General features: G+C 36.8%; 54 protein-coding genes and 2 pseudogenes (2 of these 56 cut by a window edge). 29 read left to right on the top strand and 27 right to left on the bottom strand.

Annotation, left to right across the window (positions count from 1 at the left end; translation table 11 throughout):
- The 5 genes and pseudogenes from ACM03V_RS15645 to ACM03V_RS15625 form a co-directional block, all read left to right on the top strand.
- On the top strand, positions 1-379 hold the final stretch of the coding sequence (locus ACM03V_RS15645; protein ID WP_414621713.1) for a response regulator. It extends 2,705 nt beyond the left edge of the window; only the last 379 of its 3,084 coding nucleotides appear in the window; its start codon lies off the left edge, out of view; it ends in the stop codon at positions 377-379.
- Positions 380-766: 387 nt separating this feature from the next.
- The gene (locus ACM03V_RS15640) at positions 767-928 is read left to right on the top strand and encodes a hypothetical protein (RefSeq protein ID WP_414621712.1); all 162 of its coding nucleotides are present in this window, start codon (positions 767-769) and stop codon (positions 926-928) included.
- 12 nt (positions 929-940) lie between these two features.
- Positions 941-1,564: pseudogene (gene modA / locus ACM03V_RS15635) on the top strand (molybdate ABC transporter substrate-binding protein); the annotation flags it as partial.
- Between the two features lie 10 nt (positions 1,565-1,574).
- Positions 1,575-3,056: a molybdate ABC transporter permease subunit gene (gene modB, locus ACM03V_RS15630; protein WP_414621711.1), complete on the top strand. Its 1,482-nt coding sequence runs from the start codon at positions 1,575-1,577 to the stop codon at positions 3,054-3,056.
- Positions 3,057-3,077: 21 nt separating this feature from the next.
- Complete coding sequence (locus tag ACM03V_RS15625; protein WP_414621710.1) at positions 3,078-3,425, top strand: hypothetical protein; 348 nt, start codon at positions 3,078-3,080, stop codon at positions 3,423-3,425.
- Here the strand turns inward: ACM03V_RS15625 and ACM03V_RS15620 are convergent.
- From ACM03V_RS15620 to ACM03V_RS15595, 6 genes are all read right to left on the bottom strand, one after another.
- Entirely contained in the window at positions 3,379-3,609 is a 231-nt protein-coding gene (locus ACM03V_RS15620) for a type II toxin-antitoxin system HicB family antitoxin (protein WP_414621709.1), read from the bottom strand. The genes ACM03V_RS15625 and ACM03V_RS15620 overlap by 47 nt on opposite strands.
- A gap of 124 nt (positions 3,610-3,733) precedes the next feature.
- Positions 3,734-4,372 carry a Uma2 family endonuclease gene (locus tag ACM03V_RS15615; RefSeq protein ID WP_414621708.1) on the bottom strand — a complete coding sequence of 213 codons (639 nt, stop codon included), beginning with the start codon at positions 4,370-4,372 and terminating at the stop codon, positions 3,734-3,736.
- Between the two features lie 131 nt (positions 4,373-4,503).
- Positions 4,504-4,788, bottom strand: coding sequence for a DUF427 domain-containing protein (locus ACM03V_RS15610; protein WP_414621707.1), 285 nt, complete (start codon positions 4,786-4,788; stop codon positions 4,504-4,506).
- Between the two features lie 209 nt (positions 4,789-4,997).
- Positions 4,998-5,345, bottom strand: coding sequence for a 4a-hydroxytetrahydrobiopterin dehydratase (locus tag ACM03V_RS15605; RefSeq protein ID WP_414621706.1), 348 nt, complete (start codon positions 5,343-5,345; stop codon positions 4,998-5,000).
- Between the two features lie 358 nt (positions 5,346-5,703).
- Positions 5,704-6,270 carry a Uma2 family endonuclease gene (locus ACM03V_RS15600; RefSeq protein WP_414621705.1) on the bottom strand — a complete coding sequence of 189 codons (567 nt, stop codon included), beginning with the start codon at positions 6,268-6,270 and terminating at the stop codon, positions 5,704-5,706.
- 76 nt (positions 6,271-6,346) lie between these two features.
- The gene (locus ACM03V_RS15595) at positions 6,347-6,979 is read right to left on the bottom strand and encodes a pentapeptide repeat-containing protein (protein ID WP_414621704.1); all 633 of its coding nucleotides are present in this window, start codon (positions 6,977-6,979) and stop codon (positions 6,347-6,349) included.
- A 109-nt stretch (positions 6,980-7,088) separates the two neighbouring features.
- On the opposite strand from ACM03V_RS15595, the gene ACM03V_RS15590 reads away from it, so the two are divergent.
- Positions 7,089-8,528 (top strand): sodium/glutamate symporter, encoded by a 1,440-nt coding sequence (locus ACM03V_RS15590; RefSeq protein ID WP_414621703.1) that lies wholly within the window; start codon positions 7,089-7,091, stop codon positions 8,526-8,528.
- 62 nt (positions 8,529-8,590) lie between these two features.
- On the opposite strand, the gene ACM03V_RS15585 is transcribed toward ACM03V_RS15590, so the two are convergent.
- A complete protein-coding gene (locus ACM03V_RS15585; RefSeq protein ID WP_414621702.1) occupies positions 8,591-9,229 on the bottom strand; it encodes a Uma2 family endonuclease in 639 nt (212 codons plus the stop codon).
- Positions 9,230-9,358: 129 nt separating this feature from the next.
- On the opposite strand from ACM03V_RS15585, the gene ACM03V_RS15580 reads away from it, so the two are divergent.
- On the top strand, positions 9,359-9,982 hold the full coding sequence (locus tag ACM03V_RS15580; RefSeq protein ID WP_414621701.1) for a hypothetical protein: 624 nt from the start codon (positions 9,359-9,361) through the stop codon (positions 9,980-9,982).
- A gap of 121 nt (positions 9,983-10,103) precedes the next feature.
- Positions 10,104-11,633: an AbgT family transporter gene (locus tag ACM03V_RS15575; protein WP_414621700.1), complete on the top strand. Its 1,530-nt coding sequence runs from the start codon at positions 10,104-10,106 to the stop codon at positions 11,631-11,633.
- Between the two features lie 119 nt (positions 11,634-11,752).
- On the opposite strand, the gene ACM03V_RS15570 is transcribed toward ACM03V_RS15575, so the two are convergent.
- From ACM03V_RS15570 to ACM03V_RS15560, 3 genes are all read right to left on the bottom strand, one after another.
- Positions 11,753-12,400, bottom strand: coding sequence for a hypothetical protein (locus ACM03V_RS15570; RefSeq protein ID WP_414621699.1), 648 nt, complete (start codon positions 12,398-12,400; stop codon positions 11,753-11,755).
- 122 nt (positions 12,401-12,522) lie between these two features.
- A complete protein-coding gene (locus ACM03V_RS15565) occupies positions 12,523-12,951 on the bottom strand; it encodes a hypothetical protein (RefSeq protein WP_414621698.1) in 429 nt (142 codons plus the stop codon).
- Positions 12,952-12,997: 46 nt separating this feature from the next.
- Positions 12,998-15,205, bottom strand: coding sequence for a HEAT repeat domain-containing protein (locus ACM03V_RS15560; RefSeq protein WP_414621697.1), 2,208 nt, complete (start codon positions 15,203-15,205; stop codon positions 12,998-13,000).
- A 106-nt stretch (positions 15,206-15,311) separates the two neighbouring features.
- Between ACM03V_RS15560 and ACM03V_RS15555 the strand changes: the two genes are divergently transcribed.
- The 5 genes from ACM03V_RS15555 to ACM03V_RS15535 all read left to right on the top strand — a co-directional run bounded on the left by ACM03V_RS15555 (position 15,312) and on the right by ACM03V_RS15535 (position 18,380).
- Positions 15,312-15,500 (top strand): DUF4089 domain-containing protein, encoded by a 189-nt coding sequence (locus tag ACM03V_RS15555; RefSeq protein WP_414621696.1) that lies wholly within the window; start codon positions 15,312-15,314, stop codon positions 15,498-15,500.
- 14 nt (positions 15,501-15,514) lie between these two features.
- A complete protein-coding gene (locus tag ACM03V_RS15550; RefSeq protein ID WP_414621695.1) occupies positions 15,515-16,912 on the top strand; it encodes an AtzE family amidohydrolase in 1,398 nt (465 codons plus the stop codon).
- A gap of 179 nt (positions 16,913-17,091) precedes the next feature.
- Positions 17,092-17,760, top strand: coding sequence for a hypothetical protein (locus ACM03V_RS15545; RefSeq protein ID WP_414621694.1), 669 nt, complete (start codon positions 17,092-17,094; stop codon positions 17,758-17,760).
- Positions 17,761-17,766: 6 nt separating this feature from the next.
- Entirely contained in the window at positions 17,767-17,991 is a 225-nt protein-coding gene (locus tag ACM03V_RS15540) for a hypothetical protein (RefSeq protein WP_414621693.1), read from the top strand.
- Between the two features lie 2 nt (positions 17,992-17,993).
- Positions 17,994-18,380, top strand: a complete 387-nt coding sequence (locus ACM03V_RS15535; protein ID WP_414621692.1) for a hypothetical protein — start codon at positions 17,994-17,996, stop codon at positions 18,378-18,380.
- 244 nt (positions 18,381-18,624) lie between these two features.
- Here ACM03V_RS15535 and ACM03V_RS15530 read toward each other — a convergent pair whose 3' ends face one another.
- Positions 18,625-19,041, bottom strand: coding sequence for a YbjN domain-containing protein (locus tag ACM03V_RS15530; protein ID WP_414621733.1), 417 nt, complete (start codon positions 19,039-19,041; stop codon positions 18,625-18,627).
- Between the two features lie 273 nt (positions 19,042-19,314).
- Entirely contained in the window at positions 19,315-19,821 is a 507-nt protein-coding gene (locus tag ACM03V_RS15525) for a GNAT family N-acetyltransferase (protein WP_414621691.1), read from the bottom strand.
- Between the two features lie 220 nt (positions 19,822-20,041).
- Between ACM03V_RS15525 and ACM03V_RS15520 the strand changes: the two are divergent.
- Both ACM03V_RS15520 and ACM03V_RS15515 read left to right on the top strand, forming a co-directional pair.
- A pseudogene (locus tag ACM03V_RS15520) lies at positions 20,042-20,761 on the top strand (HAD family hydrolase).
- Between the two features lie 1,258 nt (positions 20,762-22,019).
- Positions 22,020-22,997, top strand: a complete 978-nt coding sequence (locus ACM03V_RS15515) for a sucrase ferredoxin (protein WP_414621690.1) — start codon at positions 22,020-22,022, stop codon at positions 22,995-22,997.
- Positions 22,998-23,177: 180 nt separating this feature from the next.
- Here the strand turns inward: ACM03V_RS15515 and ACM03V_RS15510 are convergent, their stop codons facing one another.
- The 9 genes from ACM03V_RS15510 to ACM03V_RS15470 all read right to left on the bottom strand — a co-directional run bounded on the left by ACM03V_RS15510 (position 23,178) and on the right by ACM03V_RS15470 (position 30,908).
- On the bottom strand, positions 23,178-23,933 hold the full coding sequence (locus ACM03V_RS15510) for a Uma2 family endonuclease (protein ID WP_414621689.1): 756 nt from the start codon (positions 23,931-23,933) through the stop codon (positions 23,178-23,180).
- A gap of 62 nt (positions 23,934-23,995) precedes the next feature.
- Positions 23,996-25,717, bottom strand: coding sequence for a cation:proton antiporter (locus ACM03V_RS15505; protein WP_414621688.1), 1,722 nt, complete (start codon positions 25,715-25,717; stop codon positions 23,996-23,998).
- Positions 25,718-26,126: 409 nt separating this feature from the next.
- Positions 26,127-27,131 carry an alpha/beta hydrolase family protein gene (locus tag ACM03V_RS15500; RefSeq protein ID WP_414621687.1) on the bottom strand — a complete coding sequence of 335 codons (1,005 nt, stop codon included), beginning with the start codon at positions 27,129-27,131 and terminating at the stop codon, positions 26,127-26,129.
- Between the two features lie 207 nt (positions 27,132-27,338).
- The gene (locus ACM03V_RS15495; protein WP_414621686.1) at positions 27,339-28,202 is read right to left on the bottom strand and encodes an SMP-30/gluconolactonase/LRE family protein; all 864 of its coding nucleotides are present in this window, start codon (positions 28,200-28,202) and stop codon (positions 27,339-27,341) included.
- 89 nt (positions 28,203-28,291) lie between these two features.
- The gene (locus tag ACM03V_RS15490; RefSeq protein ID WP_414621685.1) at positions 28,292-28,801 is read right to left on the bottom strand and encodes an N-acetyltransferase family protein; all 510 of its coding nucleotides are present in this window, start codon (positions 28,799-28,801) and stop codon (positions 28,292-28,294) included.
- Positions 28,802-28,866: 65 nt separating this feature from the next.
- Positions 28,867-29,061, bottom strand: a complete 195-nt coding sequence (locus ACM03V_RS15485; RefSeq protein ID WP_414621684.1) for a hypothetical protein — start codon at positions 29,059-29,061, stop codon at positions 28,867-28,869.
- Between the two features lie 183 nt (positions 29,062-29,244).
- A complete protein-coding gene (locus ACM03V_RS15480) occupies positions 29,245-29,334 on the bottom strand; it encodes a helix-turn-helix domain-containing protein (RefSeq protein WP_414621732.1) in 90 nt (29 codons plus the stop codon).
- A 186-nt stretch (positions 29,335-29,520) separates the two neighbouring features.
- Positions 29,521-30,186, bottom strand: coding sequence for an SDR family oxidoreductase (locus ACM03V_RS15475; RefSeq protein WP_414621683.1), 666 nt, complete (start codon positions 30,184-30,186; stop codon positions 29,521-29,523).
- Positions 30,187-30,272: 86 nt separating this feature from the next.
- Positions 30,273-30,908, bottom strand: coding sequence for an antibiotic biosynthesis monooxygenase family protein (locus ACM03V_RS15470; protein WP_414621682.1), 636 nt, complete (start codon positions 30,906-30,908; stop codon positions 30,273-30,275).
- Positions 30,909-31,333: 425 nt separating this feature from the next.
- On the opposite strand from ACM03V_RS15470, the gene ACM03V_RS15465 reads away from it, so the two are divergent.
- Positions 31,334-31,639, top strand: coding sequence for a threonine dehydratase (locus tag ACM03V_RS15465; RefSeq protein WP_414621681.1), 306 nt, complete (start codon positions 31,334-31,336; stop codon positions 31,637-31,639).
- 327 nt (positions 31,640-31,966) lie between these two features.
- Positions 31,967-32,548, top strand: coding sequence for a hypothetical protein (locus ACM03V_RS15460; RefSeq protein WP_414621680.1), 582 nt, complete (start codon positions 31,967-31,969; stop codon positions 32,546-32,548).
- 244 nt (positions 32,549-32,792) lie between these two features.
- Here the strand turns inward: ACM03V_RS15460 and ACM03V_RS15455 are convergent, their stop codons facing one another.
- Positions 32,793-33,665 (bottom strand): cache domain-containing protein, encoded by an 873-nt coding sequence (locus ACM03V_RS15455; protein WP_414621679.1) that lies wholly within the window; start codon positions 33,663-33,665, stop codon positions 32,793-32,795.
- Between the two features lie 576 nt (positions 33,666-34,241).
- Between ACM03V_RS15455 and ACM03V_RS15450 the strand changes: the two genes are divergently transcribed.
- The 4 genes from ACM03V_RS15450 (at position 34,242) to cydB (ending at position 39,624) form a co-directional block, all read left to right on the top strand.
- Complete coding sequence (locus tag ACM03V_RS15450; protein ID WP_414621678.1) at positions 34,242-35,246, top strand: hypothetical protein; 1,005 nt, start codon at positions 34,242-34,244, stop codon at positions 35,244-35,246.
- A 713-nt stretch (positions 35,247-35,959) separates the two neighbouring features.
- The gene (locus tag ACM03V_RS15445; RefSeq protein WP_414621677.1) at positions 35,960-36,643 is read left to right on the top strand and encodes an MBL fold metallo-hydrolase; all 684 of its coding nucleotides are present in this window, start codon (positions 35,960-35,962) and stop codon (positions 36,641-36,643) included.
- Positions 36,644-37,031: 388 nt separating this feature from the next.
- Positions 37,032-38,474 (top strand): cytochrome ubiquinol oxidase subunit I, encoded by a 1,443-nt coding sequence (locus ACM03V_RS15440; protein ID WP_414621676.1) that lies wholly within the window; start codon positions 37,032-37,034, stop codon positions 38,472-38,474.
- Positions 38,475-38,610: 136 nt separating this feature from the next.
- A complete protein-coding gene (gene cydB / locus ACM03V_RS15435) occupies positions 38,611-39,624 on the top strand; it encodes a cytochrome d ubiquinol oxidase subunit II (protein WP_414621675.1) in 1,014 nt (337 codons plus the stop codon).
- Positions 39,625-39,702: 78 nt separating this feature from the next.
- Here the strand turns inward: cydB and ACM03V_RS15430 are convergent, their stop codons facing one another.
- Both ACM03V_RS15430 and hisG read right to left on the bottom strand, forming a co-directional pair.
- Positions 39,703-40,407 (bottom strand): class I SAM-dependent methyltransferase, encoded by a 705-nt coding sequence (locus tag ACM03V_RS15430; RefSeq protein WP_414621674.1) that lies wholly within the window; start codon positions 40,405-40,407, stop codon positions 39,703-39,705.
- Between the two features lie 167 nt (positions 40,408-40,574).
- The gene (gene hisG / locus ACM03V_RS15425) at positions 40,575-41,231 is read right to left on the bottom strand and encodes an ATP phosphoribosyltransferase (protein WP_414621673.1); all 657 of its coding nucleotides are present in this window, start codon (positions 41,229-41,231) and stop codon (positions 40,575-40,577) included.
- Positions 41,232-41,411: 180 nt separating this feature from the next.
- Between hisG and rppA the strand changes: the two genes are divergently transcribed.
- Positions 41,412-42,101: a two-component system response regulator RppA gene (gene rppA / locus ACM03V_RS15420; protein ID WP_414621672.1), complete on the top strand. Its 690-nt coding sequence runs from the start codon at positions 41,412-41,414 to the stop codon at positions 42,099-42,101.
- Positions 42,102-42,105: 4 nt separating this feature from the next.
- Here rppA and ACM03V_RS15415 read toward each other — a convergent pair whose 3' ends face one another.
- Both ACM03V_RS15415 and ACM03V_RS15410 read right to left on the bottom strand, forming a co-directional pair.
- Positions 42,106-42,294, bottom strand: coding sequence for a hypothetical protein (locus ACM03V_RS15415; protein WP_414621671.1), 189 nt, complete (start codon positions 42,292-42,294; stop codon positions 42,106-42,108).
- 127 nt (positions 42,295-42,421) lie between these two features.
- Positions 42,422-43,453, bottom strand: a complete 1,032-nt coding sequence (locus tag ACM03V_RS15410; RefSeq protein ID WP_414621670.1) for a 1-acyl-sn-glycerol-3-phosphate acyltransferase — start codon at positions 43,451-43,453, stop codon at positions 42,422-42,424.
- 153 nt (positions 43,454-43,606) lie between these two features.
- On the opposite strand from ACM03V_RS15410, the gene ACM03V_RS15405 reads away from it, so the two are divergent.
- The 6 genes from ACM03V_RS15405 to ACM03V_RS15380 all read left to right on the top strand — a co-directional run bounded on the left by ACM03V_RS15405 (position 43,607) and on the right by ACM03V_RS15380 (position 49,193).
- Complete coding sequence (locus ACM03V_RS15405) at positions 43,607-44,497, top strand: helix-turn-helix domain-containing protein (RefSeq protein WP_414621669.1); 891 nt, start codon at positions 43,607-43,609, stop codon at positions 44,495-44,497.
- Positions 44,498-44,668: 171 nt separating this feature from the next.
- On the top strand, positions 44,669-45,853 hold the full coding sequence (locus tag ACM03V_RS15400; protein ID WP_414621668.1) for an NAD(P)H-quinone oxidoreductase subunit H: 1,185 nt from the start codon (positions 44,669-44,671) through the stop codon (positions 45,851-45,853).
- A gap of 358 nt (positions 45,854-46,211) precedes the next feature.
- Positions 46,212-46,394, top strand: coding sequence for a hypothetical protein (locus ACM03V_RS15395; protein WP_414621667.1), 183 nt, complete (start codon positions 46,212-46,214; stop codon positions 46,392-46,394).
- Between the two features lie 201 nt (positions 46,395-46,595).
- On the top strand, positions 46,596-47,150 hold the full coding sequence (locus ACM03V_RS15390) for a DUF4291 domain-containing protein (RefSeq protein WP_414621666.1): 555 nt from the start codon (positions 46,596-46,598) through the stop codon (positions 47,148-47,150).
- A gap of 145 nt (positions 47,151-47,295) precedes the next feature.
- On the top strand, positions 47,296-48,195 hold the full coding sequence (locus ACM03V_RS15385) for a metallophosphoesterase (protein ID WP_414621665.1): 900 nt from the start codon (positions 47,296-47,298) through the stop codon (positions 48,193-48,195).
- Positions 48,196-48,614: 419 nt separating this feature from the next.
- Entirely contained in the window at positions 48,615-49,193 is a 579-nt protein-coding gene (locus ACM03V_RS15380) for a PEP-CTERM sorting domain-containing protein (protein WP_414621664.1), read from the top strand.
- A gap of 531 nt (positions 49,194-49,724) precedes the next feature.
- Here the strand turns inward: ACM03V_RS15380 and ACM03V_RS15375 are convergent.
- Positions 49,725-56,030 carry a translocation/assembly module TamB domain-containing protein gene (locus ACM03V_RS15375; protein ID WP_414621663.1) on the bottom strand — a complete coding sequence of 2,102 codons (6,306 nt, stop codon included), beginning with the start codon at positions 56,028-56,030 and terminating at the stop codon, positions 49,725-49,727.
- Positions 56,031-56,814: 784 nt separating this feature from the next.
- Here ACM03V_RS15375 and ACM03V_RS15370 point away from each other — a divergent pair.
- A protein-coding gene (locus tag ACM03V_RS15370) for a DUF4114 domain-containing protein (protein WP_414621662.1) crosses the window boundary here: on the top strand, positions 56,815-57,671 show its start. Its footprint extends 1,801 nt past the window's final position; 857 of the gene's 2,658 nt are visible here — the first part of the coding sequence; the start codon lies at positions 56,815-56,817; the stop codon falls past the right edge of the window.

Below are 57,671 nucleotides of genomic sequence, written 5' to 3'. Positions count from 1 at the left end.
AATCGTAGATGATTCAATCAACGTCCGCCGTTTCTTAGCATTAACCTTAGAAAAAGGAGGGTATCTAGTCGAACAAGCAAAAGATGGGCAAGACGCATTAGAAAAACTGCAAACTGGTTTGAGCGTACAGGCTGTAATTTGCGATATAGAAATGCCTCGTGTAGATGGTTACGGCTTTTTAGGTCGAGTCAAATCAAATAGCGATTTGAAAAATATACCCGTTGCCATGCTTACTTCTCGTAGTAGCGATAAACACAGGCAATTGGCAATGCAATTAGGTGCTAGGGCTTACTTCTCTAAACCCTATAACGAACAAGAATTACTACGAACATTAGACGATATTATTTTTTCTGTAGCAGGAGTTAGTAACAGTCAATGATGGAATTGCACGAGTTATGAGTTGATTGATTACAACTTGTAACTCCGTTTTTTCTTATGTGATGTTGAATTGGAAGTTTTGAAGAAGCTTTGTTTTAAATATATAAGTTTATTTGTATCAACAATATATTTATTTGAATGATTTTTGAGAATGAAAGAACCCGGTATTATTAATGCCGGGTTTTTTGCTGGGAGACTACAACCCGTTGTATTGGTGAAATTAATTGGTAAAAAGGTTTTATGCGCCGCGATTTATCGCTCTCAGGCAATAAAACTGGCATCATGTCAGTTATCCCTAATACAGAATAAAAAATATTATTTATGTATAAATATCAACTAGTTACATAGTTTGTGATTCTTTTCAGCAAGAGTTGAATCAAAATCGTAAATGAATAAAAGACTTTCTGTTAAAATATTGGGCTGGATACTTGTTTCATTCTTTACAGTAATTGGTTGCAGCCAGCTGACATCAAATACCGATTCACAAGCTGTAGAGTTAACGGTATCGGCTGCTGCAAGTATGCAAGATGCGATGAAGGAAGTAGCATAAGCTTATCAAGAAGAACACCCAAATACTAAAATTACTTATAACTTTGCTGGGAGTGGTACTTTAACTCAACAAATTAAACAAGGGGCACCTGTTGATGTTTTTATCTCAGCTAATGAAAAGTTTATGGATGAGTTGGATACAAACAAGCTTTTACTTCCAGAAACCCGCAAAGATTTACTAAAAAATGATGTTGTCTTGATTGTACCGAAAAAAGATAATATTACTAATATTTCTAACTTTCAACAGTTAACAAATCCAAATATAAAAAGATTTTCTATTGGAGAACCAGAAAGCGTACCTGCTGGACAATATGCAAGAGAAGTTTTAAGTAATCTGAAGATTTAGAAGCAAGTTAAACCGAAAACTGTATTTGCTAAAGATGTTCGTCAAGTTTTATCTTATGTCGAATTAGGTAATGTTGATGCTGGTATTGTCTACGCTACAGATGCCAAAATCTCAAACAAAGTTAAGGTTGTGGCTACTGCACCAGAAGATAGTCACAAACCAATTATTTATCCGGTAGCTGCAATTAAACAAAGTAAAAATCCAGAGGCTGCTAAAGAATTTATTGAGTTTTTATTTAGTAATAGCGCGAAAGATGCTTTTAAAAAATACGGTTTTAAAATTGCTAGTTAGTTAATACAAAATGGAATTTGATTTATCTCCCTTATGGATTTCTTTGAAAACTGCTTCATTTGCTACTGCATTTGCCTTTTTTTTAGGAATTGTAGCAGCAGGTTGGATGAAGCAATACAAGGGTAAATTTAGGGGAATAGTTGATGGCATTTTAACTCTTCCTTTGGTTTTACCGCCTACTGTAGTAGGGTTTTTATTATTGCTTTTATTCGGCATTAATAGCCCAGTAGGACAATTTTTCAAGCAGTTGGAAGTTAGCATTATCTTTTCATGGCAAGCAACAGTAATTACATCAACGGTGGTTGCTTTCCCTTTAATGTATAAGACTGTATTAAGTTCTTTTGAACATATTGATAATGACCTAATTAGTTGCGCTCGTACTTTAGGAAGTTCTGAATTTAAAATATTTTGGTTGGTAGTTTTACCATTAGCTTTACCGGGAGTTGCTGCGGGGACAATTTTATCTTTTGCTAGAGCTTTGGGGGAATTTGGTGCAACTTTAATGTTGGCTGGGAGCATACCGGGAAAAACTCAAACCATGCCGATCGCAATTTTTTTCGCTGCTGAAGCTGGCGATATGCGTAAGGCTTTGATTTGGGTTTTGATAATGGTGGCGATTTCTTTGGGTGTAATTGCTACTATTCACGTTTGGGATGAATCGCAGCGTGTTTCAAAAAATAGAGATGGAAGTGCAAATTTTATTAGAAGTTTGATAAATTTTGTTCTTTTTGGTCAGTTTGGGGATGTTGATTTTGTACCTTTTTCTAAAGAGGTAAATAAGCACCTGGCGATTATAAATCGCGGCTACACAGGCAAAACCCACCTGCGTGGGTTCGGAATTGGGGAAGTTAATGCGGGTGGGGTTTGTACATTTAGGAGCGTAAATTCTCTCGAAGAAGTTCGTAAAAGTGAAAATTATTCGCAGGATTTATCATATTCTTCGTCTACATTTCAAAAATCATTTAATCAAAATAATCGTGAAAAAAAACTGATAGTTAATATTGAAAAGAATTTAAAAAGCTTTCAATTACAAGTTGATTTTATCGCAGATGAAAATACTTTGGGATTATTAGGTGCTTCTGGCTCCGGTAAAAGTATGACTTTGCGCTGCATTGCTGGATTGGAAAAACCAAGTCGGGGAAGGATTATTTTAAATGGAAGAGTTTTATTTGATGCTAAACGAAAGATTAATCTTCCTAGTCGTAAACGTCGCATTGGTTTTCTGTTTCAAAACTATGCTTTGTTTCCCCACATGACTGTAGCCCAAAATATTGCCTTTGGTTTGCAAGAATTACCAAAGCGCCATCGCATATCAAAAGTGCGGCAATATATTGAGATGATGCAGTTGCAAGATTTAGAAAACCGTTACCCGCATCAAATATCCGGGGGGCAACAGCAAAGAGTTGCTTTAGCAAGGGCTTTGGTAATTGAACCGGAAGCGATATTATTAGATGAGCCACTTTCGGCGCTCGATACTTATCTACGCAATTAAATTGAAAAATTGTTGAGCAAAGTGCTTTCGTCTTATGAAGGTGCAACTTTATTTATCACCCATAAATTAGAAGAAGCTTATCGGGTTAGCAGCAATATTATGGTGATGTCGGAAGGGAAAGTAATCGCTAACGATACTAAAGAAAATATTTTTGAAAAGTCTCCAAATTTGGTAGTTGCCAAAGTAACCGAATGTAAGAATATTTCTCGCGCTGAAATTGTTGATAACTATACAGTTAAAGCTTTGGATTGGGATTGTAATTTGACAGTAGTTGAACCGATTCCTAGTAATTTACAATACTTGGGAATACGCGCTCATCACCTCAGATTTTCAACAGATAGCAATCAAGAAAATACTTTTCCTTGCTAGTTATAAATCTAGGAGTAGCTTCAGGTAAAGGAAATTCTTCAAGATAAAGCCGCGTTGCTTCTTTTAATCCCGCAACTGCTTTTTCAATGGTTTCACCTTGATCTACAGTGCCAACTTCCGGACATTCGGCAATGTACATATCCTCTTCTTTATAGACAATAACCGTAAAGCTACGAGTTTTCATTTTATTCTATCCTTCTTCGACTCTTGAAATTTTACAATCTTAAAATATAAACTAGCCACACATTCCTTAGCAAAAAGCTCGTCTTTAAGTTTAAGATAATCTCTACTACGCTTACTTTTATTCATCATAATTCCCCTCTCAACTGCTCCCGCAAACCCCTAATCGCAACCCCAGTTCCTTGCTCGGATGCAACTTTTAAAACACGACTAATAATTTCAGATAAATCAACTCTAGGAAAATACTTACTAAAAGCTTGCTGCTGATAGCTATCTCCTGACAAACCATAAATACTCAAACCGCTTTTTTTAAATAACCAAACTTCTGGAACTTTATAAGGTAGAAAATCCTCGGCAGCAGTATAGGAAGTAACATCAATTTCAATTACTAAATCGGGTGGTGGATCGATTTCCCAATTGATCCTATCTTTACCCACCGCAGCTTGCCAATTATCTATGTAAAAACAGTAATCTGGTTCAATTCCCCCTTCTTCGGGAATGTCCATTGTAATCGGCGTGAAGGCTTCGTAATTACGGTTTTCGCTATCTAAAAGTACGCCGACAATATCTCCTAAAATACTAGCTTCGCGTGCGTGGCAAAATAACGGACTCATAAGTAAAATTTCACCATCGCGGTATTTAATTCTGGGAATAGAATTATCACCACGGCGATCGCGCAGTTGACAATAATCTTGCCATGTTCCGAGCATTCGCACTACTGTTCCGGGAGGCAATTGAATCTCTTGAGGGGAAATTATGGCGTACATAGGTTATCTCTTCTTCTTAATGCTTGATTAAATCTAGCATTTTCCACCATTATAAAAACCACCAGGGAATGCAATTCCCTGGCTAATAACGGAAGTCATCTAAAGATGACTATCTTCACAAGATTGATGATTTAATCTTCTACTTTTACACCGCGCCAAAAAGCAACATAATTCTCAAAGTGTTTGGCTTTTTCTTTGGCTTCGGGATAATACCAAGCAGCGTCTTTGTTGACTTCTCCGTTAACTTCAATGTTGTAGTAATTTGCTGTACCTTTCCAAGGACACATACTATGTTTATCACTTTCTTTGAAGTATTCTTTCTTAATTGAATCTTCGGGAAAGTAATGATTTCCTTCTACCATAACCGTTTTATCGCTTTCGGCTATGACTGCACCATTCCAAGTTGCTTTTGACATAATTAAATCAATTATCAATTAACAATTATCAATGACCAGTTAATTATACCTAGTATTGAGTCACATTAATTTTAAGAGGTTTGAAGTAAAAACTTTAGTTCTTAAATAAAGGGCTTAAACTCTTACTACAAACCTTTATAATTAATACTCATTTACGAGCTTTTGAGTGATGCTAACTGCAAATATTGATTGCCTATTTTGATTGACATTTATCTGGATTTTGCAGCAATTTCGTCTGTTTTGGCTGCCATGATAAAGTCGTTGCGGTGTAATCCTCCGATAGCATGAGTCCACCACATGACGGTAACTTTACCGTATTCGGTGAGTAAAGCTGGATGATGTTCTTGATTTTCCGCTTCTTCACCGATTTTATTGGTAAAATTCAAAGCCGATTTGAAGTCTTTAAATTTGAAAACTCTTTCTAAAAGCTTTTCACCATTTTCTTCCTTGATATTCCATTCGGGAATCTCTGGGTGAAGCTTGCTTATCTCTTCCTCTGTGACAGGAGGTGAATCACCAGTACAGGCATCGCATTTTTGCTGTTTAAGGTTTCCCATGATTTTGTCACCTTTTTTTTATCGCATCTTATATAGCGAACATTAGCTGTAAATGCTCAAATTGTAATCTCTCGGAAGAAAGAAAACGGGGTGAAAAATATAGTTACACTGTCAGGGCAAACGCACCTAGCTTAATTTTAGATGCGTTTGCCCTGGCCTTGGAATCAATTTCAAGGCTCATGTGCAAAGTACCTTAAAACGCACTATAATTATCTAAAAACTTTACCTAGTCTGATTTATCAGACTTTATATATGAGCCTGGGAATTTATTCCAAGGCGTTTGTGAAAGCTAATTAAGAATGGTGCAAGATATCTGTTAATACAAACTTTAGTCGAATATTAGTCTAAATTTTATATATCAATTAAAAAACTGCTGAATATTACAAATAAATCCCGGTAAAATGGACGAAGTAATTTTATCATCTTCCATCAGCGTCGCAACTAACGCTAACTGAGCATCTTCACGACGATAAACTTCTATTTCTCGCAACCGCCAATCTACAATCCAATATTCCTTAACACCTTTAAGAGAATAAAGTTTTAATTTAGCTTCTTTATCGCGTCTTTCGTTTGTATTTCCCGCAGAAAGAACTTCAACAATCAATTCCGGCGCACCTGTTAAATGTCCCTCATCATCAACTAATTGCGCTAATCTTTCGTTACTAATCCAAACTACATCGGGAATAACATTATCAGCATCAGAAAATATAATTCCGGGAGTAAAAAAAGGCTGACCTAAATTTGTTTCTTCAGACCAGTTAAAGATATTAGCATAAATACGTCCACCAACACTCTGGTGACGAATATGTGGAGCGCGACTCACAAATAATTCTCCATCAATTATTTCATAACTTTTCCATTCATCTGCTGCTAAAACTTCTATATCGGCAATTGTCCAGCGGATCTTGTCTGTTGCTTGAGTCATAATATCACTATAGGTTAAAGGTTAAAGGTCAAAGGTGAATATTAACAAATCTAAACTCATAATTCCTAACTTTTAACTAATAGATAGCTCCGTCTAAGTTAGCGCTTTTTAAATCTGTATGAGATAGCTTTGCACCTCTTAAATCTGCTTCGGTTAAATTAGCGTTATTTAAGCAAGCATAATTCAAGTTTGCACCTCTAAGATTTGCACGGGATAAGTTTACATTCTGCAAGTTTGCTCTTAATAATATTGATTCACTTAAGTTACAATCGCTTAAATTTGCTTGAGTCATTTCTGCTGCCGTTAAATCGGCTTTACTGAAATTTGTATGACTCAAATTAGCCAAATTTAAAAGGGCGTAACTCAAGTTAATGTCAATTAAATCAAGGTTACAAAGTTCCGCACATCTCAAATTAGCATTATGAAAATATCTATCGCCAATTGCATAACGGTGTAAAAGCTTATCGGTTGTTAATCTATCTAAAATAACTTGAGATGCACCTGGATAGCACCATTTTGCTTGTATTAGATTTGCCGCTGTATTAATCGCAATTTCATCAATTTTATCTATTGCAACACCGTTACAATCATCGCGATCGCCACCTAACATAAAGGCAATATCAGAAGCTGCATTACATGAGTCAAACAGTATAATTTTTGGTTCTTGGTTGATTTCTAAACCAATTAATCTGTATAGTAAGTTTCTCATTATTCATTACCCGATAATTTTGATTTTGAGCAAATCGTAATTGAAATAATTTGAATATTTTTTCGGTTTGTCTGATATAAGAATAAATATTCAATAAAACCTACTTCCAATGTTCCAACTGATAGACGTATTCTGGGCTTACACTCTAATTGCTATTTTAATTCTTGTCGGACGTTTTATCAGACAGCGTATCGGCATACTGAAATCTTTATTCATACCCAGTTCGGTTGTAGCGGGTGCGATCGCCTTGTTATTGGGACCTAGTGCTTTGGGTGCGGTTATTAAAGCTACCGTCGGTGCAGAATCTCCTTTAGCTAACGGAATTTTTCCCGAAGCAATTTTAACGGTGTGGTCAAAATCTCCTGGAGTATTTATCAATATTGTGTTTGCAACTTTATTTCTGGGACAAATGATTCCCGGTTGGGGGACTATTTGGCGACAAGCTTCTCCGCAAGCAGCTTTTGGTCAAGTATTAGGATGGGGACAATACGTTATAGGTTTGATACTAGGAATTACAGTATTAACTCCTATTTTTAAATTACCTCCCATTGCAGCTTCGTTAATTGAAGTTGCTTTTGAAGGGGGACACGGAACATCGGCAGGGATGGCTGCTACTTTCGAGGAGTTGGGATTTCCTCAAGCTGCCGATTTATCTTTGACTTTAGCAACGGTGGGGCTGGTTTCAGGAATTATTATCGGTACATGGTTGATAGATTGGGGAAGACGGACCGGAAGAATTCAAGTGCAAAGCCGAGATGAGATCGGCTTGGGAATTGACGAAGATAGCATTCATACCCATACAGAAGAAGATCCATCGATCGCAGCTGCTAGAGATCGATTATTTAAGGATTTACTAATCGATCCGATATCGCTTAACTTTGGTTTTGTAGGATTAGCTGTTGCGATCGGTTGGTTAATTTTACAGGCTTTAGGATTTATTGAATCAATTACCTGGGGAAGCGGAGACGGATTAAAGTTAATTGCTTTCGTACCGTTATTTCCAATGGCTTTAATTGGTGGAATTTTAGTACAGCTGCTTTTAGTACGGACAAATCGCAGCTACATGGTTAGTCGCCCTTTAATGGAGCGTATCGGTGGATTGGCTTTGGATGTAACGATTGTGACGGCGCTGGCTAGTATTTCTTTAACTGCTTTGGGTGCAAATTTAGTTCCTTTATTAATATTGGCTGTTGCAGGTATTGTTTGGAATGTTTGCGTATATGTATTTTTAGCACCGCGTTTAATTCCTTTTTTCCCCAATGAAAGAGGTTTGGGCGATTTAGGGCAATCAATGGGAGTTACGGCTACTGGTATTTTACTTTTACGAATGGTAGATCCAGATAATCGTACCGGCGCTTTTGAATGTTTTGCTTATAAACAGTTATTATTTGAACCGATTTTAGGAGGTGGTTTATTTACTGCTGCTGCTCCGGCTTTAATTGTGAGGTATGGTTCGATTCCGATGCTGTTGTTTACTTCTGTAATTTTGGCTTTTTGGTTGATATTTGGGTTTTGGAATTGTAAGCAGTTAAGGAAGAGTAAAGGATAAAATTAAGTTTTTAGTAAGTGATTCAGCATTTAAAAGAGCGATAAATCGCTTACTACGAACCCCTATATTTGTTCTCTTACCCATTTACGGAAAGCTTTGAGGGTTGCATTTCTTCCTTTTGTTCTACTTTGTTGTAAATATTGGGTAATTACATCAATTAAAGGTAATTCGGGAAAATTAAGGCTTTGTGTAGACTCGATGTAAACGCCATCTTGTAAAATATTAATTTGCAGCTTTTCTTTTTCAAAGCGCCATAGTTCAGGAACTTTCAAAGCTTGATAAATACTCGGATGGGTACGGGAAGTAACATCAATTTCCAAAGCTAAATCCGGAGGAGGATCTATTGATAAATCTAAACGTCTTTTACCGCGAATTTTGCTTTCATTTTGAATGTAAAAGCACTGATCTGCTTCTATACCTTGTGCCATTGCTTGATTTTTAAAAGTTGTAGAACCAAGGCTTCTAAATTCAATATCAAGTTCTTCTAAAAGGGCTTTGACTAAATCACTAATAATTTCTTTATCATCTTCATGTTCGGGTAGTGGTGCCATAATCTCTAACATTCCGTTATCGTAAGCAATTCGTGCTGCACGGTGTTCTCCTAACTCTTCAAGAATTGTTTCAAATTCCTGCCAAGTTACATTTTGCAACAATACTCTTTGTCCTGGTGGAACGTGAATGCGTTTTAATTCTAATAACATTTTTTAGTTATATATGAGAGTTGTTTAATTATTATTTTAGATGATTCTATGTCTCAGAGCGGTTGTAAACTTTAAAGTAATAACATAAGTATAATTGGAAAATTAAATAATAGTTATTTAGATAAGATTATGTTTACTAACGATCTTCCTACATCTTACAGCAAATTTACGTTAGCAAAAGTAAAACAAAAGTTTGAATTGACGACTAACGAAAAAGTTGATTTATTTATTGATACACCTAACTTAGAACCAAGCCAGGTTTTAAAAGAAACACTTGCTTACAATCTTCCTTTAGCTTTAGCTAGCAATAGTGAAAAAGCCCGCTCGGAAATGATTATTTCTCCAATATTAATTGAGCTTAGAAAGCAATTACAGGATAATATAAATATTTTTTCTGGGATTGAATTTAATGTTGAATCAGAACAGGGTTTAACTGGAGTTTGCGATTTTATCATTAGCGATTCTCCAGAACAATTATTTATCAGTGCCCCAGTTATTACCCTTGTCGAAGCAAAAAAAGAAAATATTAATGCTGGTTTGGGAGAATGTGTAGCAGAAATGATCGCAGCAAGAATTTTTAATGAACGCTCTAAAAATGAAATTCCGGCAATCTATGGTACTGTAACTACCGGAACTAACTGGAGATTTTTAAAGTTAGAAGGAAGTACTATTAATATTGATTTGTCTGAATATTATTTAAGAGATGTAGATAAAATATTAGGTATTTTAGCAATGGGGATTAGTTCCGCGTGAGGAAATAGGGAATAGGGAACAGGGAAAAATAATTATATATTTGACAAAATGTCTAATACGAATTACAACTATCAAAATCACACAATGTTGATAATTGATAATTGTTAATTGATAACTGTTAATGACAAACCGCACTCAGCGAAATAAACCTAGTCTAATAGATAAATCTCTAGCTTTCATTGAAAAAATAGGGAATCAGCTGCCAGATCCGATTACGCTATTTTTTATACTATCGGTTGTAGTTGTTTTGATTAGCGCGATCGCATCTTTGCTAAATGTATCGGTAGTCAATCCTAGCGATGATAAGACTATTGCTGCGGTATCTCTACTTACTGCCGAGAATATACGCAGGATGTTTACTGAGGCCGTGAATAATTTTACTGAATTTAAACCGCTTGGTACCGTACTTGTGGCGATGTTAGGTGTCGGTGTCGCGGAATCAACGGGGTTGCTTAGTGCATTATTAAGACGAATAGTATTAGTTGCGCCGGGAAGGTTTATCTGTCCGGTTGTGGTGTTTGCGGGTGTGATGGGCAATATCGCTTCTGATGCTGGATATGTAGTACTTGTACCGTTGGGTGCGGTAATTTTTCTGGCTTTTCGTCGTCATCCCCTCGCAGGTATTGCAGCGGCTTTTGCAGGGGTTTCCGGTGGCTATAGCGCTAATTTAATTATTAATCCTCTCGATCCTTTACTTGCGGGATTATCTCAAACAGCGGCACAGGTAATAAAACCAAACTATCAGGTAAATGCCACTGCAAATTACTATTTTATGATAGTTTCAACTTTTTTTATTACTTTAATTGCCTGGTTTGTCACAGAAAAAATTATCGAACCGCGTTTGGGAACTTATAACCAAGATGAAGATATCCCAATGCAAACACTAACACCATCGGAAAGAACAGGTTTGCGTTGGGCGGGTTTTTCTTTATTAATATTTGCAGCATTTATCGCGGCTTTGGTTTTACCACCACAAGGTATTCTACGCAATCCAGAAACGTTTACAATTATTCCTTCACCTTTCATTGACAGTATAGTTATCATTATTGCCTTAGCATTTCTAATTCCAGGAATTGTTTACGGTAAAATTTCTGGAAGAATTGCCAGCGATAAAGATGTTGCCAATGCTTTAGGCGATTCTATGGCATCGATGGGTTATTACATTGCCTTAGCGTTTATTTCTGCACAATTTATTGCTTATTTTAGCTGGAGTAATTTAGGTTTAATCTTGGCGGTGAATGGTGCCAACTTTCTTCAAGCAACGGGATTTACTGGCGTACCGCTGATGCTAATGTTTATCGTTGTGAGTATGTTAATTAACTTATTTGTCGGTTCGGCTTCGGCAAAATGGGCGATAATGGCACCAATATTTGTTCCGATGTTTATGTTAGTGGGATATTCGCCGGAATTAACGCAAGCTGCATATAGAATTGGCGATTCTTCTACTAATATAATTACGCCGTTGATGCCTTATTTTCCTGTTGTGGTGGCATTTGGTCAAAGGTACGATAAAAGTTTGAAAATTGGAACTTTAATTTCTTTGATGTTGCCTTATTCAGTGGCATTTGTGATTGGATGGTCGATTTTATTTGTAATTTGGTTTGTGTTGAAGTTGCCTTTGGGGCCGGGAGCGGTTTCAATTATCAGTTAACAGTTATCACCCGGAGGGTGTGGCTCATCAATTAAAACCTTACCTCGCCTAAAGGCACCCCTCTCCTTAATAAGGAGAGGGGAAGGGGGTGAGGTTTCGATGAGATAGGTTTTAAAGATTTATTGATAGAGTTTTGCTGTTTCTAGCCATTTTTTACCCATTTCAATGGGAATATCTGAGGGTTCGCAGAGAATTTTAATTAAGTCCATTCCTCCGGTGGTAAGTAATTTTTGAACGCGGAAGTTTGTTCTGATTTCTTCCCTAAATTTATTTACAAATACTTGCTTTTCGTAGTCAGAATTAGTTGGGTAGGTTGCTTTTAATGGTGCTAGTAATTCTTGGATTTCCTTGGCGGCTTCTGTAAGATTTTTTTGTTCTCCAGAGTTGGTTTTTTCAGTAGTTACCTCCGAGGCTTTAACCGTATCTGCGGCATTAGTTTTCTGAGTCTTTACCTCCGAGGCTTTAACTGTATCTGCGGCATCAGTTTTCTGAGTCTCTATTTCCGAGGTTTTAACTTCATCTGCGGCATCAGTTTTCTGAGTCTCTATTTCCGAGGCTTTAACTGTATCTGCGGCATTAGTTTTCTGAGTCTCTACCTCCGAAGCTTTAACTGCATCTGCGGCATCAGTTTTTTGCTTATCTATTTCCGAGGCTTTAACAGTATCTGGGACATTATTTTTTGGAAGGGCTATTTCCGAAGCTTTAAATCTACCCGCCCCATTACCAAGCCTTATGCGACTGAAATCGAATTTAGGAGTTTCTGACATAATAAAAATTAGATAGTAACAATTAATGCTATCACACCAGTTTTTTATTCTTGCAACCGTTAAAAGACTGATTCACTCACCATAAGTAAAATGTCTTTCTCTAATTTTTCCCATAACTAATGCTATTGATTGCGTTTTGCTGTTTCCAACCATCGCTTTCCCATTTCAATGGGAATACCCAAGGGAGGACAAAGTATTTTAATCAATTCAATTCCACCAGCTAACAGCATTTCCCTAATTCGTGCGTTTTTTCTAACTTTATCATCAAAGTTAACAACAAAATTTTGTTTATCCGCTTCTGTTTTAATCGGATAGGTTTGTGCAATTTGCGTCCAGTTGTTGATAAATTCTTGCTGCTTGGCTTCGGTTATATTTGGGTAACTTTGAGAAAGTTTATTTAATAAATCTTGGATTTCCTTTGCTGATTCGGCGAGAGTTTGTTTTTGTTCGGAAACATTTTTACCGATGACAGTACCTTGATTTTGTTCGATAATCTGTACCGTTTCTGGGTTTCCAAAGTTGTATTTAGATTGTTGTGGTTTATCTGACATATTTTTACCTCTTTAAAAAGTATAAAATTTAGATTTATTCTCAGATTTATTTACCGTAGACATTACCATCATTCTTTTCAATAATTTGTACTGTCTCGGCATTTATACTATATTTACTATTTTGATTATTTTCCTGTTCTTCTATTGGTAAAGAGTGGAAGATTTCATGATTATAAAACTTGTAGCGTTCTTGGATGAGTTTTAGTGCTTCGGCAACTCTCCAAAACACACTATATTCATGTTCGTTTAATAAAATATTATGTAATTCTGAAATAGCTTTTCCGTATCCTAACATCCCTAATGCTTCAACTGCGCTCTCTCGAATATAGGATTCTTCATCTTTTAGTGCTTTTACTAAAGTATTTACTACAGATTCACTACCAATTTTAAGTAATCCATTTACTGCTACATTGCGAACACCAAAGTTTTCATCGCTTAAAGCTTTATCAAATGTTTGTATTGCTTTATCGCTGCCGATTTCTTCTAACGCGTTTATGATAGCTGCACGAACTACAAAATTCATCGGATGTTGTGTAAACTCTGCATCATATGCTTGACATAATTCATCTACCATTGAGTCACTACCGATATCGCCTAACATTTTAGCAGCATTAAATCGAGTCATAAAATCCTGACTTTTTAAATCATCTTTAAATTTCTCTATATTCCTAAAATATTCTTTTTTATTTACATTTGTTTTATTTTTTCTTTCATAAAAAGAATTATATTTTTGTACTAAATATCCATCTTTAAAATAAATATTTGGCTGACCATATACACCCAATTCTATCATATTATCTTCATGCCTTCGTCTTTCATGTGATATATGTTTTGATTGCTTATTCAAAAGAAGGTTCTTATTTATTTGAGGAATTTCCAATTGATTAATAATACTTTTTGTCTTCTCCTGAAACTCTTTTCTTACCTCTCCCGCCAACCGCGCACCCAACATCAAATCCACTTCTAACCCTAACCTTACCACCCGCAACGCTTGCGCTTCATGTTCAACTAATGACAATATTAACGCTATAGATTCAGTCCATTTCAACAAGTTTAAATAATCGCGCTTTAACTTCGCATCACTTAAATTCGGTAACAACCGCAGTAAATATTCAGCAGCATAATATTCTTGAAACAGTTGATGGTGAAATTCAATCGTATCTCGCTCGGATTCTGATGCTTTACTTTCTAATAAACAGTGCTTTAACAACCCGTCTAACCAATCTTTCGCTTTTCCATGAAACTCTACCCTACCTTTAAGAAAATTCTCAAAAATTGCTTCTGTGTCACTGCGACAAATTGACAGTTGAAAATTTGTAGGATTCTCTTGGGGATTTTTCGGTTGCATCATCTCAAATGCGAGATATTCTAATAATTCCCGTTTCCAACGTCGCAACCCTTCCGGAATCGGAACAGTTTCTTTGTCTTCTTTTAGCTGATTAACTTTGCTGTCAAATTTACGAAATAATTCTCCCCTATTTTTTGGGATTTCTCCGCTTAATTTAAATACATCGCACAGCATCTTCAATATCAAAGGAGTTTCCCCCAATTCCCGCAGTCGGTTGTCTAACTGCTGCAACATTTGCTCACCCTGTTGAGGAAGATACGCTATAACAAACTCCCGCATCTGCTTTTCTGTGAGAGGTTGCATTTCTAGTTGCTTATCAATCCCTAAGTTTCCCCCTAAACCTAAATCCCGCGTGGTAAAAATCATCGGTGTTTCGGAGTAATCTTGACGAAATCGAGCAACATTATCCCGTGCTTCATCGGATGCTAATTCGTTCAAACCATCCATCAACAGCAATAATTCCCCGTCAAATAACAAATCTTCAATTTCACTAATATCAATGCGGTGTTTGTTCTTTCGCAAAAACTTGTAAATTAACTTTTCTACAAAAGTATCCCAGTTACGAAGTTCCACCAAAACCGGAATCTTCCGCTGTTTTCCCTGGATTAATGCTTGTGCATCTTCCCACAGCAATTGTTGTAAAGCAGTTGACTTTCCCGAACCAGGTTTACCTCTTAAAAGTACGTGTTTCTCAGCATATTTACGAATACCTTCTAACACTGGTAAAGGTGGTGTTTTTTCTTCTTCTTGCTTTTTTCGTTCTTGCTTCGGCTGTATCTCTTGCACCATCAAACCAAAGTCAAAATATTCCACATCTGTCAACGTGTAAATATTCCCCCAGCATTTATACTTGTCGCCGATCGATTGCAGATAACTTTGAAACTTTGGATGGTTAACTGTTGTCATTCACGGGTATTATATTTAACGGTATAAGTTAGATACAAGTGTAGACGATGATTACTTATAAAGTTTCCTATTGGTGTAAATTTGTAAAAAAGTATAGGTATTCATAATGAACAATCAGAAATTCAACGCCACCGAATACGTAGAACAAACAGCTTTATTACTAAATTTTAATTTACCTGACGAATACCGCGATGGAGTTGTCGCAAATTTTGAGAGAATTCAAGTTATAGCGAAACTTGTTTCGGAGTTTCCTTTACCAGAAGATATTGAAGCAGCACCAATTTTTGAACCATAATATTGAACTGAACCATGAATTTAGACTCAGCCGATGCGGTATCAATTGCAGCCGCAGTACAACTAGGAAAAGTTAAAGCAGTCGATGTTGTCAATGCAACCTTAGATAGAATTGCCAAGCGCGATCGCCAACTCAACTGTTTCACAACGGTAACTGCGGAAACTGCTTTAAAAGATGCAGCGCTGATTGATCAAAAAATCGCCCAAGGTAACAATCCCGGTTTGTTGGCTGGGGTACCTTTCGCTGTCAAAAATCTTTACGATATCGCCGGTTTAACTACTCTTGCTGGTTCAAAAATCAATGCTGAAAATCCCCCAGCTACTCAAGATGCAACGGCTGTAGCAAAGCTGAGAAATGCCGGTGCAATTCTTGTAGGTGCGTTGAATATGGATGAGTACGCTTACGGTTTTGTTACCGAGAATTCCCATTACGGTGCTACTCATAATCCCCACGACTTAAACCGTGTAGCTGGTGGCTCATCTGGAGGTTCTGCTGCTTCGGTAGCTGCTGGTTTGGTTCCCTTAACTTTGGGTTCGGATACTAACGGTTCGATTCGCGTACCTGCTGCTTTATGCGGTGTTTTTGGTTTAAAACCGACTTATGGAAGATTGTCGCGGGCTGGTGTGGTGCTATTTTCCAGCAGTTTTGACCATGTTGGGCTATTTGCACGGTCGGTGAGAGATATTGCAACAGCTTTCGATGTTTTACAAGGGGAAGATGCAAGAGATAATGTTTGTACGAAACGTCCTGTTGTAGAGACGTTATACATAACGTCTCACGTAACGTCTCAAAATATTGATGGTTTAAAAATTGCGATTGCAACTGATTATTTCACCAAAAAAGCCGCACCGGAAGCGTTAGAAGCTGTACAAAAAATTGCTGATGCCTTAAATATTTCTGAATACGTTTCTATACCAGAAGCTCATCGCGCTCGTGCTGCTGCATACATAATTACGGCATCGGAAGGCGCGAATTTACATTTGGATAAATTAAAATCCCGTCCCCAAGATTTTGATGTTGCTACAAGAGATAGATTTATTGCAGGAGCTTTTATTCCTAGTAGCTGGTATATTCAAGCTCAACGATTTAGAAATTGGTATAAACAACAGGTTCGGGAAATATTTCAAAATGTCGATGTAATTATTGCTCCGACAACACCAATTTCGGCACCGGAAATTGGACAAGAAACGATGAATTTAGACGGCGAAGAAATATTAGTTCGTCCCCATTTAGGATTATTTACTCAACCGCTATCATTTATAGGTTTACCTGTTTTATCAGTTCCCATTCAACAAAAGAATGCTTTACCTTTAGGAGTGCAATTAATCGCCGCTCCCTATAACGAAACGGCGATTTTAAGAGTTGCTGCGGTATTGGAGAAAATGGGAGTTATATCGGCGGAAATTGTTTGAGATTAAGTTAAATTATATATGAATAAAAACTTTATTAGACACTGATAGTACGGAGAAAGAGAAATAATTTGTGTCTTTATAAGAGTTTTTATGCAAAATTCACTGCCTCGACACTGCAAATTAAGAATGTTAACCTTGAAAAGATTTATTGCTAATAAAGAATTTACAGGGAAACAAAAATGGTGGAATGGGCATTCAAGGGTTTTGTCAAAAAAATGGAGCGTTCAGCTAAACATATTTCAAAAGATGCTGTTAAATATAGCAGCAAAAATATAAATAAATTATTTGACGATCAAATAAACCCATTAGCCGACAAGCTAGACTATATAGCTCAAAAACGTATAGAACAATCAATAAAAAGTACGGAAAAGCTAGAATCTAAAATTAAAGCAGATATAGATTATCTTTTAAATGCTGCTGATGAAAAAGTGAGTAATAATCTTTGTAAAATAAATGTAATTCGCCAAGAAACACTAAACGATATAAAAATAACTATAGCTGAAACTGATTTTTATTTAGAAAATCGGATTAATCAGCTTTCATTTGTCGTCATGGAGGCTTTAAACTCAACTCAAGATATTACTCAAAATGCGTTATCAGAACTTAAGCTTTTAGAAGAAAATTTATTTCAAGACGCTAATCAGATAGTTGATAAGATAGACGAAATGATAGATGGAAAATTAGAAGCAATTCGCAACGAGTTGAAAAAGCATTTAGCTCACGCTCTACCAAACCCGCTGGACAAATGCAGACAGTTATTAAATATAAGATTTAAACCTGGTGCAATGCTCTCTGATATTGAGCTTTATGAATTAAGTGAATGCTATGAGCTAAGTAAGTTAAATTAAAATACTTTGATTGATGAAGTATTAAAGACTTACGGACAACTTCAACAAAATTCAGCAATGATGGCTGCTTTAGTAAAAAAATCTCCAGAGTTAAGAAGACGAGCTATTGAAGACTGGATAAAATATGGTTTACTCTGTAAATTCTGGCGCGAGACTATGAGGAATTACGATAATACGGAAATTAAAGTTACAGAAAATCAGCCCCCTTATAAACTTTTAACAGGTAATTGATTATGAATTATAAAACACCATTAGACTACTACGAAAAAGCAATTGAAGAATTAAGAAGCACTCAAGAAGAGTTGCAGAAAGAATTAGAAATCATCAAAGAGATCCAAGCTGAAAACTTCAGTTTAAAGGCAGAACTTAAAAATACAAAACAACGCTTAGAAGAATTAGAAAATAATACTGAGCAAAAAATACAACAAGTTAAAGATGGAATTAAGAATGGTTCTATTGTTGCTAAAAAAGCAGTAATGTTACGTGCTAGAGATGATAAACACTGGATGGAGTTTAAGTATCTCAAAAGTGGAAAATATGATACATTTTTAGTTCATACAACCGATGATACTTGGTATCACTCTGTTAGAGTTGGAGCCGCTGATAAGCTAAGAGATTAATATTAAGATTAACTTTTACGATCGAATTGATATTTACAGACATTTTGCAGCATTCATTCTCAACAAGCAAAAATCAACCCACTTTCTTCTTCCAGAAAACTACTTTTTAGGTTAGCAATTTGCAATAAACCGGCTTTTTTGTTAATGTGCAAGATATAACTTGATTCGTATTTCAACAAACAAAAAAGCCATTAACTGCATCAGTCAATAGCTATAAATACTATTTAAAAAACTACAAGATTAGTTACAAACCATGCTGTTGATGTACCCAAATCCAGAATTGAAATCCACCGGAAACCATAATATCAGTCCAGTCATCGAATAAGTCTTGATGCACGCCAGGCTTTAGATGTAAGTGTTGTTCGAGTACTACTATAGCGAGAGTTTCTTCAGCGGTAATTCTGATGTCCAAAAAGGCTTTAGGAAAACGCTTTTCTTTGTTCCAGTCGTTACATAAAGACATTGTGCGTTCCCATTCATCCTTGGGAATACGCGTATTAGAAATTAGTCTAACGGAATAAACATCTTCTTGAGGCCCCTCAGCACAAAAGACTAGAATGACTTCACATCCTAATTCTTCTTGGTAGGGAAACTGCACCACAAAATCATCGTCATCGTCTCTCGTAAATCGCAATTCTCTGTTAGTTAAATAAGTTTCTATTACGCTACGGTCGAAGTTTTTAACTGTAGCCAGATTAGATTTGGTTAATTGTGGTTCTACTTTATTATAGAGTTTTCATAAAAATTATTAAGTATATAAAATACGTGGATACACTTAACTTCTTAGTTAAGAAGAATAATATTGTATTTATAAACACTTTTGAAATTTTAAACCTACAATTGCTATATCTAAAATAATATTAATACTTATTTAGAATTACTTAAAACTCTTATGTTGGAATAAAAAAATAGATTAAACTAATCTTTTCTTAATTTAAACTGATTTAAAAGTTTCTGGATAAACAATATTACCACAATAGTTTGAGCTATAATTTGCTAAAGGTTTGACCATAAACGCATCTTCAGGCACGGGGAATGGTGATTCGATACCAAAATCAACTGAAGGTTGAAATCCAAAATGAGAATAAAACTGAGAATTACCTAATACAACAATCAACGTTTCTCCTAATACATTTGCTTTATTTAAACCAGCATTTATTAATGCACTACCGATTCCTTGGTTTTGAAAATCTGGATGAACTGCTATAGGAGCTAAACCTATAACTTGAAATGTTTCTTCACCTACTAAATGAATGTAGCTAAGCATTGAATGAGCTACTACAGAATTATTGACTTGTGCAACTAATGTCAGTTGGGGAATATAGTATTGAGAATTACGAATATTTTCAACTAAATCGGCTTCCTCTTGTCTACCAAAGGCTAATTTGTGAATTTGCGCTATTGCTACGTAGTCTGCTTGAGTTTCAGGACGAATATTCATCGTTAATTATCGTTAGTTAAATTTTTCGTTAAGTAAACGCGTAAGAGTAGACTTTTTACTTTACCCGTACACACGTTAGTTACCATATGTTGTCAGATTTTATAGGTTTTGATTATAGTTTTTTCTCAGCTTTTATGCCGCAATTGTTACGGAAAAGCACAAAATAATGTAAGCTATTTTATTAAAGTTTATATTTATTTACGTTTAACGAGAACAAACTATGTTGGCTGCAATACTATTCGATTTAGATGGAACAATTGTTAATACCGATCCAATACATTATCAAGTTTGGCAAAAGATTTTACTTGAATATAACGTAGAAATTAACGAAGAAATATATAAATCTAATATTAGTGGTAGGTTAAATCCAAATATTATTCAAGACTTATTACCGCATCTATCGGCAGAAGAAACGGAACAATTTGCAGAAGAAAAAGAAGCGATATTTCGTACTCAAGCCTCGTTAATCGAACCAATAAATGGATTTGCACAATTATTAGCATAAAGCAAAAAGCATCACTTCAAACGTGCTTTAGTTACCAATGCTCCGAGACTTAACGCATATTTTATGCTGGAAGCTTTGCACTTAAAAGAAGCTTTCGACATCATAATTTTAGCAGGAGAGGAAGTGAGACAGTGCAGTCTTGGGGGTTTCCCCCATGAGCAACTGCGAACCCGGAGGGCAGCAGCCAAACCAGACCCCACACCTTATAAAGTAGCTTTGGAAAAATTAGGAGTAAATCCACAACAAGCTATAGCTATAGAAGATTCTGCTTCCGGAATTAGTTCCGCTATTACCGCAGGTATCCGCACTTTCGGTATGGCTTCCACTCAAACCCCGAAAGCTTTAAAACAATTTGGTGCTTTTATGGCAATTTCCGATTTTACAGATTTGCAGCTATGGACGTTTCTTGATGCTGAAATAAATACAGCTATGTAACAAAATGTAAATAAGCTCTAAAACTTTATTTCTACAGCAAAACTCTTTATTATATACTCTATAATTGCTTTCCAAATGTTTAACGAGCAATCGAGTTAATTATGCATAAAATAGATATTCCCTATTTATGTACCATAAAGGATTGCGGTGTTTTGGTATAATATACTTTAAGTTTAATATCTATTTCATAAAATTTAAACAGATGGTAATACCCCAATTGAATAAGCGTTTAAAATTATTTAAGAGTTTAGACTAAAGTAATTAACTACAAGTGTATTTTCTGAACTATGCTTGTATTCAGACAAAACTTAAATTACACTGTCTTTAAATCAAAGCTATAAAAAGCATTAAATAGTTGCGCTTTATACAGGCATCGGTTAGATTCGGATGTAAAGTTCATCTCCCCTCTTGAGAAAAGTTGGCAACTCCAGAGCTTAAGTGAGAATCGGAAAGTATTCAGATGAAACTTTTCACGTTTATTCCACTAAGGATTTTGTGTAAAGCCATTTAATTGAGACTAATTCCTAAAAGGTACCGTATCATCATCTCAATTCTATTTTCTGAGAGAATTATTGACCCGATCTTTTTTATATTTTTATTGAGAATATTTTGCAAGATTATCGAAAAATTAGATATAGTAAGGCTATGGCTCGTAAAACCGTTTAAAATTATCTGGATTATGAAAAATGTGGAAACTGTGTAAATGCTTAAGTAGCTTTTTTAACTACTGCTTTAATCGACAACTTGCATATGCTTTCAATTTCAATTTCAATATCGCTCAAAATTTACTTGCATACCTAAGTATCAAGCGTATATATAAGTTCTATTTAGATATAAGGATATGTATAAATAGCATAAAAATTGATATGTATAACCCCGAAATAATTGGCATATTTATAAGTAAAAACCCTAAATCTCAAGCGATAAGCGCCCAAAACATACATAAAAGTACCGAACTAATAACTATCCATAGAGGTAAAAGTTTAATTTTGTGTAGTCAATTAAGCCATTAGTAACATTTTTTCTAGCATCAGAGACTTTTAATAAGGAAAGTGTTATAAAAAGTCTATAGGTTTTGAAAACTGAATAAATTTTGTTGTTAAATAAGTGTTTCCTGTTTTGAATCAGAAGTATTGCAATGTAATTATGATTGAGAAATGTTTGTAGTAATCAGGATTCTAAGGGAAATTGATAGTAGATTTAACTATCTGTATGCGTAATATTCTTTTTGCAAGAAGACACTACCCATGTAAGTTAGATGAAAAAAAAATTTTGTTCCGATAATTCACGAGAAGCAGCAGAAGATATCATTGGTACTGCTACTAACAATCAAACTTATGTTTTGATAGAATGTCCTCCTCCTTGGCATGCGGATGCTTTCAGTTCCAGATGGGTTCCGGACAATTTGCGATTGTTAGTGAAAGAAGCCAAGCTTGCGAAATTACCGATTAAATTTCAGTTAATTGCTAATGATTTATCGCATAAAGTAGACTCCACAACTCTTTTGATTTATCACCAAGAAGAAGGAGGAGGTAAAGGATATTCCAAGAGAGAATTTAAGTTAGAAAATATCGAACAAGCAGCACCGACTATTAAGAAATGGTTATGGGCAAAAAATCTCAAGTATGAAATAGATGCAACTACCAAAAGAGATATATTAGTTTGTACTCATGGTAGTCACGATAATTGCTGTGCTAGATACGGAAATCCGTTTTATTTTAACGCGAAAAATATAATTTCCGGTTTGAGTTTAGATAACGTGAGAATATGGAGATCCAGCCACTTTGGCGGACATCGATTTGCACCAACAATGATAGACTTGCCTCAAGGAAGGTATTACGGCAATCTTGACCAAGAATCATTTAAGTCAATATTGACTCATACTGGCGATATTAAGCGTTTCAAGGATATTTATCGAGGTTGGGGAATTTTACCCAGATCGATTCAAATTGTTGAAAGAGAATTAATACTGCGTTACGGATGGGATTGGTTTAATTTTAAAGCCGCAGGTAGAATTGTCGAGCAAACTCCGGATAAAACCAATGTATTAGCAGAGTTAACTTTTGAGAAGCCCGACGGCTCGGTTTATAGTTACCAAGCTAAACTTGTGAAAAACAATAGCAAGACATTAACACTCAAAGCTTCTTGCAATGCCAACCATGAAACTCTCTTGTTAAAGTATGATGTTACTAATATGTGGCTTGCTTCTCGACAGTTGGTGAAAGTAGCGAGTTAATTTATCTAGCGTTCGTAGTGCTTTTGATGGATATTAATTCTCTTCGCTTAATTCCAAACAAAGCAATTTGAGTTACCAGGTGTTTCTATCAAATACTGTGTTTTCTTTAATTTTGTATAGCAGTTCTCGATTGAGTAGAATAATAAAATGATGGACTTCAAACCATCTACAAAAATATATTTAACTCAATGGCGGTAAATTATCTGAGTCAATACCTTGAGATAATAAATAAGCAATTAACTTTTCTTTTTGTTGACGTTCTTGTTCGGCACGTTGACGTTCTTCTTGTATTAGTTCTACTGCCCAAGGTAGCATTTTATCTGCTTCATCCCACCAGCGCAACCAATATCCGGTTCGAGCTTCTTTTGTACCTTGCCAAGTTCCCAAAAATAGATTCATCGAAGCGATAAAATGACGGGCATCGGGGTTAGGCTGTTGTAATTCATATCGTCCGTTTTCCAGTTGATAAAATTCCAGTAAACCCCCATTTTGATCAAAAATAATATAAACTGGTACTTTTAAAATTTGTTCGAAAAATAACCATTTTCCCGGTGGATAAGTTCGTTTAACGCAATATTCTTCACCTTGAGTTTCTGACAAAAATTCCATCACCACCGTAGGAATATCACCATTTAATAAAGGTGTATAGCTTCTACGATCCTCTTGAATAGAATTTACAGATGGAATGTAAACCCAATCTGGAGCTTTCGCGATAAATTGCCCGTTGATTGTGGCACAAATTCCAAAATTTGAAGCAATCAGCATTTGGGGTTGAATAAACCCAGATACTTCTAAACTTTCCCGTAATGCACCTGCTAAAAGCGGTTGTCCAGTATCTTCGACTGGTTCATCCTCAAGCTGAAAATCTTCGGGTAAAGCTTCCCAGGATATCACCAGTTCGGTTGAAGATTTGGGTTTATCAATTTGGGTTGCCATAAAAACCGCTTATTTTTAAGACTTGATTGTTATTTTATCGTGTTTTAGGGCATTGATAATTGTTATTTATCCGGTCTAATACTAATATACTTATCAATACGAATATCGCTAATAACGGTGCGAATTTGATTTTCCTCCTCACCTAAAGTTTTGAGTAAGTGAGTTCCTAATTCCAATGCTGCTTCAAATTCTGGCTGTACTACTTCCTTTGCACCCATTTGACTGAGGATATCTATTTCTTTATCGGAGTGCGATCGCACTATAATATCCAACTTGGGAACGATTGACAAAGCGCGTTCGAGTAATAATCTTGTGCTTGCTGGATCGGGTAAGGCTATTGCTAGGGCTTTGGCTTTTTCTAAATGGGCTTTTTCTAATACTAATTCGGAATCTGCATCGCCAAATAAATAAGGTATTTTATTGTGTCTGAGTCTTTGGATTGCTGGTTCGCTGTTATCTATGACGATAACCGGATAACCTTGGCTTTGCAAAATTTTAACTATTACTTGTCCTACTCTACCGTAACCTGCTACAACTACATGAGAATTAATGGTTTCTGGGATTGATAGGCTTTTAGGTGCTTCAAAACGCTGTAAATATTTTCTAAAAAATGCCGTTTTTGTCAATTCATTGGCTAACTTGGGGGCTTTTTCTAAGAGAATAGGAGTAATAATTAAAGTGATTGCAGTAGTGCCCAAAAGTAACAAATAAGTATCTTGAGAAATTAACTCTAAATCTAAACCAGTTAATGCCAATACAAACGAAAATTCACCAATTTGATTGATGCCAAGAGCGACAATTACTGCTGTTTTTGCAGAGTAACCAAATTTTAGCACGATCAAAAATACGATTGCCGCTTTTCCTATCATTACTAAAGTTACTAATCCTAAAATTAACGCAAAATTATTAATTAAAATATTCGGATCGATCAGCATTCCGATAGAAGCGAAAAATAGACTGGCAAAAGTATCTCGTAACGGTAAAATTTTAGCTAAAGCATGATCGGCATAATCAATTTCCGAAATCATTAACCCGGCAACAAAGGCACCCATTTCAATAGAAAGACCGAGAGCCGCTGTAACTAAAGCCACTCCCAAACATAAAGCTATTATCGTTAATAAGAATAATTCATCACTTTCAGTTGCCGCAATATTGCGAATTAAACGCGGTACAACCCAACGACTTAAAATAAACGCGATCGCGGCAAATCCGATAACTTTTGCGAAAGCCAAAGATAAAGCCGGAAGAAGGTTTTCGGGTTGCTTTAATGCTGGTAAGATAGCCAACATTACCCCTAAAGCCAAATCTTGAACGATTAAAATCGCCAACATAATTTGACCGTGGAGTGTATAAGTTTCTCCTTTTTCCGTAAGTGTTTTTAATACTACTGCCGTAGAAGAAAGGCAAAATACAGCACCTAAAAATATCCCTTGCGGAAATCCCGAAGCCCAACCGAATACAACGGTAATTAAAGTTACTAAAGTCGTAGTTAATCCGATTTCGAGTAAACTACCGCTAATAGCAATATCTTTGACTCGTTTGAGTTCGGTTAAAGAGAATTCCACACCCAAAGCGAACAGCAGAAAAGCAACCCCAAATTCAGCTAAAGATTTAATTAAATCGCCATCGTTTAATAACTTTAAGCCAAAAGGACCGACAATAAAGCCGCTAGCAAGATATCCGAGTAAAACGGGTTGTTTGAACTTGTTAGCGATATACCCACCCAGCGCCGAAGCCCCCAAAACTTTGGTAAAATCTAATATTAAACTATGTCCTGCTGCCATGTTTCCCTCATTCGCTAAGCTGTGTTTTCACTTTCAGGCTAGCGCGATAATCATGATAGAGAAAGTAAGTTAGTTTAAAAAGGGAACAGGGAACAGGGAACAGAGAAAAAAAATTTAACTTTTTTAAACATTAGACATCTCCGGAAAAGAAAAAGAACTGCATCCAAACCTCTCCCCCACTGGGGGAGAGGCTTAAAACCCCCATTCCCTCATAGGGAAGGGGGGTAGGGGGGCTCGCGGTTTGTGTGTAATTTAAAACCATAGAAATGTTTTCCGGAGATGTCTATTATTTCGTGGTTGCGTAAAAACCTATAGGTGCAGCCCCACCGAGATGGCGATATACCGTTTTGCTCGCGCTCGGCGTATCGTGTCTCGGCAGAAGAGCCGGAGCAAAATTGAACGCGCTTCCTTAACGCATTTTACGGTTCCGATTATGGTTCCAATGATACTTATACTTCGCATCCCGCTCTACAAGAGTCTTGATAGCGTGCCGCACTGCTGGCCAGGTTCTGGTGGTGGGATAGATTAGCTCGAAATGTCCGGCATTGGGAAGTACCTCCAGTTTCACCTCGTTATATTGGGTGGCAACTTCTACATATTCTTTAAGATATGCGGTAGGCACAATTTCATCCTCTATGCCGGATAGATGCCATTGCGGAACCCCCAAGGGTAGCAACTCTAAGGGTGAAGCTTGTTCGTATCGATCCGGTACTTCTTCTGGGGAACCACCAACAAGCTCCTCACACGCCCCAAAACAAATGTTCTGCTCCACCCCGGTAATCAGGTCGGGAATACCAGCCAAGGATACAACACCGTTGACGGGCAAGCTGTCTTTTACATACAGCGGGCTGGTATCCGGGAGGTTACGCCTTGCCGCCAGCCACAGCGCTAAATGTCCCCCTGCTGAATGTCCCACAGTAATCAGGCGGGAGAGATCCAGCCCGAATTCGGGTGCGATTGTTCGGAGAAAATCTGTCCCCAGGGCAACATCCTCAAACGTCCCAGTCCAACCACCCCCATTACCCAGCCGACGGTATTCCAAATTCCATACAGCCAGACCTTTATCTCTCAACTCCGCCGCCATTTGTCCCATAAGATTCAGTCCGTATTCTGCCAGCCAACAGCCCCCGTGGATAAGAACTACCACAGGATGCGGACCAGGCTTTTTCGGGAGATAGAGTTCGCCAAATTGAGAAGGATCTGAGCCATAGGGGATACGGCGATCGCCTGGTACATCAGGGAAGGTTAAGATTTCCTCCAGCGTCAAGATGTCGGGTGGTTTGTCGTTGGGTTTTTCCCTTTTTATACCTGGGCTATCTTTTGCTGATGCCGATATGGATTGTGCAACTACGCTACTACTTGCGATAATTGCAACGGTAGACAGCGCATGCTTAACGAATTTGCGACGCTTCATTATATATGCTTCTTTGTTATGGAGGCAGCGGAAAATTTAAACTATAACAGAGCATATCATTCCAGTTTACTGATGTCACTCTCTAAGTAACCGTATTGCGTTTGATACAGCTTAATTAGCGGAATAGAATTTTAGTCCAGATAACACCGGAAGCAACTCCCGTAATGCAACTGAGGATTTTTACGTCATGTTAAGTTTGGTTTATTACTAGGAAATAAGAATTCGAGATGTAAATTCTGGCACGCCTTTAACGCCGGGTTGAAGATGAAAAATTGCTCCGGCTCCATCACCTTCTCTAGAACGTTCGTTTCCTCCTGCGGTGGTAACGTAAAGTTCGCTATAGTCAGAACCACCGAAAGTCATGCAGGTTATTTTTAAAGCTGGAAAAGAAATACTAAGAGCCTCATCACCGTCGGGTGTATAACGATACAGATGTTTTCCATCCCAACGAGCCGACCAAATGTAACCATTCGCGTCAACAGTCATTCCATCGGGAACACCTCCACCTGGGAGGGTAATAATATGACTTTTTCCATTGGTAATATTGCCGGTTTCTTGGTCGTAATTGAAACGGTAGATAGTACGAGCGTCCGAGTCGGTAAAATAAAAATACTTTAAATCTGGAGAAAAACCCATACCGTTGGGAACTAAAAGGTTTTCTAAAATTACATGAATTGAACCATCGGTATCTATGCGGTAGAGTCTGCCTTTATCATCTGGAGTTGCCATAGTACCGGAAAAAACTCTTCCCATCGGATCTGCTATGGCATCATTAAAACGAGTGTGTCTTTCTGCGGGAATTTCGTTTATTAGTATAGTGATTTTACCATCGTCCCAGCGTTCGACGGTTCCTTTGGTTTTGAATAGTAATAAAGAGCCATCAGCTTGTAAAGTTAAACCACCGACGGATTCCCCAGAGTAAACTTCGGAGTGGCTATTTGTTTGCGGATTGTAGCGAAATAGCTTTCCTCTAGGAATATCCGTCCAGTAAAGACACTGTTGCTGGGGATGCCAAAGGGGACATTCAGCGTTGTGGTGTTGGGAATCGACGATAATTTTGGGTTCTATCATGGGTTGAGAAAGGCATTTTAATTATCCCTTTTATTGAAACGCAAAGGTGCGCCGAGGTTAGCGCAAAGGTACGCGGAGGAAAAGAATATTTATATAATCGTTATTAAATAGCGAATTTCTTTAAGTTCAAAGTCTTCTCGAATATCAATTTTAGTTGTTCCATCTGGTTTAAGTCCCATTTTTTTGTAGAAGCTACAAGCTGTTTGATTAGTATCAATAACCCAAAGTGTAACTTCTGTGAATTCTCTATTCTTGATTTCTTTGAAAATAAATTCAAAAAGTGCTGTTCCTAAACCTTTTCTCCAATATTCGGGGTTGATATATATAGATGTTATTTCCCCCGTTACGCTAGAATCCCGATCTTGATCGCGGCTATGTCCAAAATTAGCAAAACCGACTACCGCGCCGTTGATTTCTTGTACTACCGTATGAGTTTTAGAATCAGTTAAAATATTGCTCCAACTTTGTTCGCGTTTTGCAATTGATAACTTATCTAAATAGCTTTGGGGAATTAAACCTTTGTAAGCTACTTGCCAAGCTGTGACATGAATTCTGGCAATATCTTTAACATCTTCAAGGGTAGCGGTTCTAATACTCATCAATAGAAGATAAATAGAAAATAGTTTTAGTACCCAGTTTAAGAAAGCTGGGCTTTACTGTTTAATTAAATATCAACATTTATCTGTTCTATCTGCCTAGCAGCTTTCTCCCAAAGCTTTGCTGAAGCCTCATCTTCCCAATGAGTTCTCAGATTTTCTGCTTTTTTATGACATATTCGCTCTAGCATTTCTAAGATTGTAGATAAAGTTAATTTATCAACTAACCCTTCCACAATTTCCATATATTCTTTGTGTAGCATAGTTAGCTCCTTAATGTCCGCTAATATCTTATGAAAAAACCATGCAAAATACTTTTATCTTCGCAAATATTTAATTAAGTTTTATTGCTGATTCCGAACGGTATTTTGTCGGCTTATACAGGTAGTATAACAAGTCCTCGCAACCCTGGGCGCTAAAGCGCTTACTACGAACAAAATTACCGATCAAATGTAATTTGATGGACTAATACCCGTGTGCTTGCGAAAGAAGTTGGTAAACTGGGCTGGACTTGAATATCCTAATTGATAACTAATTTATACAATTGATAACTGCGGTATCTTCAGCAATTTTTTCGCCGATTCAATGCGTTTTTTGATTACATTAGGACTGAAATACAACCCATCATAATTAATGGGACAGAGTACTAGCTCTTACTACGAAATTTTTTACCTTCAAACTTTGTCACAATAGCAATCTAAAATCCAAAATCTAAAATCGCATCACCAAGGCAACACTTCACCGTTAGAATGCCAAAAGGTTCCGGTATTTTGCATATTTAATTGATCAATCCGAGCTAACAATCCTTTAACTGATTCTTCGGTGGTAATTCCGGAATCTGTAAAGCCAGTCATGCGCGTCTTAACTAATCCTGGATGCAAAATAGCAACGGGAATACCTTTCGATTTCAAGTCTTCAGATAATGATTTACCTGCCATTGATAAGGCAACTTTCGACATCCGATAGCCGTAGGAACCACCAGAAGTATTGTCATCAATCGAACCCATACGGCTGGTCATCATGATAACTTTGGAACCCGATTTTAAGTTATTTAATAAAGCTTTAGTTAACCTTAATGGCGCAACTGCATTAACTTCAAATTGCCTGCGAATGCTGTCAAAATCTAAATCATCTAGGCTGACTCTTTCTACAATACCCGCATTATTAATTAAAACATCGATTGACTTATCGTCAAGTTTTTTAACTAATTGAGCTACTGAAGATTCAGAAGTAAGATCAATATCTGTTTCAATTTGTACCCCTAAATCTTTTAATTCATCTGACGTTGAGCGACAAACAGCAATGGCATTATCGCCTCTTTCTTTAAGTTGACGACAATATTCTAAGCCGATACCTCGATTTGCACCCGTGACTAAATAAGTTGCCATACTGATATTTTTACCTTGCTTACAGCTTTAAATTTTAGATCCCCCCAACCCGCCTTTTTAAGGGGGGCTATGCGTAAATCCTATTCCTAATCGCTTGTCACAGAATCAACAAGCTCGTAAAGATGATGCTCGTTCTCAGCAATCCCCTCCCAATAAGCAGTTTCGCTACTGAATCCCGGCTGCTTTTTCAAATTTTCAATAGCTTCTTGATTGCTCCACTGTCCGTAATTAATCACGCGAGTTCCGTCAAGGCTGCGATGAAAATTAGCCGAAACTAACCCTGGTAATTTCATTGCTTTACCAACATTTTCTTTTGCTAATTCCACCATTTTGAGTTGATTTTCTGGCTGCATCCGAAATTCAGCAAAGTGATAGATATATTTTTTTTCTATTTTTGGTATACCTTCTTTTGACTCAGAAATAATTACTTCATAAACATGACTATCTGGTTGATTAAATTCTCTTAATTTGGCTTTCTTTTCTTGTGCTTCGGGATTTTTAAGAAAGTTTTCAAAGTCTTCCTTTGTTTGCCACTGAGCATAGTTAGCAACTTTTACACCATCTAAGCTTTTATGTATGTTCGCTGAAACAAAACCGGGCTGTTGTTTTACCGTATCTCCAAATTTGGCGATAGTATCTATTAACTCTTGCTGCTTTTCTGATTCAACGTTAAAAATAATGATTACGGTAGCGACTTCGTTGTTTGTGGCAATGGTAGGCATTGATATCTCCTGTTTGTTAACGATCGCTAAATCTCAATTGTGTTGATATAGCAAAATTAGGACGTGACGTTGCCTTAATAAAGCTTGGTCATTACTAGAACTACCACAAACAAGATTGAAAGTTTTGTCTCAAATTAAAATTCATCCTTCAGATATATATTTTTCTATCACAAGGCAGAAGATGTTTTATTAATTGAATTAACAATTCTATAACTACGACACTTATAATATTATATTTTTGGTTGCGTTTGCCTAAATTTTACCTGTATGAAAGCAAACGTAAAGTTTAGTATCAAAAATCATCCGATCGGTTTTCAAAGTATTAACTTAAGAATTGAAGCTAATAGCTTTGCTAAAAAATACTTTGTTTTGGTTAATAGCTTTTTAAATAAACTGTAGATAATTTCAAATAAATCAACAATATCATGTCACGTTTTTTGCAAATAGTTCAAAATGGTTTAATTCGGGTTATAGCTTTCTTCTCTGTTATATTTCGCTCTGTTTTTGATTTCCTGGGAAAAAGCTTTGGTGGTTTCGGTAAAAGTTTAGGATTTTCTGATTCTAATTCGGGGTATTACGTTGATGCCGACACTAAAAAAGCTATCCAAGAAACCAAAACCCCCGTAGCAACTGTGAAAACCCCCGAAGGTGCTGTTAATAGCGATCGCCGTCGTCCAAAAAAATCTAATATGGACGATTTCATGAAAATGGCTAAAGAAATCAAAAAATAGCCGTTAATTATTAACTGTTTGTGAAAAGGTAAGTAAGTTGGCGGAAATAAAACTAACTATGTAACGGAATGTAAAAGACCCGAAATCCTTGCGATTGCTTCGTCGTGCCTCCTCGCAATGACAAAGTACAGTTATGTTTATTTACACCCACCTACTTAATGGGGAATAGGGAACTGTGGCAAGAAAAAATATTAATAAATAAGCTTTAAAGCCCGGTTTTTTGAAGAACCGGGTTTTTGAATGTTTTGGAATTTTTATTCATGATTTTGAAGTAATATAAGTTTTGAGGATAGATAAAAATTTTACAATTGACTTAAATGTAGAAAAATGCAAAATGCCATTAAAGAAGCTGCGGAATTTTTACAAAGCAAAGGTACAAAACCACCTGAATCAAAAGCTGTGGTTGAAGCCTTAATTGGAGCAGAAAAAATTGCTAAACAAACTAAAGTAAATTACAGTTATTCGCAGTTAATCGGTAATTGGCGATTGGGATTTATTACCGGAACTAAAAAGACTCGTAAGCGTGCAGGAGTTGTTTTGGGAGCGGGAAGATTTTTATCAAAGCTGGTAAAAATTCAACTTTCCTACAGTAAATCGGAAGACTCGTCAGAAAAAGGAAGCGTTGAGAATTCTGTCAAATTTGGTTTATTAAAAATAGTTTTAACCGGGCCAGTAAAATTTTGGAATAGTAAAAACATCCTCGCCTTTGATTTTACCAAAATGCTGTTATCTTTATCGGGATTAAAGTTATATCAAGGTTACATTCGTGGTGGGAAAGATAGAGAAAATAATTTTGACAACCAAACTTTAAAACAGCAAGCATTTTTTACCTACTTTTTAGTTGAAGATAACTATATTGCTGCACGGGGTAAAGGTGGTGGATTGGCTTTGTGGACAAAAAGCAGTTAGCAGTTAAGTAGGTGGGTGTAAATAAACGTGATTATATTTTGTCATTGCGACGAGGCATTCGGTTGCATTCAGCGGAGCTGCGGTTCATCGCAAGGGTTTCAATCTTTTTTACATTTCGTTACATAGTTATATTTATTGGTGCCAACCTACTTAGCAGTCATCAGTTAAAAATTATTTTTACCTCATCTCCCCATCTCCCTATCTCCCCATCACTGATAATTGATAATTGTTCATTGATAACTGATTACTTCTTCGTCATCGCCCAAACTCCGCACCAATCTTGGGGAATCCCATTTTGTTGCAATTCTTCGACTCTTTCTAGATATAAGGCTGCCGCTTTATCTTCGGGATTTACAGCTAATACTTTCTCAAAATAAACTTTAGCTTTGACGCAATCTCCGCAGCGATAATTTTCTAATCCGTTTTCAAAGTCTGATAAAGTTTGTAATTTCAAATCGCGAATTTCTGCTAATTCCCCATCTAAAATAAAAGTTTTACCTGTTTTACTAACTCTTATCTCACGTAAAAAGTTAGTAATTTGTTTCAAAGATAAATCAGATGCTAAAACTTCTTGAAACTTACTATCTTTATATACAGGTGTAGTAGCTGTAATCGCAATATCGCTACCATCTTCGTATGTATAAATACTACTCCAATTAGAAGTTTTTCTGTTTTCTGAAGCTTTATACCAAGGTCTAGCCCGAGAGTCAAAAATTTTTTTACCTATTTTTGGATTAGCTAATTTTAAACCTTTGTCGTTTGTATTGTAATATAAAAATTGACCCGGTAAAAAATTTTCCGTTATTGTAATTGTGTCACTTGGCTCTGCACCAACATATCCACCTTTGTTATTGCCAAAATAAACAGCATTTATATTATATGCTTGCCTCTGTTGCCAAAATTGCCGCCCAAGTGCATCTTGGTTATTCAAATCTAGTAAACCTATCTGATAAGATAGAAAATTATTTTGATTAATTAAATGCGGTTTTTCAAGGTAATTGCTCAGATGCTGCTCGATGCGATCGCTAATTTCACTTCGCAATTGAGAGACAATATTATTTACTGCTTCATAGGAATTCTTAAATGAAAAATATTGAATTATTGCTACCGTTCCCACAATCTGCAATACAAATAGAACAACTAATACAGTTCGTAAAGGAAGTCAATTTCCGACTGTAGCTAATTTTTGAAAGAATCCTTTATTATTCTTCGTTGCGCGATCGCCTAATTTTTCTGCAAGCATTAACTACTCTTCTATTTCTAGAGCCTGTATGACTTATTTTTTCCGCTATTTACGTTCCCAATTTTTGCGATGACCCCTTACTTGATATACTTTGAAATACTTGTAGGAAATAAAAATATAATTTACGCAAAGCCAAGCTAAAAAAGGAGGGGTTGGAGCGATCTAAATCAAAGTTATTTTTAGTAGAAGAAATTGAAGGTAAAAGATTTTGTCAAGGAGGGTATATAAAATTATATTATTATTCTATTTGCTGTTCCCCGTTGCCTATTTCCCGTTCCCTTACCCAATGAATTATTAATGTAATCAGGTTTATATATTTATTTTGACTGGGACTAAAATACAAATCTTTACAAAATAATAAGTATTTTTATTGTAGTCAATATCCGCAAAATTACTTTATTATATTATTTCAAAAGTCTTAAAAGGGTTAACTTAGTAAATCAAAATACTATGAGTCATAGTCAAGATAAAACAATTTTAGAAAATTCCTTGCTTAAAAATTCGCAGCCAATACCAAAAAGCTTTGAACAAGCTGTTTCGATGATTAAAGAATTTGCGTTTGCAGAAGTTGGAAAAGAAGCACAAAAAAAGCAACTTTACTTTCACAATTATGCTCATGCAGAAGCTGTTCGACGTAGAGCAGAAATCATATTTCATGCCATCGAACCTTTTTGGACTCAAATTTGTCAAGAACCTGCTTTATTAGACAGCAAACGGGCAAAATCTTTAATTGATATTTGTGCTGCAAGCCATGATATGGTTCAACTTTTCTTACCCTTAAAATCACCTCAAACTGCAAGAGTGCGAGAAAGCGGAGTCAGCGAAAATGCCACAATTGATAAGTTAATTGATTTTATCAAACACTTAAATCAAAAGTTTATTGCTCAAAATCCCGAACTTTCTCCTTTATTTACCCAAATAGATTTGCAAATAATTCGTAAATCTATTTCGGCTACAATTTGTCTTTTTGACACTAAGGATAATTCAATTTATCAACCAGATTTATATAATTCACAACAAAAAATAACCTTACCAGCACGTATCATTGCCCTAGCAGATATTGGTGGATTAGGGATAGACGGAATGTCAGCTTATTTCCAGGAAGGAAGTTTGATACTGTTAGAAGAAAATCCCGATATTATACCGTTAGTTCAAGAATTTTTAGCTGAAAAAGAAAATAATGGTAATAACGGCGAAGTATATGAAAACCTTAGACAGCGATTGTTAAAAAGAGCTAAATTTCAAATTAGCTTTGCGAAAGGACGCTATGTAAGGCTGAATCGAGAACTTGAGGGTTTGCCCATAGAAGTGATTTTAGTATTAAAAGAAAAAGTCTTTAAATACCTAAGCGAGGAAACAATAAAAAAAATAGAAGCTCTAACACCCACCGCAGACAATACAACTTTAGAGAAATTGATTGAGTTTTTCGAGCTAGGCAAGTATATTCAGAACTAACTGTTAAAAATATTACCAGTCTGCGTATGGAATGGCTTCAGCAACAGGGAAATAGACTCCATTTTTAGTAGACCATACAAACTTACAAAAACTACGATCAAACCATCCCCAACTAGCAGATCAAATTTCCGCAGAGCTTGCAAGCATGAGGATTTTACCAGAGAAAATCGACTCCGAACAAGGTGTATTTACGTGGATTCGTAGCCGGATAAATACATTGTTTGAAATATAATACTGTAATTAAATAGTCTTTGTAGGTTGGAGTAGGCACACAAAAAATAATGATTTTGAACTATAAATTAATCATGTGCCGTAACCCAACATCATGTTGTCGGTATTAGAATATATCTTGTTTTATCCTAAATACCGATGTTGGGTTACGACAGAATTAACATAAATTTCCGTGATGAATTCAATTGGCTTTTTCTGTCTAACCCAACCTACAAACTAATATTTATACATAGAAGTAATAATACAAACAACAATACAAAACGATTACAAATATTTTTATTTGTTTTTCATAATTAACTAACCATTCTCTCAGAAAAAACTCAGATTAATTTAATTTAGATTTTTTATTATAAAGCTCGAAATTAAATATAGGATATCTTAATTTTTGTGTTGTTGATAACTGCGCTTATCTAAAGTTAAATGCTATGGTTTTCAAAATTAATTTTAACTGCTAATTAGCTTCCAGGAATATAATAAATATTATGTTATTTCGTCAACTTTTTGACTCAGAATCAAGCACTTATACTTATTTAATTGCCGATCGCCATACCAAGCAAGCAGTAATTGTAGACTCTGTATTAGAACAATTTGAAAGAGATATAGATTTATTAAACGAACTTGGTTTAAATCTACGCTATTGTTTGGATACTCACATTCATGCCGACCACATTACCGCTACGGGAAAACTCCGTCAAGCTACAGGTTGTCTAAGTGTTTTACCGAAAAATTCTCAAGTAAAATGTGCCGATAGTTTTATACAGCACGGACAAGTGTTGCAGCTTGGTGCAGTCACCATCGAAGGGATTGCAACTCCCGGACATACTAACAGCCATATGGCTTATTTAGTAAACAATACTCACTTATTAACTGGTGATGCTTTATTTATTCGCGGTTGTGGAAGAACCGATTTTCAAGATGGTGATGCAGGCACTTTATACGACTGCGTAACCAAAAGATTGTTCACCTTACCCGACGAAACCTTAGTTTATCCCGCTCACGACTACAAAGGATGTACCGTTTCCACAATTGCGGAAGAAAAACAATTAAATCCCCGATTCGCCGGAAAAACCCGCGATGATTTTATTCAATTAATGGAAAATCTAGACTTACCCTTTCCAACCAAAATTAAACAAGCAGTCCCCGCAAACAAGAATTGCGGAATGTGAACAGTTACCAGTAGACATCTCCGGAAATCATGTATCTGGTTCTAAATTACACACATACCTAACCCCCCTACCCCCCTTCCCTACCAGGGAATGGGGGTTTTTAAGCCTCTCTCCCAGTGGGGGAGAGGTTTGTATACAGTTCTTTTTTCTTTTCCGGAGATGTCTAGTGAGCAGTGAACAGTAAACAGTTAGGAATAATGTAGTGGGAGCATCTTGCTCCCCATTAGAAAAACCTCTTCCCCATCTCCCCATCCCCCGACACCTCGTCATATATTAAGAAATACTAAAATTTGGTTACTCTTCCGAGGATTTACTGCTTACCTAGTGGGTGGCAAAGCTGACACGTAGAAAGTGAAAGCAGTCAAAAGGGGCTATTTTTTTTATATTTATGGAAATTTTATCTAATACTGTGGCGCTGTCGCGAATGCAGTTTGCGTTGACGGCGATTTTTCATATGTTATGGCCTGTTTTAACTACGGGTTTGGGTATTTACTTAGTTGTTGTGGAAGGGTTGTGGTTAAAGACACGCAATAAGGATTACTATTTTCACGCTCGTTTTTGGTCGAAGCTTTACGTTCTCAATTTTGGAATTGGCGTAGCTAGCGGGATTCCGATGGAGTTTCAGTTCGGGACTAACTGGGGACCGCTTTCAGAAGCTATTGGTAATTTTTTTGGCAGCGTCATCGGTTTTGAAGCGTCTTGGGCTTTTATGCTGGAAGCTGCTTTTTTAGGAATTATGGTGTTTGGTTGGGAACGAGTTAACCCGAAAATTCACTATATGGCGACTATTTTGGTTGCTTTCGGCGCTAATCTTTCAACTTTGTTCATTTTGTCAGCAAATTCTTGGTTGCAAACTCCCGCAGGTGGAAGTTTTATTGATGGTGAGTTTATAGTTAGCGATTATTTCAAAGCAGTGTTCAATCCGTTTATGGCTGTGAGTGTTTCTCATATGTTCCTCGCGACTTTGGAAACTTCGCTGTTTGTAATTGGGGGAATCAGTGCTTGGTACATTTTCAACAAGCGTAATCCAGAGTTCTTTTCCATCGCTTTAAAGATTGCGATCGCGGTTGCAATTATTGTCGCACCTCTGCAAATTTGGGTGGGACATTTAAGCGGGGAGCAGGTTTATCACTATCAACCTTCTAAGTTAGCAGCGATGGAAGCGCAATGGGAAACGACACCTGCGGGGGAAGCTGCTGATTGGAGTATTTTAGCGATACCCGATGAGAAAGCGGAAAAAAATGCTTGGGAAATTACCGTTCCCAATGCTTTAGGATATATTTTGGAATTCAAGCAGAAACTTTCGGAACCCGTGCGGGGTTTGAAAACGTGGAAACCGGAAGATAGACCGCACATGGTAGGTTTAATTTACTACGCTTTCCGTACCATGATTGGTATTGGGTTCTTCTTTGCAGGATTAATGTCATTAAGTGTAATTCAGTGGTTGCGCGGAAAGCTATCGGCAGAAAATATAACAGGGCAAAGTTGGTTAATGGTTGGTTGGATTTGTGCCGCTCCCTTGGGTTATATAGCCGTAGAATCAGGTTGGATAGTACGTTGTGTCGGCAGACAACCTTGGACTGTATACAACGAAATTCGTACCGTTGACGCAGTATCAAATTTACCACCAGGAAACGTATTAACTACTCTTCTATGCTTCGCAACCGTTTACACCATCTTATTTGTTTCTGCAATGTATTTCGGCAGTCGGATTATTCGTAGAGGCCCCAACTTTAATTTACCAGTTCCGGGAATAGAAGAAAAACCCGCAGTAGAAACCACACCAGCGCAATTCATCCCCGACGAGCGCCCAGTGGAAGCACAGCAGTGATTTTGGATTTTGGATTTTAACAACGGATGCGTGTCTTTTGGATTTTGGATTTTAGATTTTAGATTAAAGTTCAAAGCCTCTCTCCTTGCAGGAGAGAGGTTTGGAGAGAGGTTTTCACAACTCAAAAATTATTAATATGGAAACACTAGATTATCTACTACCGCAGATATGGTTTGGCATTTTAGCATTATTTTTATTTCTTTATGTAATGCTTGACGGCTTTGATTTGGGAGTTGGTATTTTATCACTGACTTCTTCAAGTGAAGAGCGTCGCGGTATTTTAATGACTAGCTTAAGTAACATTTGGGATGCAAACGAAACCTGGCTGGTTTTGATGGGAGGTAGTTTGTTTGGTGCATTTCCTTTAGCTTACGCCACAATTCTCAGCGCTCTTTATATCCCAATTTTTATTATGATTTTTGGGTTTATCTTTCGTGGAGTTGCCTTTGAATTCCGCGAACAATCAACACGTAAATTCTTTTGGAATCTTTCTTTTGCTACGGGAAGTTTTATGGCAGCAGTGGGGCAGGGATTTGCTTTAGGAGCAGTACTTGCAGGAATTAAAGTTGATGATAAAGGACATTTTATCGGTACAACGTGGGACTGGTTTAATATTCCATCGGTATTAGTAACTTTAACTTTAATTCAAGGTTACGTTTTAATTGGTTCTACTTACTTAGTTTGGAAAACCGACGGAGAATTGCAGGAAACTCACCGAAAAACAGCTAAACTTGCCGCTTTTACAACCTTAATTGGAGCAATTTTAATTACAGGTGTTACTCCTTTTATTTACGAAACTGCTCGAATTCGTTTATTTTCCAAACCTTTAGTTTATATCTTTGCCCTAATACCTTTACTAGGAATATTCTTAATTTGGCAGTTACTTCAAAGCTTGAATAAAAAAGCAGATAGACAGCCTTTTATCTGGACAATACTACTTTTTCTACTTTCATTTATTGGACTAGGTTTAGTTGTTTTTCCTTACATTATCCCTACCAAGATTACCATTTATCAAGCCGCCGCCGACCCCACTTCACTGGTAATTATGATTATATTTATCGGTGCTTTAATTCCGGTTATGCTGTTCTACAATCTTTACTCATATATAGTTTTCCGGGGTAAAGTTACCGGAGAAAGTTATCACGGATAATTTGGATTTTGGATTTTAGATTTTAATCTTTTGGATTTTGGATTGTAGGGTGTGTTGTCGCGATCGCGCAACGCACCATTAATTCTTCACACACATCCACCCACCAACCCACAAACCCGTATAAAATCGAATCACCTTACCAAAACCAGCTTGCTTTAATAATTGCAAAACTCTTGTTTCAGAAATTGGATTAACACCCTTTTCCATCGTTTCTAAAATTTCTGCTTTTTTCGCTTCTGTTATACCCGTTTCTTCCCAAAGTTTTTTCACCAAAGAAATCATTTCTTGAAAATCATCAGTTCCTTTTTCGCCAAATACATCAACTAATATAAAAGTACTAGATGATTTCATTCGTTGTGCAATACTTTGTAAAAAAGCCAATTTACCGCCATCATCGGGGATAAAATGCATTACTAAAATACTAGTTGCCGCATCATAGATAGGAGTATCGGGTAAATCGTTAGTATATCCTTGAAATAATTTAACTTGCTCCGATAATCCATATTGCTCTATCTTATTTTTAGCAACAGCAAGCATATTTTCCGAAGGATCGACACCTAAAATTTGCCATTTAGAATTACCCTTACCAAACCTTACCAACTCCATTCCCGTACCAGCACCAACAACCAATAAATTAGCTTCATCAAATAACTTAGCCCGCAAACAAGCCAAAGTCATTTGATGCATTGCTTCATAACCAGGTAAAGCCAACGGTGCTATCTCATCGTATTCACTACCAGCCATCGGCGCATTTTTATCGAAATCAACGGTTTGTTTAGTCATGAATTTCTAATTGCTAACTTCTGATTAGAGAGGGGGAGAGGGGGAAGAGAGGGAAGAGGGGGTAGAAAATTAATAACTCTCCACTTCTAACTATTTACAATTACCAATTACCAATTACCAATTACCAATTCCCCAATGCCCTATGCCCAATGCCCCATGCCCAATTCCTAACTCCTAACTCCTAACTCCTCACTTACCCTTTCCCGTAACTTCCCAATCCAATCGCTAATCCCATCTTTATTCAAACGATAAGCTAAAGGATGAGCAATTAGCATTGCGGTACTTTCATATAAAGTGGCAATTTCAACTAAACCATTTTCTTTTAAAGTTTTTCCCGTGGAAACGATATCAACAATAGCCTCTGACATTCCCGTAATTGGCCCTAACTCCACAGAACCAGATAGCGGTATAATTTCTACAGGAAAATCCAAACTTTGAAAATAATCGCGAGCGCAATTTACGTATTTAGATGCAACTCTGCAATCAGCTGGTAAATCCAAAGGTGATTTGTAAGCACTCGAAGCTTTAACAGCTACCGACATCCGACAATATCCAAAACCTAAATCAACTAAACGGGCAATTTGCGGCTTTTTTTCTTGCAGCACATCTTCACCAACAATACCCAATTGAGCTTGCCCGTATTCTACATAAACAGGTACATCCTGCGCTCTTACTTTTAATCCTCTAGCTTTCCCGCTAGTATCTAATATTTGTAATTGACGATTTTCTTCGGCTAAAAAAGCACTAAAATCCAAACCTACAGATTTTAGTAAGCGGATACTGTCTTTTAGAAGTCCACCTTTTGGTAGTGCAACGGTTAACATGATTTTAGATTTTAGATTTTGGATTGAAAAGTTAGGAGTTAGGAATTAAAAGTTAGGAGTTGATAATTAGTAATAATCATTTACCCGCTCTACCTCTCTTTCCCTTCTCTATTTAAACTACCATTTATTAAGTAACAGATATATTAGCTAATCCAAAATCGAAAATCGAAAATTAAGAAGATGCGAATATTAATAGTTGACGACGAAACCGAACTTACCAACCCTTTAACTCGCTTATTAACTCGTGAAGGTTATAACGTTGATGCGGCTTTTGATGGCACAACTGGCAGCGAACTTATTAAAAAAGGTAATTACGATCTATTTATTTTAGACTGGATGCTGCCGGGAAAAACGGGTTTAGAAATTTGTCAGCAGTTACGACAGCAAGGCGTGACAACACCTGTATTATTTCTCACAGCAAAAGACACTTTGGATGACAGAGTACAAGGTTTAGATGCAGGTGCTGATGATTACTTGGTAAAGCCTTTTGAATTACGGGAATTACTAGCAAGAGTAAGGGCTTTGTTGCGGCGTGCGGGTGTGGAAGAATACGCTCACATAAATAAAAAAACTGTTGTAGAAGATTTAGAATTAGATGTTCAAAATCAAATAGCTTATCGTCAAAAAAGAGTAATCGAACTATCGGAAAAAGAAAGCCAGTTATTGCAATATTTGATGGAAAATGCTGGTATACTTCTGACTCACGCGCAAATTATGGAAAATTTATGGGAAGAAGACGAACAACCTAGCAGTAATGTGATTGCGGCATTAGTTCGTCTTTTACGGAGAAAAATTGAAGTTAAAGGTGAAACGCAATTAATTCACAGCGTTTATGGGAAAGGTTATCGATTTGGGGTTGGTGAAATGTGATGTTTTAATTAGTTTTTACAACTTCTTTTACGGAAGTATTTTTTATTGATAAAGGTTTCTTACCGCGTAACTGCTGTCGAATTTGTTGATATGCAGACGGTTTTATTCTTTCCATCATTCCTTGGAGTGGTTTGGCATCTTTCCCAAAAATCTTGAAACCCATATCTTCGATTAAATCTTCCGGCGGAATCAAAGCTAAAATGACTTACACAAGTACCGGGGGCGATCGCTCGTGGTAAATTTACTTTATCCCAGTTCAAATGTTCTTCTATTTCCGCGTGCATTCGTGATGCTGTTGGTAAATTTCGATAAAGTACTGCTTACTTTGAAATTTGTTCTAATATCCGATTAATCTGCCTCTGCATCTCTTCTCTCAACTGTTGAGCTTTCTGATAAAATTCTCCCCGATTCTTACTATCATCAACTTCAACTAAAGGTTGAATAAAATAACTTAACTTACTTTTTGCAGCCCAAACTCCCATGCTAGGAAAAAGAGCAAACCAAGGAATTAAAGGTGAAGCTGGTAAGAAAGGTAAACCAAATAATTTTTGCAACCAGCTAATATTTAAAGTGTAAGGATGCAGCTTTTCATTACCAATACAAATAACGGGTAAAATCGGAACTTGATATTTTTGACTTAACTGCACAAAGCTAATATCAAACTTTTGTAATTGATAGCGTTTAAACCAACCTTTTCCAGGCCCCCTTAAACCTTCTGGCGCATACAATAAAATTTTTTGCTGTTTAATTGCAGCTTCAAAATCATCATACCTTGCTTTGATACCACCACAAACTTGCGACCATCCCGGTGGTAGCCACCAATTTATCCAAGGATGTTCAAATAAGTCAACTCCAGCTAAAGGATATACAACCCATTCTTGCTGTTTACTTAATAAATATCCCAAAGTCAAAATGTCCCAAGGAAAACTCATTCCCGCATGATTCATTGCTACTATCATCGGGCCATTTTGCGGCAAGTTTTCGATTTGTATCAAGGTAGCATGATAGTAATATTCAATAATTGGGCGCAAAATTTCTTCTCGAAAAGCTATTTGATAACTTGGGTTGAATTCAGTTTCTTTCTCGTGGGGAAAACGACAGCCCAAACGCAACCAACGAATCAATAATGCCAAGTAAAACCCCAGGGGAATTAAAAATAATATATATTCAAACCACTTCCAACCATCTGGATCGTCATGATAATATTGCCAGTGACGGTTAAATAAAATTAGCCAACCCGGAGGATACCACAGGCAAAACCAATCAAACCAGCCAAACTTAAATTCCTCAACTAATTTTTCTTCGAGTTTAGAGTTTAAAAGGTTTTGTGAATCTCGATCGATCGCAGGCATTTAAATATTTTACTACAACTGAATTAATCAAATCCTAGCGATAATATGAGGTAATTAACCTCATGCTGCGGAGGTAAAATAGGCTAATTCATCCTATAATTCTGCAACGCCCAATTTTTGATACATTTAAAGATGTAGAACTTGGTTTCGATTATGTCAGATAAGCCTTTAGTTCTGACCACAGAAGATGAAATAAACCAACTTTTTCCGCGATTGCCAATTCTCACGAGTCAAAATAGCGGGTGGGATGGGGTATCCTTCACATATATGTGTCAGCCTGCATACGAAACCCCGGAAGTTTGTACTCCCCTCGGACACAGCATTACTATTTTTACTCATGGCAACTACGTTATTCAAGCAGATAGAACCCTTGATGGACGTTTTGGGCACGACTCGGTAGTCGGTGGAGATATAGTAATTGCCCCTGTTAATATCGGTCAAAAGTGTATTTGGGATAAAGAAGGTGATTTTATTATCTTAGGTATTGAAACGAAAACTTTTGCCCGTGCTGTTGACGAATCGGGGCAACCAGAGCAAGTTCAATTAATACCACATTTCTCTACACCAGATCCGTTATTTTTACAAATTGGACTTGCAATCAAAAATGCTTTACAAAATAATCCATCGGGAAGCCGTTTGTATGCGGAAACAATGGTAAATGCCTTGTCAGTGCATCTATTACAACATTATTCTGCGCGAAAACTGAATATAAAAAAGTATATTAATGGTTTATCAAAACGTCAGTTAAATGAAGTTATTGAATATATAAAAAGTAATTTGGATAAAGATTTAGGTTTAAAAGAATTAGCAAGTTTGTTACACATGAGTCCGCATTATTTCTGTAATTTATTTAAACAGTCGATGGGAATAGCACCCCATCAATATGTGATTCAAACTCGCGTTAATCGTGCTAAAGAATTATTAATAACAGGTAAATATAGTATTGCTCAAGTTGCTTTTATGGTTGGTTTTGCCAATCAAAGTCATTTAAATCGACATTTTAAAAAATTAGTTGGTGTGACTCCGGGGAAAATTGGTCAATAATTAAAAAAAGGTTTGTAGTAAGGACTTCAGTCCTTTAATTAAGGGCTAAAGCCACTTACTACGAACCTATGAAAAACTCCACAAAAACCTACAAAAAATCGGACGAATCTACAAGACAAAGAGAAAGGCAATCGCCATATTAGGAAGTAAAGCAGTTAATGGTACTTCCTAATGAACAGAATCGAAACCAAAACCGAACCGATGACGATTAATTTTGGTCCCCAACATCCTTCGATGCATGGCTGTTTCCGAATTATTGTCACTCTTGACGGGGAAGACGTAATCGATTGCGAACCCGTTTTAGGATATCTGCATCGAGGAATGGAAAAAATCGCCGAAAATCGCACTAATATCATGTATGTTCCCTACGTTAGTCGTTGGGATTATTACGGTGGAATGTTCAATGAAGCAGTTACAGTTAATGCTGTCGAGAAATTGGCTGACATTCCAATTCCCAAACGCGCCAGCTATATCCGAGTCATAATGCTGGAATTAGCACGAATAGTCAATCATTTGCTGTGGTTGGGGCCTTATATTATGGATATGGGCGCACAGACTCCGTTTTTCTACACGCTTCGAGATAGAGAAATGATTCTCGATTTGTTTGAAGCTGCCACGGGATACCGCATGGTTAACAACAACTATTTTCGCATTGGCGGTGTTGCTGTCGATTTACCTTATGGTTGGGTGAGTAAATGTCAGGAATTTTGCGATTATTTCTTACCTAAGATAGATGAATACGAAAAGCTAATTACTAATAATCCGATATTTCGTCGTCGAGTTGAAGGCATAGGAAAACTAAGTCGCGAAGAAGCTATCAATTGGGGTATTTCCGGCCCGATGTTGCGGGCTTCTGGGGTAAAGTGGGATTTACGCAAAGTTGATCGTTATGAATGTTATGACGATTTTGATTGGGAGGTAAAGTGGGACAAAAGCGGTGATTGTTTAGCACGTTATGTCGTGAGAGTCGGGGAAATGCGCGAGTCTGTAAGTATTATTAAACAAGCGATTCAAGGTTTACCCGGTGGTGCTTACGAAAACTTAGAAGCGAAACGCATCGCAGGTGGTAAAAAGTCAGAATGGAACAATTTTGATTATCAATATATTGCCAAAAAAGTTGCACCTACATTTAAAATTCCCAAAGGCGAACATTACGTGAGAGTTGAATCCGGTAGAGGAGAATTAGGAATTTATTTAGTTGGTGACGACAACGTTTTCCCTTGGCGCTGGAAAATTCGTCCCGCAGATTTCAATAATTTACAAGCATTACCGCAATTAATTAAAGGAGTTAAAGTTGCAGATATTTTTGTGATTTTAGGAAGTATTGATGTGGTGATGGGTTCTGTGGATAGATAGTTATTAGTTGTTAGTGGTTAGTTGTTACTTGATAACTCCTCACTCCTAACTCCTCGACCTTCGGTACGGACACGCTCCGCTAACGGTGAGCTATCTCTTATGTCCTCCGGACACACTTCGCTAACGCTTAACGCTTTTTTATTCAAATCATCTTACATCTCCATCGGAATAATTGTACTACTTGAGCAGTTCTACCCAAAGTATCACTTCAAACACCACTTTAGAGCGATAAATCTGAAGTTTTTCTTTGATATTGTTATAAATGTAAGAAACAGAGCAACGCACCGGATGGGGGTTATGCCGCAGTGACCCATTATCGAATACCGAAGAAGAACGATTTGTCAGGTATTCGGACGGTGTGAATAAATTAATAACCAAGGACGTTATGGAGTTTTTATCGTTTCCTCTGTTTCGTCGCCATCGAGGGGAGGCGCAACCCTCCGTCAGAGCGGTCTTAGATGGCGAACGTCCTAAATGGTTTGCTCATAATTTCACAAAAATAATTACCACTTTTGCTATCAAATCGCTTTGGATAATTTAATTATTCAAGGCTATTTTATTTTTAGAGGGAATAGGGAATAGGGAATAGGGAATAGGGAACGGGAAACAGAAAGAAGAAGACTTTTGCAGCGTAATCATGGTTCGTAGTAGCGCATCCGGGTTCCGAATTTGGATGCGAAGACGGCGCTACTACAAACTAAAACATTGTATTATATATGTAATATGTATTGATTTATGATAAATGCAGCGACAAATATTAGCAGCTTACGATAGTGAAGGTATTTTTGTATATCAAGGTTTTAAACCTTCCATAGCTGAAGAAGCTTTACGTAAAGGGACTTTTGGCAAAGGTTTCAATTTAGAGAGAATGACATGGATTAAGCCTTCGTTTGGCTGGATGCTTTATCGTTCTGGTTATGCTACAAAACATAGGCAAGAATCTATATTGAAAATCAAGCTTACCCATGAAGGTTTTCAGGAGATTCTTAAGCAAGCCATACCAACCTTATTTGATAGAGATATTTTTGAATCAGAAAGAGAATGGAAAAGAAGTTTAGATAATTCTGAAGTACGCTATCAATGGGACCCCGATAGAGATTTATCTTTGAGACGTTTAGAACATCGCGCTTTGCAATTGGGTATTCGCGGTAGCGTGGTGCATAATTACGTAAATACTTGGATTTTAGATATTGAAGAAGTGACCGAATTAGCTTGTGATATTAAGAATGCCGTCAAAAATCAAATGATAAAATTACCGAAAGTTCCAGAAGAAAGAGTTTATCGCGTGAGCCAGTAAATTGAATAAACATTGAGAATAAGCGATATCCAACCAGATATTATGTATATTATTTAGAGATGCGTATAATGCTAAGTTTCCTAATCTACAGGAATGATATAACATTCAACACCGCTATTTTATTAAAAATCTAATTATCAAAAATATGGCAAACATTTCTAAAACATTAAAATACACTGCTATGGGATTAGCAGGAGTAGTTGCAATACTAGTAGGTTGGAGCTTCATCGAACCACGTATTTACTATACAGAAACCGAAACGGCCGTAATTCCCGATCTTCCTTTATCTTGGCGGGGCAAGCAAATCGCTCAACTTTCAGATTTTCAGATTGGACTATGGGGTGATAATCCCGACACCGCTCGTCGCGCCGTTGATGAATTAATCGAAGTTAAACCTGCCGCAGTCTTAATCAGTGGCGACTTTATCTATCACGCTACCCCCAATCCCGAACCAACAATTGAAAAAGCCGTCAATATAGTTCGTCCCCTCGTCGAAGCCGGTATTCCTACTTATGCAGTGTTGGGCAATCATGATTACGGTATGAGTGACAAGAAGGCAAAACCTAAAATAGAACTAGCCAATCGTTTAGAAACCGCCTTGGAGTCAGCAGGGATTAGAGTATTAAATAATCAAGCAGTTCAAATGCAGCTACCAGGTAGTAACGAGCCTTTATACTTAGTCGGTGTAGATTCACTTTGGGCAAATAGAGATAACGTGCAGCAAGCTTTAAGTGATGTACCAGGCGGCAGCCCTAGAATTGCTATGATACACAATCCAGACTCATTTGAGAAGTTCCCTGCTAATACGGCACCATTGGCAGTAGCGGGACACACTCATGGGGGACAGGTGCGCCTACCCAATTCACCCCAATGGTCGTGGTTAAGATTTACTCAACAAGATAAAGTTTATGCTGATGGATGGGCAAAAGGTTACGGCAAACCTGGTAATAACCTTTATGTAAATGTTGGCATTGGCATGAGTATTGCACCGATACGCTTGTTTTGCCCGCCAGAAGTAACCTTTTTTACTCTTGAGTCAAAGTGATTTGAAATTAGACGTTGTTTTAGAAAGAATTCTCTACAGCGACTAAACTATCAGCAAAGTTTTTAGATTCGATATCAATCAAAGTATCTCTTGCATCGGAACTGCTAACGGTAAATTCCTCAAATTCAATTTGGTTAATACCCTCAGCGTTAGACTGTAACTATTGTTCTTTAATAAAAATTAATGAAGAATTTCAACATTATACGTATATTTACCCAATTAAGTCGCATAACCAATTTTTTTTAACGTATTATCTTGATTAATTAGACGGTTTTAATTCCTCTGAATACAGAAAAATCACCTAATTAAAGCTTTGACGAAGTATCAAATTATTCCTTGCGTTCAGAAAAAATATCAATTATCACTGAGTAGTTGAGAAATATTTTATACGTATTACGTTGAAACAAGGAAATAAATTGATGAAAGTATTTAACTTAGCCATATTTGCTGTTGGTATTGCGATCGGTTTTGGTGCGATTCAAACAGAAGCACAAGCAGCTAGTTTTAACCAAATTATCAACTTGGATGCAAAACAGAATAGCACTGACAATCCAATCTCCATAATGTTATCAGCAGGAACTTATGCAGTTGATTACATCGGAATGAATGATGGTGGTGCTTATGATGGTTGGAATGCTTGGGAAGGAAAAGTTGAACGTTGCGATCGCAACAGGGAAAACTGTCGCAGAGGGTGGAAGAATCGCTATGGTATATCTTTCGACGGTATGAGCAATTTATTTACCAGCGGTAAGAATTATGCTACTGCTTCGCAAGCAATGCAAAATGCTGTAAATACGTCTTTCACTGTGGCATCTGACACGACAGTTAACTTTTTTATCAATGACAAATTTTATGACGATAATATCGAGGGTGTATCTTTAAGACTATCCTCGGAATCCATCTCACAATCAGTTCCCGAACCCACTTCTATGTTAGGTTTATTAGCTGTAGGTACTATTGGTGTATCTACCCTAAAACGTAAGAAGCAAGCAGTCTAATTGTCTGAATAATGTTGAGACGTTGCTTTTTGCTTTGTCTCAGTATCTTTCAAATTCTACCTGTTACCTATTGAGTTGATTACATCGGAATTAATGATGGTGGAGCTTATGATGCTTAGAATGCTTGGAGCCGAGCAGGTATTAGTGGTTACAATAGCAATGGAGAAAGCTGTTGTAAGGCTTGGTTAAATAGCTATGTTATATCTAGCGCAGATTTTACTCAAGAATCTAAATCGGGAAGTCGTTATAGTACTTCTTTACAAGTATTGCAAAATGCTGTTAATCTTACATCTTGCACCATTTTCAACAACCGCCTTGGAATAAATTCCCAGGCTCAAAAATAAAGTCTGATAAATCAGACTGGGCATGGCTTTTAGTGCGTTTTAACGTACTTTGTATATTAGCCTGGAAATTTATTTCAAGGCGGAATTCGGGCTTAACGAGAATGGTGCAAGATGTGAGGTTAATAGCACTTTCACTTTAGCATCCAACACTATGGTTAACTTCTGCTTATTCCTAACTGCTCACTGCTTAAAATCTCGCTTCATACAATACCCGAAATTCACCCGCTTCGTAATCGTAAACAAATCTTGCTGAAGAATTTTCGTTAATATCTTTCAAACCCGTTACTGAAGGAAATACCTGCAATCTTGTTAACCCAATCGATTTACCCAAAGAGTTTATGGGTTTTTGAGCTTGATATAAAAATTCTTGGGTAATCTCGGTTTCTAAAGGTGCAACTAAATAATCTAATACTAAAGATTCGAGCAATTCCGTTTCGTTTCCGCTGGTAAGTTGTTGTTCGAGTTTTTGTAATGCAGCGAAAGTACGGTTTCCTAATAACGATAAGATTTCGCTGTTGCTACGACTTGGGGTACTTGTTAATGCTACTGCGGGGTTGTCAAGTAAATCTTTGGTTTGTATACTTACTTTACTATTTGCGTTGATGCAGTTGGCAACTGTTCTTAATTTATTTTCGGATTCGGTAACGTTTGTTCCTAATTCGGATAATCTAATATTTCTTTGGTATGTTATGCAAGCATCCCCATTAGATGCACTGTTACCTAAAGATGCAAGTAATTGGTTTGCTTCACCTTCAACTAAAATTCTGACATCGATTTGTTCTGGGTTTGCTGCTGCAACTATATCATCTCTTATTTCGTTATTATTTGCTTGCAATCGGTCAAAATTGGGAGCGTCAACAACCGTAGTTTGTAATTCTACATCAAGCTGGGGATTTAGTAAACTGCGATTTGGTGAAAATGTAACTACTTGTTTGCGATCGCGTGTAATAAAAAATGAGTTGTCGAGTAGGAATAAGCTTCCTCGTTTAAGCTCAATTTGTCCATCTCCGCGTAGGTTATCCAAACCACCATTAACTGTAATATCTCCTGCCATGCGGAAGTTAACTCGCGGTAGACTTCGACTAAATCTAAATCCTCTACCTAAAGTTACTTTGAAATTATCAAATGTGGGGTTGATGGGTAAATTATTTACCTGTTGGGGTTGGTTTAATTGTTTAGATTGAGTTGCAATTTTGTTGGCAGCATTTGTTAATTTAGCTGTTGATTCTTCGTTATTTTCTTCTTGCTCACGTTTCGGTATCTCAACTCTACCTTGTTGTAACAGAATATCTCCACTAATTACAGGATTTAATGCTGTACGGGAAACTTCGATTAAAGAAGCAATTTCTCCATTATATAAACCTTTTAATTTTATTGTTTTAGGTTCTATATTTTCAAATACTATATTATCTTCAGAATCTATATTTCTAGCGCCTAAAATTACAGTTAAAGGTTGATTGCTTTGAGGTTGAAATATAGGCAAATTGCCAGCGATACTAAACGGGCTTTGGGCTAAACTACCGGATATTCCTTCTACTTGAATAATCTCTTGTTGCAAATTAGCGTTACCGACGGCAGTTAATTTAATATTGCTTTCTAACTGCTTGGTTTTGATTGTGGCATTTTCAATATTAATTGCAGAAGTCGCGACTAAATCACCTAATATTCCTCGAATTGTATCGGCTTCGATATTTAAGTCACCGTTAATCGCGATCGCAATTTCTCCATTTCCATCTACCCATTGTACTTGATCTTGCGTGAAAGCATCTATAAGTTGAAAAGCTTGGTTATCAATTTTAGCTTGTACGGCTACGGTATTTTGACGATTTGGTTGCAGGGGATAAGCAACCGTAGCATCAACTTTGACAACGGAATTAGGAGTGGTGACAAGTCTACCGATAGAATCAATATAGTTGAAATTCCCGGCTAATTCTCCCAAAGGTTTTTCGTTGATGGTACCGTTAACTAAGGAAAATGCACCTTGGGGAATATCTGGTTTGAATGCATTTCCACCCAGGTTTGCTTGTAAATTAAATTTACCACCGACATCAACGGGTAAATCGACAAACCTTTCAGCTAATTCTACGGGAAGATTTGCAACTTTTACCGTTCCTAATGATTTGAATCCATCTAATTCTAAAGTTCCATCAACAGCAATTAAACCACCATTCACATTAACTCTTGCTGGATCTAATTTAATTATGCCGTTATTATAACTTCCACTAGCAACTACTTGACTAATATCTATAGCTTGATTTTGTTTAACAACAACACCTTTCTTGGGAATCACTGTGACATATTCTTCTTGAGGTCGCCATTGCCAATTGTCACCTAATAGCTGAAAATTAACTTGGGGATTTGTCAGTTTTCCAGCAACAGCAACTTCGGCATCATATTCCCCAGTAATATCAAATTGAATCGTATTTTCATCTTGTTGTAAAGCTGCTTGTTGTTGAATTAAACGGGTAATTTCTGCAAGTAAGCGTAATTGTTCAAGTATAGGAGCTTCTGGTTTTCCAACTGCTTGAGTTGGTAAGTTAGCAGCATCACCGTATTCTGGATTTAATATACTGTTAACTCCACCCTGAAAATCTTCTAAATTAAATACATTTATAGCAGCGAAAATATCTTGTACTCTTCCACCATTAGCTACCAATCTGCCGTTGATATCTTGGGATTCTAAATTCAAAGCACCTTGTAAAGCATATTCAGTTTCACCAATTTGCAAAGTTGCCGCATCAACACGAGCAATTTCTCCATCATAAGAGAAATCAGCGACAAATTCTTTGGCTTTGACAGCACCGATGGCAGGATTTTCTACCTGAATATTTCCCGCAGTTGCTAAGTTAAAGAGATTTACATCGAGATTTCCGGTTACTTTACCATCTACAGGGGCACCAATAGTTTCTTCAACGACGGGAACAAGATTTAATAAGGATAAAGAAGCATTTTTCAAGTTGATATCTAAAACATCACCTTTTCGTACACCGCTAAGAAGAATCGGATTTTGAGTATTTACACCTTGTTTTAAGTCGAAGAAGGTGGGAAGATAAGGGGATAAGCAATCTTGTCTGGTACAGGGTTGTAAGTTTGCGGCGATTCGATCCGTTTTACCCTGTAAATCAAATTCGATGCTATTTCCTAAGTTTACGTCAACGGGGCCTTGTAATAAAGGTTGAAAAGCGATTTGATCTAAAGCAAGATTTCTTAAGTTTAAATTTCCTGCTAATCTCAGATTACCGGGAGCAAAAGGTGCTGAAATTAAGTTTCTACCGATAAGTCTACCGGAAAAATCGGCTCTACCTTGAATTTTTGGGATTGCTTCCTCATCTAATTCTCGTGCAATTGATTGTAAAGGAAGTTTTGCTAAGTTGGAATTTACATCAACGTTTAAATCGGTGGCGACATTCCAAGAAGATATGCCATCATCACTAGGTACAATAACTATTTGTCCGTTTGCGTTTAATTGTTGTCCTTGGGTGGTAACATCAGCTTGGTTAGCTTGAATTAAAATCGGATTCCCTTCTAATAAAGGTTTGACTTCTCCGGTTAAGTTTAATTTAGCCGATAATTGGGAAAGTTCGGGACATTGTATATCAAAACTGCGACACAATAAAGGAGTGTTGACGTTATTGGCGTTGATATTGCTGGCAATTCTACCATTATTAAAGTTGGCGATCGCTCTCACACTTCCTTGAGCAACTCCCAGATTTGCATTAACGTCGGCGTTAAGATTATCAAAGTTATTTGCTAAAAGCTGATTTATCTTACCAGTGACGTTTACTCTACTATTATTCACCGTCACAGGTAAAGGTGTATCTGGTAGAAGTTGATTTAACGAAATTCGATTTGCATTTACAACAGCTTGTAAATTATTAGTTGCTAAATTACCATTCGCATTAAAATTAATATCACCTCTACTGCCAGGTACAATTAATCTTCCATTGGCGGTAGCTCGGAAACTATTTAATTTATCTAGGTTATTTGAATCAAAAGATTCCAATTCAAGTAAATCCTGCAACCTACCAGAAAGATTAACTCTGGTATTCGCAACCGTAACGGGTATTGGTAATTCTGGTAAAAACGCATTTGCTCGAATACTATTCGCGTTGACATTCGCTTGCAATATACCTTGATTCAAATTACCGTCAACTAAAAGCCTACCATTATTAACAGCTAAATTTAAGTTGGCATTACCATTTACCTTATTGAAGTCAAAGTCATTGATAATATCTAAATTTCCAGCTAATCTGACATTACCTCTTCGTAAAGTAACTGGTTGATTTAATTGATTTAAGCGAAATTGCTTTCTTTGCTCCGCCGATAATAAAGTACTTATAGGTAAAGAATTCGCATTCGCTACCAAATTCCAATTCTTGGTTGCAAAATTCCCACTACCGTTAAAATCAACTCTTCCCCTTCCCTTAACTTCCGGTAAAATCAAATTTCCATCAACGGAAGCTCGAAAACTATTTAAACTATCAATCGATTGATAATTAATTAACTCATTCAACCTACCCGAAACATTAACTTGAGTATTGGCAACCGTCACAGCTAAAGGCAACTCCGGCACAAGTTTATTTAAACCAATTCCCCTAACATTGGCATTCGCCGTCAAAATTCCTTGATTTACATTACCGTTGACGGCAAGATTACCTTGGTTAACATTTAAATTTAAATCGGCATTGCCGCGAATGCTCGCAGGATTGAAATTATTTAAACTTCCCGCTAATTGTACGTTGCCACGCTGTAAAAATAAACGAGTATCTTGAATCCTTTCGCCAACATTTTCAACTTTCGCCAAAAACGGATTTAAAGCCAAAGTATTTGCATTAACAGAAGCATTCCAATTATTCGTAGCTAAATTGGCTCTACCATCAACATTTACCTTACCTTCGGCAGTTCGTAAAGTCGTATTATTTAAAGTAATTAGATTTTGGGCTAACCTAATATTACCACTACCAGAAACTCTTCCAACAATATCGGCTTCAGCTTGCGGTAACTTCCACGATAAAACACCTCGCGGATTTGCTACCGTACCATTAACTTCACCTTCTGCCAATAATCTTCCCAACTTTAGCATATCATCGGTAACGCCATAATTCGCAACAATTGCCCCCGGATTAGCAATTCGAGCGTCAAAATCTAAAGCTATTTTCGATTTACTAAAATCCTTAACTTCTGGTAGCGACTTCGGGAATGAAACCTCACCCTTCGCGATAATATTACCACCAGTTGCGGGAGTAGCGCGAAATTCTTGTAAAACAAACTGTTTAAAATTTCCCCCGAAAACAGTATTTACTTTACTAAATGCTGTCTTATCAACAACTATCCCTTTTTGACTGACAACATTACCTAGTAAAATCGGATTTTCCACATCTCCCTTAAGTAATAACTCAGCTTGTAAATTGCCATTTATATTTACAGGAGATTTTAAAGCAGTTGTTTGCAGCAGATTTCCAATACCGAAAGAATTCGTATTAACCTTTAAATCAAAACCTTTATCTAAATCCGCAACCCCAGAAACCGCAGCAATTAAATTACCGTAATTAGCTCTAGTATCCTTAAAACTCACGCTTTGCCCGTCGAATTGTAAATTAGCAGTAGCGTTAAGGGGAACTTTCAACTGTGGAGATTTTACCTGTAATTTCTGTAAATTAGCGCTACCGACAACTTGAGTTTCAGCGAATTTCGATAAACCCGGTAAATCAATTTCCAAATCGGCATTTAACAAACCGCTAGGAATCGTTACCGGAAGATTATCTTTGACATAATTACTTAAATCTGGTAAGGAAAGATTATCAATTCTGGCATTAATCCGACTTTTATAATCAGTTAGCTGAGTAACACCATCAATATCTACCTTCCCCTTCACAACTGGAGCATTAATACCATACTGTAATTGCCAAGCTTTATTTTGACTGTAATTGAGATAGCCGTTAATATCCTCGACAGCAAAAGGATCTTTTAAAGCTTGAGGAAGTACAGCAACTTTGGCTCTACGTAAATTGATTTTCGCATCAATATCAAAGGGAAGCTCCCCCTCACCCGTATCTAAATTAAGCCTTACCCATTCCCCCTGTTTATCTTGCTCGACATAAACATCCGGCTCAATTAAAGTTATTCTCAAAGGGAGAGTTTGAGTAAACAACAGCGGAATTGGATTAATCCCGATATCTACAGCTTTAGCTTTAACATAATTTGGGTCATTTGCAGTCGCTGGAATTGAAGAGTTTTCCAACCGAATACCGCTCAAACTCCAAAATTTTACATCACCAACCTTTACCGGACGATTGACAAATTCAGTTAGCTGCTGATCTAATAAAGGTGGTAACTTGCGACGAATCCAATAATCCAAGCCAAAATAGCCAGCAACACCCAACCCCACAAGAGAAGCACCAAATATTTTAACAGCATTACGCAGCCAAACACGTCGTCGCCGTTGACTTTGCGGAGTTGAAGTTGAATCTTGAGGGTTATTTGGCGGTGTCATAAATGATTTAATTTAGGTAGAGCGCGATATCGTTCAACCAGTATCTTTATTTTGTATGAATAAAGATATTTTGGGTATTATGATACGCCTTTAAACAGTTTATACAAGGTCAATTGTTTACCTTTCTATTTTTTTCCTATAGGAATAAGAAGTTAATACTTTCCGGGAACAAAAATCTTGGTATTTTATGACAGTTTGTCATCTGGAATATTTACATAAAAAGTAGAAAATAAATCATAGCAGTAGGGTTATTGTGTTGATTCCACCGTGAGATTGAAGTTATCTTATCGAGAGAGATATTTTTGTTTAATTTTAGGGTGCGTTATGACGCGACGATCAATTTTGATTGTAACGAAATATGTATTCGCGTCTAACGCACCATGTATATATAAAGTATTGCGTGAAAATTGCGGTGCTACCAAATATTAACAACATAGGTTGGCTTCACGGCGCATCAATATATATGGGGAGCAACAAATAATTTAAACTTGCATCGTAACCCAACATTATCCGAGATTTTGATCTTAGAGGATGTTGGGTTACTCTACTTATCAATCTAAATTCTGTTTAAAATTTAAAATTGGCTCTCGTGTCTAACCCAATTTACTAGCTGATGCGATCGACGTATTACTCCCGCAACTCTCCTTGCAAAAAAGGGGGCTTTGTTTTTGATTGCCACAAAACCAAAGATTCATATATATTCCCGTATTCGTACAGAAGATAAATCGCAAAAAAGGGGAAGAAAATAGAGATAGCAAAACATTATCAAAAATAACTTCAAAAAATGACTATTTATAGAGTTAAATTCGATGCCCCAGAAAACGGTAACGGTGATTCCTGGGATAATGCATTTAAAGACTTACAATCGGCATTAAGTGTTGCTAAAGTAAACGATCAAATTTGGGTAGCTAAAGGTACTTACACACCGGGAGACAATCGTACAGATAGCTTTCAACTTCCAGATGGAGTTACTATCTACGGTGGTTTTGCGGGAACGGAAGATACTTTAGCAAAAAGAACAAATATTAAAGGGAACGAAACCATTCTCAGCGGTGATATTGGTACCCAAGAAAAAACCGATAACAGCTACACTGTAGTTACATTAAGCAGTGGTACCGCAACTCTTGACGGTTTCACCATTCAAAATGGTTTTTCTAATCAAGATGCTGTAACTGACATTAACGATAATAATAAGAATGACATCAATAACAACGGTGGTGGTATCCACAACAAAGGTAATTTAACTGTTAGAAACGTTGTAGTTAAAGACAACCAAGCTAATGCTGACGGTGGCGGGATTCTCAATGACGGTAATTTAACTATAGAAAATTCCGAAGTTATTGATAACAAAACTGAAGATGATGGTGGAGGTATTCGCAACAACGGAACAATAATTATTATTGACAGTACGATAGCTAATAACGAGTCTGTTGGAACCAGCGATACAAGTGGTGGTGGCGGATTAATTAATACTGGCGCGTCTGCAACTATTATTAATAGTACCTTTAGCGGTAACACTGCTAGAAATGGTGGTGCAATTCGTAATGATGCAAATCTTGAGTTAATTAACAGTACTCTTAGTGGTAATACTGCTTCGGAAAGTGGTGGTGGGTTAGTTAATACGATTAATCCTGACACTTT

This window comes from Calothrix sp. CCY 0018, from assembly GCF_963920925.1.
Lineage (GTDB): Bacteria > Cyanobacteriota > Cyanobacteriia > Cyanobacteriales > Nostocaceae > Rivularia.
This window is presented reverse-complemented; position numbering and strand designations above follow the sequence as displayed.

Bases quoted from the DNA above. Each gene is read 5' to 3' on its own strand.
- ACM03V_RS15605 (WP_414621706.1), bottom strand. From the start codon at position 5,345: ATGGGAAACCTTAAACAGCAAAAATGCGATGCCTGTACTGGTGATTCA.
- ACM03V_RS15430 (WP_414621674.1), bottom strand. From the start codon at position 40,407: ATGACTAAACAAACCGTTGATTTCGATAAAAATGCGCCGATGGCTGGT.
- ACM03V_RS15640 (WP_414621712.1), top strand. From the start codon at position 767: ATGAATAAAAGACTTTCTGTTAAAATATTGGGCTGGATACTTGTTTCA.
- ACM03V_RS15595 (WP_414621704.1), bottom strand. From the start codon at position 6,979: ATGAGAAACTTACTATACAGATTAATTGGTTTAGAAATCAACCAAGAA.
- ACM03V_RS15450 (WP_414621678.1), top strand. From the start codon at position 34,242: ATGAGTCATAGTCAAGATAAAACAATTTTAGAAAATTCCTTGCTTAAA.
- ACM03V_RS15505 (WP_414621688.1), bottom strand. From the start codon at position 25,717: ATGGCAGCAGGACATAGTTTAATATTAGATTTTACCAAAGTTTTGGGG.
- ACM03V_RS15610 (WP_414621707.1), bottom strand. From the start codon at position 4,788: ATGTCAAAAGCAACTTGGAATGGTGCAGTCATAGCCGAAAGCGATAAA.
- ACM03V_RS15515 (WP_414621690.1), top strand. From the start codon at position 22,020: ATGAAAAAAAAATTTTGTTCCGATAATTCACGAGAAGCAGCAGAAGAT.
- ACM03V_RS15600 (WP_414621705.1), bottom strand. From the start codon at position 6,270: ATGACTCAAGCAACAGACAAGATCCGCTGGACAATTGCCGATATAGAA.
- ACM03V_RS15495 (WP_414621686.1), bottom strand. From the start codon at position 28,202: ATGATAGAACCCAAAATTATCGTCGATTCCCAACACCACAACGCTGAA.
- ACM03V_RS15385 (WP_414621665.1), top strand. From the start codon at position 47,296: ATGGCAAACATTTCTAAAACATTAAAATACACTGCTATGGGATTAGCA.
- ACM03V_RS15440 (WP_414621676.1), top strand. From the start codon at position 37,032: ATGGAAATTTTATCTAATACTGTGGCGCTGTCGCGAATGCAGTTTGCG.
- ACM03V_RS15560 (WP_414621697.1), bottom strand. From the start codon at position 15,205: ATGACAACAGTTAACCATCCAAAGTTTCAAAGTTATCTGCAATCGATC.
- ACM03V_RS15545 (WP_414621694.1), top strand. From the start codon at position 17,092: ATGGTGGAATGGGCATTCAAGGGTTTTGTCAAAAAAATGGAGCGTTCA.
- hisG (WP_414621673.1), bottom strand. From the start codon at position 41,231: ATGTTAACCGTTGCACTACCAAAAGGTGGACTTCTAAAAGACAGTATC.
- ACM03V_RS15510 (WP_414621689.1), bottom strand. From the start codon at position 23,933: ATGGCAACCCAAATTGATAAACCCAAATCTTCAACCGAACTGGTGATA.
- ACM03V_RS15475 (WP_414621683.1), bottom strand. From the start codon at position 30,186: ATGGCAACTTATTTAGTCACGGGTGCAAATCGAGGTATCGGCTTAGAA.
- ACM03V_RS15535 (WP_414621692.1), top strand. From the start codon at position 17,994: ATGAATTATAAAACACCATTAGACTACTACGAAAAAGCAATTGAAGAA.
- ACM03V_RS15375 (WP_414621663.1), bottom strand. From the start codon at position 56,030: ATGACACCGCCAAATAACCCTCAAGATTCAACTTCAACTCCGCAAAGT.
- ACM03V_RS15390 (WP_414621666.1), top strand. From the start codon at position 46,596: ATGCAGCGACAAATATTAGCAGCTTACGATAGTGAAGGTATTTTTGTA.
- ACM03V_RS15490 (WP_414621685.1), bottom strand. From the start codon at position 28,801: ATGAGTATTAGAACCGCTACCCTTGAAGATGTTAAAGATATTGCCAGA.
- ACM03V_RS15575 (WP_414621700.1), top strand. From the start codon at position 10,104: ATGACAAACCGCACTCAGCGAAATAAACCTAGTCTAATAGATAAATCT.
- ACM03V_RS15555 (WP_414621696.1), top strand. From the start codon at position 15,312: ATGAACAATCAGAAATTCAACGCCACCGAATACGTAGAACAAACAGCT.
- cydB (WP_414621675.1), top strand. From the start codon at position 38,611: ATGGAAACACTAGATTATCTACTACCGCAGATATGGTTTGGCATTTTA.
- ACM03V_RS15580 (WP_414621701.1), top strand. From the start codon at position 9,359: ATGTTTACTAACGATCTTCCTACATCTTACAGCAAATTTACGTTAGCA.
- ACM03V_RS15590 (WP_414621703.1), top strand. From the start codon at position 7,089: ATGTTCCAACTGATAGACGTATTCTGGGCTTACACTCTAATTGCTATT.
- ACM03V_RS15615 (WP_414621708.1), bottom strand. From the start codon at position 4,372: ATGTACGCCATAATTTCCCCTCAAGAGATTCAATTGCCTCCCGGAACA.
- ACM03V_RS15470 (WP_414621682.1), bottom strand. From the start codon at position 30,908: ATGCCTACCATTGCCACAAACAACGAAGTCGCTACCGTAATCATTATT.
- ACM03V_RS15620 (WP_414621709.1), bottom strand. From the start codon at position 3,609: ATGAAAACTCGTAGCTTTACGGTTATTGTCTATAAAGAAGAGGATATG.
- ACM03V_RS15380 (WP_414621664.1), top strand. From the start codon at position 48,615: ATGAAAGTATTTAACTTAGCCATATTTGCTGTTGGTATTGCGATCGGT.
- ACM03V_RS15500 (WP_414621687.1), bottom strand. From the start codon at position 27,131: ATGAAGCGTCGCAAATTCGTTAAGCATGCGCTGTCTACCGTTGCAATT.
- ACM03V_RS15460 (WP_414621680.1), top strand. From the start codon at position 31,967: ATGCAAAATGCCATTAAAGAAGCTGCGGAATTTTTACAAAGCAAAGGT.
- ACM03V_RS15565 (WP_414621698.1), bottom strand. From the start codon at position 12,951: ATGTCAGATAAACCACAACAATCTAAATACAACTTTGGAAACCCAGAA.
- ACM03V_RS15550 (WP_414621695.1), top strand. From the start codon at position 15,515: ATGAATTTAGACTCAGCCGATGCGGTATCAATTGCAGCCGCAGTACAA.
- ACM03V_RS15465 (WP_414621681.1), top strand. From the start codon at position 31,334: ATGTCACGTTTTTTGCAAATAGTTCAAAATGGTTTAATTCGGGTTATA.
- ACM03V_RS15410 (WP_414621670.1), bottom strand. From the start codon at position 43,453: ATGCCTGCGATCGATCGAGATTCACAAAACCTTTTAAACTCTAAACTC.
- ACM03V_RS15570 (WP_414621699.1), bottom strand. From the start codon at position 12,400: ATGTCAGAAACTCCTAAATTCGATTTCAGTCGCATAAGGCTTGGTAAT.
- rppA (WP_414621672.1), top strand. From the start codon at position 41,412: ATGCGAATATTAATAGTTGACGACGAAACCGAACTTACCAACCCTTTA.
- ACM03V_RS15405 (WP_414621669.1), top strand. From the start codon at position 43,607: ATGTCAGATAAGCCTTTAGTTCTGACCACAGAAGATGAAATAAACCAA.
- ACM03V_RS15485 (WP_414621684.1), bottom strand. From the start codon at position 29,061: ATGCTACACAAAGAATATATGGAAATTGTGGAAGGGTTAGTTGATAAA.
- ACM03V_RS15525 (WP_414621691.1), bottom strand. From the start codon at position 19,821: ATGAATATTCGTCCTGAAACTCAAGCAGACTACGTAGCAATAGCGCAA.
- ACM03V_RS15400 (WP_414621668.1), top strand. From the start codon at position 44,669: ATGAACAGAATCGAAACCAAAACCGAACCGATGACGATTAATTTTGGT.
- ACM03V_RS15445 (WP_414621677.1), top strand. From the start codon at position 35,960: ATGTTATTTCGTCAACTTTTTGACTCAGAATCAAGCACTTATACTTAT.
- modB (WP_414621711.1), top strand. From the start codon at position 1,575: ATGGAATTTGATTTATCTCCCTTATGGATTTCTTTGAAAACTGCTTCA.
- ACM03V_RS15585 (WP_414621702.1), bottom strand. From the start codon at position 9,229: ATGTTATTAGAATTAAAACGCATTCACGTTCCACCAGGACAAAGAGTA.